This window comes from Pseudomonas chaetocerotis, assembly GCF_015712105.2.
Classification (GTDB): Bacteria; Pseudomonadota; Gammaproteobacteria; order Pseudomonadales; family Pseudomonadaceae; genus Aquipseudomonas; species Aquipseudomonas chaetocerotis.
Genome location: NZ_JACFYX020000011.1, coordinates 113,348 through 171,018, shown reverse-complemented (window position 1 = coordinate 171,018; position 57,671 = coordinate 113,348). Strand labels below are relative to the sequence as shown.

General features: G+C 61.9%; 51 protein-coding genes (2 of these 51 running past the window's edge). 18 read left to right on the top strand and 33 right to left on the bottom strand.

Annotation, left to right across the window (positions count from 1 at the left end; all coding sequences use genetic code 11):
* Together H3221_RS19545 and cobA are read left to right on the top strand one after the other, a co-directional pair.
* Positions 1-2,506 carry the 3' portion of a nitrate reductase gene (locus tag H3221_RS19545; RefSeq protein ID WP_196474814.1) on the top strand. It extends 212 nt beyond the left edge of the window, so 2,506 of the gene's 2,718 nt are visible here — the last part of the coding sequence; the start codon falls outside the window, past its left edge; the stop codon is at positions 2,504-2,506.
* A gap of 149 nt (positions 2,507-2,655) precedes the next feature.
* The gene (gene cobA, locus H3221_RS19540; protein ID WP_196474815.1) at positions 2,656-3,399 is read left to right on the top strand and encodes a uroporphyrinogen-III C-methyltransferase; all 744 of its coding nucleotides are present in this window, start codon (positions 2,656-2,658) and stop codon (positions 3,397-3,399) included.
* A gap of 113 nt (positions 3,400-3,512) precedes the next feature.
* On the opposite strand, the gene H3221_RS19535 is transcribed toward cobA, so the two are convergent.
* From H3221_RS19535 to ppsA, 8 genes are all read right to left on the bottom strand, one after another.
* Entirely contained in the window at positions 3,513-4,493 is a 981-nt protein-coding gene (locus H3221_RS19535) for an OmpA family protein (RefSeq protein ID WP_160017994.1), read from the bottom strand.
* 108 nt (positions 4,494-4,601) lie between these two features.
* A complete protein-coding gene (gene sigX / locus H3221_RS19530; protein WP_017676818.1) occupies positions 4,602-5,192 on the bottom strand; it encodes an RNA polymerase sigma factor SigX in 591 nt (196 codons plus the stop codon).
* 82 nt (positions 5,193-5,274) lie between these two features.
* Positions 5,275-6,099, bottom strand: coding sequence for a mechanosensitive ion channel family protein (locus tag H3221_RS19525; RefSeq protein ID WP_017676817.1), 825 nt, complete (start codon positions 6,097-6,099; stop codon positions 5,275-5,277).
* 1 nt (position 6,100) lies between these two features.
* Positions 6,101-6,352: a CrfX protein gene (locus H3221_RS19520; protein WP_372241829.1), complete on the bottom strand. Its 252-nt coding sequence runs from the start codon at positions 6,350-6,352 to the stop codon at positions 6,101-6,103.
* 49 nt (positions 6,353-6,401) lie between these two features.
* Positions 6,402-7,388 carry a zinc transporter ZntB gene (locus tag H3221_RS19515; RefSeq protein ID WP_196474816.1) on the bottom strand — a complete coding sequence of 329 codons (987 nt, stop codon included), beginning with the start codon at positions 7,386-7,388 and terminating at the stop codon, positions 6,402-6,404.
* Positions 7,389-7,392: 4 nt separating this feature from the next.
* Positions 7,393-7,881 carry a ribonuclease E activity regulator RraA gene (rraA, locus tag H3221_RS19510; RefSeq protein ID WP_196474817.1) on the bottom strand — a complete coding sequence of 163 codons (489 nt, stop codon included), beginning with the start codon at positions 7,879-7,881 and terminating at the stop codon, positions 7,393-7,395.
* A 406-nt stretch (positions 7,882-8,287) separates the two neighbouring features.
* The gene (locus tag H3221_RS19505) at positions 8,288-9,277 is read right to left on the bottom strand and encodes an alpha/beta fold hydrolase (RefSeq protein ID WP_196474818.1); all 990 of its coding nucleotides are present in this window, start codon (positions 9,275-9,277) and stop codon (positions 8,288-8,290) included.
* 169 nt (positions 9,278-9,446) lie between these two features.
* Complete coding sequence (gene ppsA, locus H3221_RS19500; RefSeq protein WP_196474819.1) at positions 9,447-11,819, bottom strand: phosphoenolpyruvate synthase; 2,373 nt, start codon at positions 11,817-11,819, stop codon at positions 9,447-9,449.
* Between ppsA and H3221_RS19495 the strand changes: the two genes are divergently transcribed.
* Complete coding sequence (locus tag H3221_RS19495) at positions 11,766-11,963, top strand: hypothetical protein (protein WP_224490690.1); 198 nt, start codon at positions 11,766-11,768, stop codon at positions 11,961-11,963. The genes ppsA and H3221_RS19495 overlap by 54 nt on opposite strands.
* 36 nt (positions 11,964-11,999) lie before the next feature.
* Positions 12,000-12,818, top strand: a complete 819-nt coding sequence (ppsR, locus tag H3221_RS19490; RefSeq protein WP_017676811.1) for a posphoenolpyruvate synthetase regulatory kinase/phosphorylase PpsR — start codon at positions 12,000-12,002, stop codon at positions 12,816-12,818.
* Between the two features lie 66 nt (positions 12,819-12,884).
* On the opposite strand, the gene prpF is transcribed toward ppsR, so the two are convergent.
* From prpF to H3221_RS19465, 5 genes are all read right to left on the bottom strand, one after another.
* Positions 12,885-14,072: a 2-methylaconitate cis-trans isomerase PrpF gene (gene prpF, locus H3221_RS19485; RefSeq protein ID WP_196474820.1), complete on the bottom strand. Its 1,188-nt coding sequence runs from the start codon at positions 14,070-14,072 to the stop codon at positions 12,885-12,887.
* 130 nt (positions 14,073-14,202) lie between these two features.
* Positions 14,203-16,812, bottom strand: a complete 2,610-nt coding sequence (acnD, locus tag H3221_RS19480) for a Fe/S-dependent 2-methylisocitrate dehydratase AcnD (RefSeq protein WP_196474924.1) — start codon at positions 16,810-16,812, stop codon at positions 14,203-14,205.
* 14 nt (positions 16,813-16,826) lie between these two features.
* Entirely contained in the window at positions 16,827-17,987 is a 1,161-nt protein-coding gene (gene prpC / locus H3221_RS19475) for a bifunctional 2-methylcitrate synthase/citrate synthase (protein WP_196474821.1), read from the bottom strand.
* A 181-nt stretch (positions 17,988-18,168) separates the two neighbouring features.
* The gene (gene prpB / locus H3221_RS19470; protein ID WP_196474822.1) at positions 18,169-19,056 is read right to left on the bottom strand and encodes a methylisocitrate lyase; all 888 of its coding nucleotides are present in this window, start codon (positions 19,054-19,056) and stop codon (positions 18,169-18,171) included.
* On the bottom strand, positions 19,053-19,790 hold the full coding sequence (locus H3221_RS19465; protein WP_196474823.1) for a GntR family transcriptional regulator: 738 nt from the start codon (positions 19,788-19,790) through the stop codon (positions 19,053-19,055). The genes prpB and H3221_RS19465 overlap by 4 nt, the downstream gene beginning before the upstream one ends.
* A gap of 305 nt (positions 19,791-20,095) precedes the next feature.
* Between H3221_RS19465 and rloA the strand changes: the two genes are divergently transcribed.
* From rloA to H3221_RS19450, 3 genes are read left to right on the top strand one after another with little or no spacing between them, the layout of a single operon-like run.
* A complete protein-coding gene (gene rloA / locus H3221_RS19460) occupies positions 20,096-20,632 on the top strand; it encodes a retropepsin-like aspartic peptidase RloA (RefSeq protein ID WP_196474925.1) in 537 nt (178 codons plus the stop codon).
* 5 nt (positions 20,633-20,637) lie between these two features.
* Positions 20,638-22,164 carry an osmotic stress tolerance membrane protein RloB gene (gene rloB, locus H3221_RS19455; RefSeq protein WP_160017981.1) on the top strand — a complete coding sequence of 509 codons (1,527 nt, stop codon included), beginning with the start codon at positions 20,638-20,640 and terminating at the stop codon, positions 22,162-22,164.
* A gap of 4 nt (positions 22,165-22,168) precedes the next feature.
* Positions 22,169-23,155 (top strand): alpha-L-glutamate ligase-like protein, encoded by a 987-nt coding sequence (locus H3221_RS19450; protein ID WP_196474824.1) that lies wholly within the window; start codon positions 22,169-22,171, stop codon positions 23,153-23,155.
* A 90-nt stretch (positions 23,156-23,245) separates the two neighbouring features.
* Here H3221_RS19450 and H3221_RS19445 read toward each other — a convergent pair whose 3' ends face one another.
* Together H3221_RS19445 and H3221_RS19440 are read right to left on the bottom strand one after the other, a co-directional pair.
* Positions 23,246-25,969 carry a helix-turn-helix transcriptional regulator gene (locus H3221_RS19445; protein ID WP_196474825.1) on the bottom strand — a complete coding sequence of 908 codons (2,724 nt, stop codon included), beginning with the start codon at positions 25,967-25,969 and terminating at the stop codon, positions 23,246-23,248.
* Positions 25,966-28,680: a LuxR C-terminal-related transcriptional regulator gene (locus tag H3221_RS19440; RefSeq protein ID WP_224490689.1), complete on the bottom strand. Its 2,715-nt coding sequence runs from the start codon at positions 28,678-28,680 to the stop codon at positions 25,966-25,968. The genes H3221_RS19445 and H3221_RS19440 overlap by 4 nt, the downstream gene beginning before the upstream one ends.
* Positions 28,681-28,844: 164 nt before the next feature.
* Here H3221_RS19440 and pabB point away from each other — a divergent pair, with 164 nt between their 5' ends.
* Positions 28,845-30,203: an aminodeoxychorismate synthase component I gene (gene pabB / locus H3221_RS19435; RefSeq protein ID WP_196474826.1), complete on the top strand. Its 1,359-nt coding sequence runs from the start codon at positions 28,845-28,847 to the stop codon at positions 30,201-30,203.
* Between the two features lie 52 nt (positions 30,204-30,255).
* Here pabB and thrH read toward each other — a convergent pair whose 3' ends face one another.
* Positions 30,256-30,873, bottom strand: a complete 618-nt coding sequence (gene thrH, locus H3221_RS19430) for a bifunctional phosphoserine phosphatase/homoserine phosphotransferase ThrH (protein ID WP_196474827.1) — start codon at positions 30,871-30,873, stop codon at positions 30,256-30,258.
* A 175-nt stretch (positions 30,874-31,048) separates the two neighbouring features.
* Between thrH and H3221_RS19425 the strand changes: the two genes are divergently transcribed.
* The gene (locus H3221_RS19425) at positions 31,049-31,669 is read left to right on the top strand and encodes a phosphoadenosine phosphosulfate reductase domain-containing protein (protein ID WP_160017976.1); all 621 of its coding nucleotides are present in this window, start codon (positions 31,049-31,051) and stop codon (positions 31,667-31,669) included.
* Between the two features lie 62 nt (positions 31,670-31,731).
* Here the strand turns inward: H3221_RS19425 and cysB are convergent, their stop codons facing one another.
* The 5 genes from cysB to H3221_RS19400 form a co-directional block, all read right to left on the bottom strand.
* Positions 31,732-32,706, bottom strand: a complete 975-nt coding sequence (gene cysB, locus H3221_RS19420) for an HTH-type transcriptional regulator CysB (protein ID WP_017676798.1) — start codon at positions 32,704-32,706, stop codon at positions 31,732-31,734.
* Positions 32,707-32,808: 102 nt separating this feature from the next.
* Entirely contained in the window at positions 32,809-33,309 is a 501-nt protein-coding gene (locus tag H3221_RS19415) for a universal stress protein (protein ID WP_160017975.1), read from the bottom strand.
* 129 nt (positions 33,310-33,438) lie between these two features.
* On the bottom strand, positions 33,439-34,344 hold the full coding sequence (locus H3221_RS19410; protein WP_196474828.1) for a 5'-nucleotidase: 906 nt from the start codon (positions 34,342-34,344) through the stop codon (positions 33,439-33,441).
* Between the two features lie 2 nt (positions 34,345-34,346).
* Positions 34,347-35,303, bottom strand: coding sequence for a putative 2-dehydropantoate 2-reductase (locus tag H3221_RS19405; protein ID WP_196474829.1), 957 nt, complete (start codon positions 35,301-35,303; stop codon positions 34,347-34,349).
* Entirely contained in the window at positions 35,303-35,689 is a 387-nt protein-coding gene (locus tag H3221_RS19400; RefSeq protein WP_196474830.1) for a YbbN family protein, read from the bottom strand. Before H3221_RS19400 ends, H3221_RS19405 begins: the two co-directional genes overlap by 1 nt.
* Here H3221_RS19400 and H3221_RS19395 point away from each other — a divergent pair.
* Together H3221_RS19395 and H3221_RS19390 are read left to right on the top strand one after the other, a co-directional pair.
* Positions 35,688-36,101: a PilZ domain-containing protein gene (locus H3221_RS19395; protein WP_196474831.1), complete on the top strand. Its 414-nt coding sequence runs from the start codon at positions 35,688-35,690 to the stop codon at positions 36,099-36,101. The two genes, H3221_RS19400 and H3221_RS19395, sit on opposite strands and share 2 nt — an antisense overlap.
* A 204-nt stretch (positions 36,102-36,305) precedes the next feature.
* On the top strand, positions 36,306-37,382 hold the full coding sequence (locus tag H3221_RS19390; protein WP_072423888.1) for a 3-deoxy-7-phosphoheptulonate synthase: 1,077 nt from the start codon (positions 36,306-36,308) through the stop codon (positions 37,380-37,382).
* A gap of 97 nt (positions 37,383-37,479) precedes the next feature.
* Here H3221_RS19390 and H3221_RS19385 read toward each other — a convergent pair whose 3' ends face one another.
* Together H3221_RS19385 and H3221_RS19380 are read right to left on the bottom strand one after the other, a co-directional pair.
* Complete coding sequence (locus H3221_RS19385; RefSeq protein WP_100547829.1) at positions 37,480-37,752, bottom strand: GNAT family N-acetyltransferase; 273 nt, start codon at positions 37,750-37,752, stop codon at positions 37,480-37,482.
* Between the two features lie 145 nt (positions 37,753-37,897).
* On the bottom strand, positions 37,898-39,271 hold the full coding sequence (locus tag H3221_RS19380) for a GntP family permease (protein WP_196474832.1): 1,374 nt from the start codon (positions 39,269-39,271) through the stop codon (positions 37,898-37,900).
* A gap of 270 nt (positions 39,272-39,541) precedes the next feature.
* Here H3221_RS19380 and oprI point away from each other — a divergent pair, with 270 nt between their 5' ends.
* Positions 39,542-39,793 carry an outer membrane lipoprotei OprI gene (oprI, locus tag H3221_RS19375; RefSeq protein WP_037003984.1) on the top strand — a complete coding sequence of 84 codons (252 nt, stop codon included), beginning with the start codon at positions 39,542-39,544 and terminating at the stop codon, positions 39,791-39,793.
* A 150-nt stretch (positions 39,794-39,943) separates the two neighbouring features.
* Here the strand turns inward: oprI and H3221_RS19370 are convergent, their stop codons facing one another.
* The 3 genes from H3221_RS19370 to H3221_RS19360 all read right to left on the bottom strand — a co-directional run bounded on the left by H3221_RS19370 (position 39,944) and on the right by H3221_RS19360 (position 41,948).
* Positions 39,944-40,900 (bottom strand): L,D-transpeptidase family protein, encoded by a 957-nt coding sequence (locus tag H3221_RS19370; protein ID WP_196474833.1) that lies wholly within the window; start codon positions 40,898-40,900, stop codon positions 39,944-39,946.
* A gap of 71 nt (positions 40,901-40,971) precedes the next feature.
* Positions 40,972-41,253 (bottom strand): hypothetical protein, encoded by a 282-nt coding sequence (locus H3221_RS19365; protein WP_192980851.1) that lies wholly within the window; start codon positions 41,251-41,253, stop codon positions 40,972-40,974.
* 89 nt (positions 41,254-41,342) lie between these two features.
* Entirely contained in the window at positions 41,343-41,948 is a 606-nt protein-coding gene (locus H3221_RS19360) for an arylesterase (protein ID WP_196474834.1), read from the bottom strand.
* Between the two features lie 11 nt (positions 41,949-41,959).
* On the opposite strand from H3221_RS19360, the gene H3221_RS19355 reads away from it, so the two are divergent.
* Genes H3221_RS19355 through greB form a run of 3 tightly spaced genes read left to right on the top strand, consistent with a single transcriptional unit; the run spans position 41,960 to position 45,699 of the window.
* The gene (locus tag H3221_RS19355; RefSeq protein WP_017676786.1) at positions 41,960-42,643 is read left to right on the top strand and encodes an ABC transporter ATP-binding protein; all 684 of its coding nucleotides are present in this window, start codon (positions 41,960-41,962) and stop codon (positions 42,641-42,643) included.
* On the top strand, positions 42,643-45,147 hold the full coding sequence (locus H3221_RS19350; protein WP_196474835.1) for an ABC transporter permease: 2,505 nt from the start codon (positions 42,643-42,645) through the stop codon (positions 45,145-45,147). Before H3221_RS19355 ends, H3221_RS19350 begins: the two co-directional genes overlap by 1 nt.
* 54 nt (positions 45,148-45,201) lie before the next feature.
* The gene (greB, locus tag H3221_RS19345; RefSeq protein WP_192980854.1) at positions 45,202-45,699 is read left to right on the top strand and encodes a transcription elongation factor GreB; all 498 of its coding nucleotides are present in this window, start codon (positions 45,202-45,204) and stop codon (positions 45,697-45,699) included.
* A 111-nt stretch (positions 45,700-45,810) separates the two neighbouring features.
* Here greB and H3221_RS19340 read toward each other — a convergent pair whose 3' ends face one another.
* A complete protein-coding gene (locus tag H3221_RS19340) occupies positions 45,811-46,119 on the bottom strand; it encodes a class I SAM-dependent methyltransferase (RefSeq protein ID WP_196474836.1) in 309 nt (102 codons plus the stop codon).
* A 511-nt stretch (positions 46,120-46,630) separates the two neighbouring features.
* On the opposite strand from H3221_RS19340, the gene H3221_RS19335 reads away from it, so the two are divergent.
* A complete protein-coding gene (locus H3221_RS19335; RefSeq protein ID WP_196474837.1) occupies positions 46,631-47,584 on the top strand; it encodes a triacylglycerol lipase in 954 nt (317 codons plus the stop codon).
* Positions 47,585-47,731: 147 nt separating this feature from the next.
* Entirely contained in the window at positions 47,732-48,757 is a 1,026-nt protein-coding gene (locus H3221_RS19330; protein ID WP_196474838.1) for a lipase secretion chaperone, read from the top strand.
* Between the two features lie 3 nt (positions 48,758-48,760).
* Here the strand turns inward: H3221_RS19330 and H3221_RS19325 are convergent, their stop codons facing one another.
* The 4 genes from H3221_RS19325 to H3221_RS19310 all read right to left on the bottom strand — a co-directional run bounded on the left by H3221_RS19325 (position 48,761) and on the right by H3221_RS19310 (position 53,477).
* Entirely contained in the window at positions 48,761-49,780 is a 1,020-nt protein-coding gene (locus H3221_RS19325; protein WP_196474839.1) for an HTH-type transcriptional regulator GntR, read from the bottom strand.
* 177 nt (positions 49,781-49,957) lie between these two features.
* The gene (locus H3221_RS19320) at positions 49,958-50,971 is read right to left on the bottom strand and encodes a TRAP transporter substrate-binding protein (protein ID WP_192980857.1); all 1,014 of its coding nucleotides are present in this window, start codon (positions 50,969-50,971) and stop codon (positions 49,958-49,960) included.
* Between the two features lie 57 nt (positions 50,972-51,028).
* The gene (locus H3221_RS19315) at positions 51,029-52,306 is read right to left on the bottom strand and encodes a TRAP transporter large permease (RefSeq protein WP_196474840.1); all 1,278 of its coding nucleotides are present in this window, start codon (positions 52,304-52,306) and stop codon (positions 51,029-51,031) included.
* Between the two features lie 49 nt (positions 52,307-52,355).
* Positions 52,356-53,477: a gluconokinase, GntK/IdnK-type gene (locus tag H3221_RS19310; protein WP_196474841.1), complete on the bottom strand. Its 1,122-nt coding sequence runs from the start codon at positions 53,475-53,477 to the stop codon at positions 52,356-52,358.
* A gap of 196 nt (positions 53,478-53,673) precedes the next feature.
* On the opposite strand from H3221_RS19310, the gene H3221_RS19305 reads away from it, so the two are divergent.
* A complete protein-coding gene (locus tag H3221_RS19305) occupies positions 53,674-55,758 on the top strand; it encodes a TonB-dependent receptor family protein (protein WP_196474842.1) in 2,085 nt (694 codons plus the stop codon).
* 156 nt (positions 55,759-55,914) lie between these two features.
* Here H3221_RS19305 and sucD read toward each other — a convergent pair whose 3' ends face one another.
* Both sucD and sucC read right to left on the bottom strand, forming a co-directional pair.
* Positions 55,915-56,802, bottom strand: a complete 888-nt coding sequence (sucD, locus tag H3221_RS19300; RefSeq protein WP_017676776.1) for a succinate--CoA ligase subunit alpha — start codon at positions 56,800-56,802, stop codon at positions 55,915-55,917.
* A protein-coding gene (sucC, locus tag H3221_RS19295; protein ID WP_037051889.1) for an ADP-forming succinate--CoA ligase subunit beta crosses the window boundary here: on the bottom strand, positions 56,802-57,671 show its 3' portion. Its footprint extends 297 nt past the window's final position; the window shows 870 of its 1,167 coding nt (coding positions 298-1,167); the start codon falls outside the window, past its right edge — the gene reads right to left on this strand; its stop codon occupies positions 56,802-56,804. Before sucC ends, sucD begins: the two co-directional genes overlap by 1 nt.

The window sequence follows — 57,671 nt, the reverse complement described above, 5'->3', positions numbered from 1 at the left end:
CAAAGGCCTGGCTCGCACCCGCACCGACTGGGACAGCGCCCTGGATCACGCCGCGGCGGTGTTCGCCGAGACCATCCGCGAGCACGGCCCGGACAGCGTGGCCTTCTATATCTCCGGCCAGCTGCTGACCGAGGATTACTACGCCTTCAACAAGCTGGCCCGCGCCCTGGTCGGCACCCACAATATCGACTCCAACTCGCGCCTGTGCATGTCCAGCGCGGTGGTCGGCTACAAGCGCAGCCTCGGCGCCGACGCTCCGCCCTGCAGTTACGAGGACATTGAGCAAAGCGACTGCGTGCTGATCGCCGGCTCCAACATGGCCTACGCCCACCCGGTGCTGTTCCGCCGTCTGGAAGAAGCCAAGGCTCGCCGCCCCGAGATGCAGGTCATCGTCATCGATCCGCGGCGCACCGACACCTGCGAGCTGGCCGACCTGCACCTGGCGATCCTGCCCGGCACCGACGTCGCGCTGTTTCACGGCATTCTGCATATCCTGCTGTGGGAAGGCTGGGTCGACCGCCGCTATATCGACACCCACACCGAAGGCTTCGAGGCGCTGAAAAACCTGGTGCGCGACTACAGCCCGGCAGCCACCGCCGATATCTGCGGCATCAGCCTCGACGCCCTGCAGCGCTGCGCCGAGCTGATCGGCCGCGCGCCCTCCTTCCTCTCGCTGTGGTGCATGGGGCTCAATCAGTCCAGCGCCGGCAGCGCCAAGAACAGCGCGCTGATCAACCTGCACCTGGCCACCGGGCAGATCGGCAGGCCCGGCGCCGGCCCCTTCTCGCTGACCGGCCAGCCCAACGCCATGGGTGGCCGCGAGACCGGCAGCCTGAGCAACCTGCTGCCGGGCCACCGCGAGGCCGGCAACGCCGAACACCGCGCCGAAGTCGCCGCTTACTGGGGTGTCGACGCCCTGCCAGAGAAGCCCGGGCTGTCCGCCATCGAGCTGTTCGATGCGGTGCACGACGGGCGCATCAAGGCGCTGTGGATCGCCTGCACCAACCCGGCGCAGTCGCTGCCGAACCAGAACAAGGTGCATGAGGCCTTGGCCGCCTGCCCCTTCGTCGTGGTGCAGGAAGCCTTCTTCACCACCGAGACCTGCCGCTACGCCGACCTGCTGCTGCCCGCCGCCAGCTGGGGCGAGAAGGAAGGCACGGTGACCAACTCCGAGCGTCGCGTCAGCCATGTACGCCGCGCCGTGCCAGCGCCCGCAGAGGCGCGGCCCGATTGGTCGATCACCTGCGACTTCGCTCGTCGCCTGGAACAACTGCTGCGCCCCGGCCTGCCCAGCCTGTTCGACTTTGCCAGCAGCGAGGCGTTGTTCGAGGAATACAAGCACCTGACCGCCCAGCGTGACCTCGACCTCTCGGGGTTGAGCTACGCGCTGCTCGATGACCAAGGTCCCCAGCAATGGCCGTTTCCTGCCGGAGCACACCAGGGCACCGCACGACTCTATGCCGACGGCCGCTTCCCAACCGCCAGCGGACGCGCGCAGTTCCACGCCGACCCGTACCGCGCGCCGAAGGAAAAGCGCGAGGCGCGTTTCTCCCTGACGCTCAACACCGGACGCCTGCGCGACCAGTGGCACGGCATGAGCCGCACCGGCACCGCCGCACGCCTGTTCGGTCATGTCGAGGCCGCCCTGCTCGGCCTGCACCCGGACGAGTTGCGCCGCCGTCGACTGCGGGACGGCGATCTGGTCAGGCTGCGCAGCCGTCGCGGCAGCCTGATCCTGCCGGTGCAGGCCGACGAGTCGGTGCGCCCAGGCCAGGCCTGGCTGCCGATGCACTGGGGCGACCGCTTCCTCAAGGGCCTGGGCACCAACGTGCTGACCCAGCCGGCCTTTGATCCGCTCTCCAAACAGCCGGAGCTCAAGCATGCCGGGGTCGAGGTGGACAAGGTCGAGCTGCCCTGGCAGCTGTTCGCCCTGGTCGAGGGCGAGGTGCAGAGCCGCTTCGAGGCCCTGCGCCCGCTGTTCGAGGCGTTCGCCTACGCCAGCCTCACCCCCACTGGCCGCGAGCGGCCCGCCCTGTTAATCCGCGCCGCCAGCGCCGTTGCGCCGCAGCCCGAGCTGCTGGCGCAGATCGATCGCCTGCTACGCCTGAACCAGGGCCCGGTGCTGGCCTATGACGACCCGCGCCGCGCAGTGGGCAAGCGCGTGCGCATCGAGGATGGCCGCATCGCCAGCATCCGCCTGGCCGGGGAAACCGCTGCCAGTGAATGGCTCAGAAGTCTTTGGCTGGATGGTCAGGCCGACGCTGACCTGCGCCGCTGGCTGCTCGCCCCGGTCTCCGCGCCCCCGGGCAACGCTGGCGCCAACACACGCGGCAAGACCCTGTGCAACTGCCTGAACGTAAGCGAAGGCGCAGTATGCGCCGGCATCGAGCGTGGCCTGGACCTGGACGGCCTCAAACGCGAACTCAAGTGCGGCACCAGCTGCGGCTCCTGCGTACCTGAAATCAAACGCCTGCTGGCTCAACAGCCCACTGCAGTGAACGCGTGAATTGATCGTACCCACGCTCTGCGTGTACGCAGGCCGAGACGCTCCGCGTCTCATGGGACGCAGAGCGCCCCCCGAGTCCGTTACCACGCCGGAGCGTGGGAACCAGCAAACAACTTGGTGCGCACGACGCACCCTACGAGGAACCCGATATGAACACAAAAGTCTGGCTGGTTGGCGCTGGTCCCGGTGATCCAGAGCTACTCACGCTCAAGGCGGTCAAGGCGCTGAACCAGGCCGAGATCGTGATGATCGACGATCTGGTCAACCCGGCCGTGCTGGAGCACTGCCCCGGCGCCCGTATCGTATCGGTAGGCAAGCGCGGCGGTTGTCGCTCCACCCCGCAGGCCTTCATCCATCGCCTGATGCTGCGCTATGCACGCCAGGGCAAGTGCGTGGTGCGCCTGAAAGGCGGCGATCCGTGCATCTTCGGCCGTGGCAGCGAGGAGGCCGACTGGCTCGGCGAGCATGGCATCGAGGTGGAGGTGGTCAACGGCATTACCGCGGGGCTGGCCGGCGCCACTCACTGCGGCATTCCCCTGACACTGCGCGGCGTGGCACGTGGCGTGACCTTGGTCACCGCCCATACTCAGGATGACAGCTCACTGAACTGGCACGCGCTGGCACAGAGCGGCACTACATTGGTCGTCTATATGGGCGTGGCCAAGCTGGCGGATATTCGCGACGGCCTGCTCGCGGGTGGCATGAGCGACGAAATGCCGGTGGCGATGATCGAAAACGCCTCGCTGCCCGAGCAGCGTGAATGCCGCAGCCAGTTGGGCGCGATGCAAGACGATGCGACAGCCTTCGCTCTGAAAAGCCCGGCCATTCTGGTGATCGGCGAAGTGGCACGCACCAGCACCCGAATCAGCATGCCCCAGCGCCTGCATGCCTGACCACTTCGCGCGCCTGCCAAGTCGTTGTTTGCCCGTTGCCCCATGGCGGGCTTTTTTATTCCAGAAAAGAAAAACCCGGCCGAGGCCGGGTTTTTCTTGGAGCACCAGAAGCGTTACTGCTGGATCTGGGCTTCTACTTCAGCTTCAACGCGACGGTTGATAGCGCGACCGGAGTCGGTGGCGTTGTCAGCAACCGGACGGGTTTCACCGTAACCGGCAGTGTTCACGCGGCTACCGTCAACACCGTACTGGTTGACCAGAACTTCACGAACGGCGTTCGCACGACGCTCGGACAGCTTCTGGTTGTAAGCGTCGCTACCAACGGAGTCGGTGTGACCTTCAACAGTGGTGGTGGTCTGTGGGTACTGGTTCATGAAGTCAGCCAGGTTCTTGATGTCGCCATAGCTTTCTTCTTTGACGCGGTCTTTGTCGAAGTCGAACTTGACGTCCAACTCAACGCGAACAGCTTCCATTACCGGCTCCGGAGCGGGCTCAGGCATCGGCTCGGGCGCAGCAGCAACGACCGGGGCCGGAGCAGGCTTGCTGCCACCACCGAAGTTCAGACCAACACCCACGCCAGCTTGCCACTCGGTGTCGCCCTGGTCGATGTTGTACAGAGCGTCTACGCCTGCGCGGGCGTAGAACATTTCGGTGAAGTAGTACTTGGCACCTGCGCCAGCGATGGCCAGGGTGGAGTGGTCACGACCACCGCTGTTGGCGTCGCCGATGCTCTGGTGGCCGAAACCAGCAGAAACGTACGGACGCAGACCAACACCCGGCTGACCGAAGTGGTAGATGGCCTTCAGGTCGGTCAGGTTGCCCTTGATGTTCTTGCTGCCTTGCGAACCTTCACCGCGCAGGTCATGGTATTCGCCGTAGGACAGCGCCAGTTCGACGTCGTCAGTCAGGTAGTAGCCGATGCTGCCACCGAACAGGTTGCCTTCGTTGTGCGCGTAATCACGCTGAACGTCGGTGAAGTAGCGATTGACGAAGCCCTCCACCTCGACAGCGCCTTGGCCTTGCGCCAGCGCGCCGAAGGAGGTTGCGGCAACGAGAGAGCCAATGACTACGCCCAAGGTGTTTTTTACTTTCATCCGTTAAATCCCCATCTTGGTGGTTAATAAGTCGCCGTTAACTTCAGTCGGCAACTTGGCGGCGATTATATCAGGGTTCGCCACTCCCTTAGTGGTCGGGAAGCTGAACTAAGTTTCGGAAGTGTCCGAAAATTTATCCCGCAACCGATCCAATGCTCGCTTGTAGCGCATCTTCGTTGCGCTCAAGCCCATGTGCATGATGTCGGCAATCTCTTGAAACTCGAGCTCTGCGACAAAACGTAGCACCAGAATCTCGCGATCGATCGGGTTGACGTGAACCAACCAGCGATCCAGACCGCCTCGCTCCTCGACTTTGGGTGTCTTATCGTCGGAAGCCTCTTCGAGCGGGTCCAAACTTAAGGCGTCAACCAATCGACGCTTTCGCCGCTCTTTTCGATACTGAGTAATGCATTCATTGTAGGTAATGCTGTACAGCCAAGTTTTGAACTTGGATTTACCCTCAAAGTTCTTGAGACCATAGAGAACTTTTAGCATCACCTCCTGACAGACATCATCAGCATCCCTTTCGTTCCCCAAATAACGCGCGCACACGTTAAATAATGTTCGCTGGTAGCGCCTCATCAGCTCTTCATAAGCACGAGTTATATGAAACAGCTCGTCGTGGGCGCGCGCCACCAGCTCTTCATCAGTGAGCTCGCGGGGGTCGTAGCGCGTGGGCAAGGGCTGGGCTTTGTTCAAAACGAGTCGGGCCGACAGTCAGGACGAAAAGCGCCCGGCAGGTCACGCCTGCCGGGCAGCGGCATAAAATAACAGATTGGCGTCAGCGACTGTTCACGCGTTGCTCGAGCATCACTCGATTTGCCACCGATACCAGCTCACCAGTATCGGTCAACAGGGTGGTTTTCACTGTGCCGATCTCTTCGATCTGCCCTTCGACCTCACCAACCTGCACTTGTTGCCCGACCTGATACAGCTCGCGCACATAAATGCCGGCGAGAATCTGGCTGGCGATATCGCGGCTACCCAGGCCCAGCGCCAGCGCGACCGCCAGGCCCACGGAGATCAGCACGATGGCGATCACGTTGTTGAGCAGATCGGTCTTGATCTCGAGCTGGCCGATGGCCACCGAGATGCTGATGATGATCACCAGGCCTTGCGCCACACGCCCCAACCCGTTCGCATACTCCAGACCGACGCCCTCGGCGGCGCCACGCACCAGGCTGCTGACCAGTTGCGCCAGTAGCACACCGGCAAGCAACACCAAGGCGGCGCCGAAAACTTTTGGCAGGTACAGCGCCAGCACGTCGAGGGTCGCGGAAACCCGCTGCAGACCAAGCGATTCAGCGGCCGAAACCAGGAAGATCAGGAGCACGAACCAATAGACGATCTTGCCGATCAGGGTCGATACCGGTGCGTGAATGCCAACGCGTGCCAGCAACTTGGTCAGACCGGTCCCCGTCATCAGGCGATCCAGACCAACCTTGCCGAGCAGCTTGGACAGCAGCGTGTCGAGCAACTTGGCCACGACGAAACCAAGCAGTACCAACACCAGTGCAACGAACAGGTTGGGAATGAATCCGGCAACCTTGGTCCACAATGCGGTCATTGCGGAGATCAGGCTTTGGGTCCAGGGATCGAGTTCCATTTCAGTCGGCCTTATCAGCAGAAGCAGAGGATTGGGTACGGCGCGAAACCGGCGCGACATGCGCCGAACCGTTGTTCAGGGCGATCATCAGGGCCTGCGCCCAGTGGCCTATCAGGCTGAACAGGTCACCAGCACCGACCTGGCGGTTGGCGGTCTTGAGAACCCGGTGCAGGCAAGCATCGTCGTCATGGCTGGACGGCGAGGACTTGAGCAAATCGCGTAGAGACTCTTCGAATGGATCGTGCATGCGCACCTCACGGGATGTCACGGCTAGACGCAGTAGCCAGCGGATGAGTCACACATCACAGCCAACGCCAGCGGCGAAAAAGCAGTAGTTGGCCCAATGCCAGAAGGACCATGAGCCCGCAGGCGATAAAGAAGCCGATCGGGCTTTCCGAGCCCGGAATCCCGCCGACATTGATGCCAAGCAGCCCCGTGAGGAAGGTCAGCGGCAGGAACATGCCGGTGATCACGGTGAAGCGATACATGATGCGATTCATGCGCTCACCGAGACGCCGGCTTTCCGCCTCCAGCACCAGGCCGACGCGCTCGCGAATCAGTTCCAACTCTTCCAGATAGCGGGTCAGGCGGTTGTTCAGCTCGTTCCAGTAGTCACCGTCATCCTCGACGAACCAGGGCTGTCGATTACGCACCAGTTGCGCATAGAGATCGCGTTGCGGGGCGAGAAACCGACGCAAGCTGGCCGCACGCCGACGTACCTGCAACATCAGGCCATGATTGGGACGATAACGCTCATCGCCATCGAGACCATCCTCCTCACCGTCGAGCAGCTCGCTCAATTCGGCGATCAGATCATCGACGCGACTGGTGAGATGGCGGGCGAGCTCCAGGAGCAGTTCGGATGCCGTCTTCGGTCCCTTGCCCGCCAGCAGGTCGGCAATCAGTGCGTCGGTCGCGAGCAACGGACGCTGACGCAGTGATATCACCCGCCGGGCATCGGCGAAGATACGCACCGACACCATGTCTTCCGGCTCGGCGCCGGGATTGCGGTTGACTCCGCGCAGGAACAACAGCATCTCTTCATTGGGCAGGGGTAACAGACGCGGCCGAGTGTTTTCCTCGAGCAGCAGGTTGCAGCTGAACTCATCCAGCCCGCTGTGCTCACGCAACCAGCGCTGAGACTGCTCCTGGGCGCGATCCCAGTGCAGCCACAGGCTTTCCTGCTCGCTCAGCTGCAGGTTATCCAGTTCGTGGCGAGTGATGCTGCGTGCACCGCCCCGGCCATCGAGCACGAAGGCATGCAGCAACGCCGAATCCTGATCCTGCATCGGCTTATTCCGGCATGCTCAGAGCTTGCGGGGAAACGATGATGCCGTTGTTGTCGGCGTACAGGTAATAGCCCGGTTTAAAGGTCACGCCGCCAAAGCTGACGGGCACATTCAGATCGCCAATGCCGCGCTTGTCGGTCTTCATCGGATGGCTGGCCAGCGCCTGTACGCCCAGATCGGTCTGCGCGATGACGTCGACGTCACGGATGCAGCCATATATCACGATGCCTTCCCAACCGTTTTTGGCAGCCTTCTCGGCCAGCATGTCACCGAGCAGAGCACGGCGCAGGGAACCGCCACCATCCACGACCAGGACCTTGCCCTGACCGGGCAGGTCGACCTGCTCCTTCACCAACGAGTTGTCCTCATGACACTTGATGGTGACGATCTGACCGCCGAAAGAATCGCGGCCGCCGTAATTGGCGAACATCGGCTCGACGACCTGAACCAGTTCCGGATAGGCATCGCACAGATCGGGGGTGATGTAGTGCATGACAGAACTCCTTTCGACAATGAATGAAAAGGCAGCCACCTTCATGGACCTGCTTGAGGCGGGACAATTCAGCATCGAGCTATCGCTGCGAACTTGCCCGACATGAACGACAAACAAGTAGTTGAACCTGAAATGACCACCCGCACACGATGCGTCACATCTTACCGCCAAGCCCGTGCCGAAGAAACGGCCGGGACAACCTCTAACAGGCTGTTGAAAATCTACCTGCGTTGGCAATAAATACTGCGTTAAAAACAGCCTCGCGTGCGAGCCCAGTCAAAATGCCTATTTACAGCACGTAAAGTCGAGCGCGACTCCGACCGTTTTTCGGCTGTTTTTTCGGGGCCGCCATCAGCCTTGTCTTGCCTGCCTCGCCTACGTTTTTCAACAGCCTGCTAGTAGCGACTCAAGAACCTATAGCAGACGCCTGATCGGCAAAACCGGAAGGCAGTTGCAGATGCTGCAACCAATATTCGGTCAAGGGCCACACTTCTCGCTGCGCCTCCTTGCTGACCAGCATTTCGATATGTCCGAAGTCGCTGGAGAAGCCGTTCTCCTTACCCAGCAGCAAGAACTGCGACGGCGCGGCACTGCACTGCTCCAGCAGCTTGCGACAGGCCCAGGCAGGGTCCTGATGATCGGCAGCAGCCCCTACGGCCAGAATCGGCACGCGCACCTGAGTCAGGCCGGCCCACCAATCCTGATCAGCATCGCCGAAACGCCCGAAGAGCCTGAGCCAGCGCAGGGTTTCCAGTGCCAGGCCGGCCGGCTCGTCTTCGGGACCGCGCTTCAGCCGGCGCCCGGACAGGTAGGGAAAGGCACGCAACAGCAGACGACCGCCCCACTCCACCGGCGGCAGCTTGAGCGGCCAGTAGATACGGCTGACCTGACTGCCGAACAATGCCGCCGAACGCACACGCGAAGCCTCGAGATAACCGCCCCCCAGCGCTGCCGCCAGCGTCACTCCGCCGAGGGAATGGCCGATCCAGTGCGCGGCTTGCCCGGTCTGCTCGATGATGAAATCAGCAATGGCTGGCAGGTCATGGCGCACGTACTGTGCCACGTGGTTGTCTCGATAGTTTTCGTTGCGCGGCGACAGGCCGTGGCCGCGCATTTCGGCGATCCACACATCAAATCCCGCACGCGCCAGGTAAGGCCCCAGGCCAATGCCCTTGGGTGAATACCAGAAGCGCCGATTGGAAAAGCTGCCATGCAGCAATACCACGGGCACGCCACGTTCGCCTTCTGAGCCTGCGCAGCCGAGCCGGGTCAATGCCAGCTCGACACTGGAGTCAGGGCTGTTGTTGGGTTTGAGAAGATAGACGTCTTCGCTGAGGTCGCCGCGCAGTTCGGCGCTCATCAGGGAAACGGGGAAAAGCTCACTACTGCTTTGCATGGATCAGATGACCGCACTGGCGAGACGCCATAAATGAATAACGACACGCATAAAAAACCGCCGGGAGCGATATTGCATATCGCTGGCGACGGCTTGGAATGACCGGCAAAACGCGATGGGCACCAAAAAGGGCGGGATCAACCCGCCCTTTCTGGATCGATCACAGACCTCAGGCAGGCTGAGTCTCAGCCAGGAAGAACCAGGTATCGAGTACCGAGTCAGGGTTCAGCGACACGCTCTCGATGCCCTGCTCCATCAGCCACTTGGCCAGATCCGGGTGGTCCGACGGACCCTGGCCGCAGATACCGATGTACTTGCCAGCCTTGTTGCAGGCGGAGATGGCATTGGCCAGCAGCTTCTTCACCGCAGGGTTACGCTCGTCGAACAGGTGGGCAACGATGCCGGAGTCACGGTCCAGGCCCAGAGTCAACTGGGTCAGGTCGTTGGAGCCGATGGAGAAGCCATCGAAGAACTCAAGGAACTCCTCAGCCAGGATGGCGTTGGACGGCAGCTCACACATCATGATGACTTTAAGGCCATCCTGACCGCGAGCCAGGCCATTGCTGGCCAGCAACTCGACCACTTGCGATGCCTCGCCCAGGGTGCGCACGAACGGCACCATGATTTCGACGTTAGTCAGCCCCATCTCGTTGCGCACCTTCTTCAGTGCGCGGCATTCCAGTTCAAAGCAGTCGCGGAAGGATTCACTGATATAGCGCGACGCACCACGGAAGCCCAGCATCGGGTTCTCTTCTTCCGGCTCGTACAGCTTGCCGCCGATCAGGTTGGCGTATTCGTTGGACTTGAAGTCCGACAGACGCACGATGACTTTTTTCGGCCAGAAGGCTGCGGCCAGGGTGCTGATACCCTCGACCAGCTTCTCGACGTAGAAATCGACCGGATCACCGTAACCGGCGATGCGCTTCTCAACGCTGTCCTTGATCTCCGGCGGCAGGCTGGAGAAGTTCAGCAGCGCTTTCGGGTGCACGCCGATCATGCGGTTGATGATGAATTCCAGGCGGGCCAGGCCTACGCCTTCGTTAGGCAGTTGAGCGAAATCGAAAGCGCGATCCGGGTTGCCGACGTTCATCATGATCTTGAACGGCAGATCCGGCATGGCATCGACCGAGTTCTTGCGAATGTCGAAGCCCAGCTCACCCTCGAAGATGAAACCGGTATCGCCTTCGGCGCAGGATACGGTAACGCCTTGGCCATCCTTCAGCACCTGAGTAGCGTTGCCGCAACCGACCACGGCCGGAATGCCCAGCTCACGAGCGATGATCGCCGCGTGGCAAGTGCGGCCGCCGCGGTTGGTGACGATGGCGCTGGCGCGCTTCATCACCGGTTCCCAGTCCGGGTCGGTCATGTCGGAGACCAGTACATCGCCCGGCTGCACCTTGTCCATTTCGGATACGTCATGAATCACGCGTACCTTGCCGGCGCCGATGCGCTGACCGATGGCGCGGCCTTCGACCAGCACGGTGCCTTTCTCTTTCAGCAGGTAGCGCTCCATCACGGTGGCGCTGGCGCGGCTCTTCACGGTTTCCGGGCGAGCCTGCACGATGTACAGCTTGCCGTCGTCACCGTCCTTGGCCCATTCGATGTCCATCGGACGACCGTAATGTTTCTCGATGATCAGCGCCTGCTTGGCCAACTCGCTGACCTCGGCGTCGGTGATGCAGAAACGCGCACGCTCGGTGCGGTCGACTTCTACGGTTTTCACCGAGCGACCCGCCTTGGCTTCGTCGCCGTAGATCATCTTGATCGCCTTGCTGCCCAGGTTGCGGCGCAGGATCGCCGGACGGCCGGCTTCCAGGGTTGGCTTGTGCACGTAGAACTCGTCAGGGTTCACCGCGCCCTGAACGACGGTCTCGCCGAGACCGTAAGCGCCGGTGATGAATACGACGTCACGGAAGCCGGACTCGGTGTCCAGGGTGAACATCACACCGGCAGTACCGGTTTCCGAACGCACCATTCGCTGCACGCCGGCAGACAGGGCGACCAGCTTGTGGTCAAAGCCCTGGTGCACGCGGTAAGCGATGGCACGGTCGTTGAAGAGGGAAGCGAAGACTTCCTTGGCAGCGCGAATCACGTTGTCCACGCCGCGGATATTGAGGAAGGTTTCCTGCTGGCCGGCAAAGGAAGCGTCCGGCAGGTCTTCGGCTGTGGCGGAGGAACGCACAGCCACGGCCATGTTGTCGTTGCCGCCGCTCATGGTGGCAAAGGCTTCGCGGATCTGCTTGTCCAGCTCGGCCGGGAACTCGGCGTCCATTACCCACTGGCGAATCTGCGCGCCGGTCTTGGCCAGGGCGTTGACGTCATCGACATCGAGCGCGTCAAGCGCTGCGTGAATCTGCGCATTCAGGCCGCTTTGCTCGAGAAAATCGCGGTAGGCCTGAGCCGTAGTGGCGAAACCACCGGGAACCGAGACACCGGCGCCGGCCAGGTTACTGATCATCTCGCCGAGGGATGCGTTCTTGCCCCCCACATGCTCAACATCGTGATTGCCGAGCTTATCGAGGGAAACTACGTACTCTACCAAGGTGATCTCTCCACTAACTGTATTGGAAAAGCTCAGTGGGCTGCGCAATGTCGAGCGACCGAGGTCGCGCGATTGTGGCCTTGCCCTTGTATAAGTAACAATGCCGAACCCGGTGGGCCCGGCGCAAAACGCGGCCTATCATAGCCAAGAATCGAACTCAGCTTAAGGCCTTTGGCGCAAATGAAACGAACCGCTTTCTTCATCTCCGACGGCACCGGCATCACCGCCGAAACCTTGGGCCAGAGCCTGCTCGCACAGTTCGAGAACATTCAGTTCACCAAACTGACCCGCCCTTATATCGACAGCATCGAAAAAGCGCGCGCCATGGTACAACAAATCGATGCAGCCGCCGAAAGGGACGGCGCCCGTCCGATCATCTTCGACACCATCGTCAACCGCGATATTCGTGCGATCCTCGATACCGCCAATGGTTTCATGATCGATATTTTCTCGACCTTCCTCTCGCCACTGGAGCAGGAGCTGAGCTCGCACTCCTCTTACTCGGTCGGCAAGTCGCACTCCATCGGCCAACATTCCAACTACATGGAGCGCATCGAGGCGGTCAACTTCGCCCTCGACAACGATGATGGCGCGCGCACTCATTATTACGACAAGGCCGACCTGATCCTGGTTGGCGTATCGCGCTGCGGCAAGACGCCTACGTGCCTGTACATGGCCATGCAATACGGCATCCGCGCCGCCAACTACCCGCTGACCGAAGACGACATGGAGCGCCTGCAGCTCCCCGACTCGCTGAAAAAGTACCGCGACAAGCTGTTCGGCCTGACCATCGACCCGGATCGCCTTACCGCCATCCGCCACGAGCGCAAGCCCAACAGCCGCTACGCCAGCTTCGCCCAGTGCGAGTTCGAAGTTCGCGAGGTGGAAGGCCTGTTCCGCCGCGAAAACATTGCCTTCATCAACTCCACGCATTTCTCGGTCGAAGAAATTTCGGCCAAGATCCTGGTGGAAAAAGGTGTTGAGCGCCGCCTTAAGTAAAGCTCTCAACCATTTGTTTTAAAAGAAAAAAGGCTCGCAACTTCGAGCCTTTTCTAGCTTAGGGATTCAGAAACTCTCACCCGGGATCCGCACCCAGCCTTCCATCAGGATGCGCGCGCTGCGGCTCATCACGGCCTTGGTCACTGTCCATTGGCCGTCGACCCGTTTGGCCTGAGCACCAACGCGCAAGGTGCCGGATGGATGGCCGAAACGCACTGCCTCACGCTCGCCGCCACCAGCGGCCAGGTTGACCAGCGTGCCCGGAATCGCCGCCGCCGTGCCGATGGCCACGGCGCAGGTACCCATCATCGCGTGGTGGAGCTTGCCCATCGACAGCGCGCGCACCAGCAGGTCGACTTCGCCGGCCTTCACCTCCTTGCCGCTGGAGGTGCGGTAATCCTTGGGCGGGCTGACGAAGGCGATCTTCGGGGTGTGCTGACGTGTCGCAGCTTCTTCCGCCGTTTTGATCAGCCCCATGCGCAGCGCACCGGCAACGCGGATCTGCTCGAAGCGGGCCAGTTGCGCCGGATCGCCATTGATGGCCTCACGCAGTTCGGTGCCTTGGTAGCCGATGTCCTGGGCGCTGACAAAGACAGTCGGGATGCCGGCCGTGATCATCGTTGCCTTGAAAGTGCCGACACCCGGTACCTCCAGATCGTCCACCAGGTTGCCGGTGGGGAACATCGAACCTCCCTTCTCGCCATCGTCGGACGGATCGAGGAACTCCAGCACGATCTCCGCAGCTGGAAACGTCACGCCATCGAGTTCGAAGTCGCCGGTTTCCTGCACCTGCCCGTTGCTGATCGGCACATGGGCGATGATGGTTTTCCGGATATTGGCCTGCCAGATGCGCACGATGCAGATGCCGTTGTCGGGAATCCGCACGGAATCGACCAGGCCGGCATGGATAGCGAAGGCACCGGCGGCGGTAGACAGATTGCCACAGTTGCCACTCCAGTCGACGAAGGCCTTGTCGATGGATACCTGGCCATAGAGGTAGTCGACGTCATGTTCGGGCTGACTGCTCTTGGACAGGATCACGCATTTGGAGGTGCTCGACGTGGCGCCACCCATGCCGTCGATCTGCGCCGAGTACGGATCGGGGCTGCCGATCACGCGCATGAACAGCTTGTCGCGCGCCGCGCCCGGCACCTGACAGCGCTCGGGCAGATCTTGCAAACGGAAGAACACGCCCTTGCTGGTACCGCCACGGATATAGGTGGCGGGGATTTTCACTTGCGGTAAATGGGACATACACGCAGCCCTGAAAAAGTAGCCCGGATGCAATCCGGGAATGACGGCGCGGTTCTCCCCGGATTGCATCCGGCTACGCGCTACCGTTTTTGGAAGTTGTAACGACCCGCTTGCGGGCCGGTTCGTTACATCACGCCACCGCGCCTTCAAGGAAGTCCTTGGCGAAGCGCTGCAGGACGCCGCCGGCCTGGTACACACTGACATCAGCAGCCGTATCCAGACGGCAGGTCACCGGCACGCGCAGCACCTCGCCGTTGCGGCGATTGACCACCAGGGTCAGGTCGCAGCGCGGCGAAATCTCACCCTCGACGTCATAGGTCTCGGTGCCATCCAGGCCCAGGGTCAGGCGCGTGGTGCCCGGCTTGAACTCCACCGGCAGCACGCCCATGCCCACCAGGTTGGTGCGGTGGATGCGCTCGAAGCCTTCGGCGACGATCACTTCCACACCTGCCAGGCGCACGCCCTTGGCTGCCCAGTCGCGCGACGAACCCTGGCCGTAGTCGGCACCGGCGACGATGATCAGGTTCTGCTTGCGGTTCATGTAGGTCTCGATGGCCTCCCACATGCGAATCACCTGGCCCTCGGGCTCGACACGGGCCAGCGAACCCTTCTTCACTTGCCCGTCGACCACGGCCATTTCGTTGACCAGCTGCGGGTTGGCGAAGGTGGCGCGCTGTGCGGTCAAATGGTCGCCCCGGTGAGTCGCGTAAGAGTTGAAGTCCTCTTCCGGCAGGCCCATTTTCGCCAGGTACTCACCGGCTGCCGAGTCCGCAAGGATGGCGTTGGACGGCGACAGGTGGTCGGTGGTGATGTTGTCCGGCAGGATCGCCAGCGGGCGCATGCCCTTGAGCGTACGTTCGCCGGCCAGCGCGCCTTCCCAGTACGGCGGACGGCGGATGTAGGTGGACATCGGCCGCCAGTCGTACAGCGGGCTTTCTGCTTCCTGCACACTGCCCAGATCGAACATGGGGATATAGATCTGCTTGAACTGCTCGGGCTTGACCGAGGCAGCGACGATGGCGTCGATCTCCTCGTCGCTGGGCCACAGATCCTTGAGCGTGATGGGGTTGCCGTGGGCATCGGCGCCCAACGCGTCCTGCTCGATATCGAAACGCACGGTGCCAGCAATCGCATAAGCCACAACCAGCGGTGGCGAAGCCAGGAAGGCCTGCTTGGCATAAGGATGGATGCGCCCATCGAAGTTGCGGTTACCCGAAAGCACGGCGGTGGCGTACAGGTCGCGATCGATGATTTCCTTCTGGATCACAGGATCGAGCGCGCCGGACATGCCGTTACAGGTGGTGCAGGCGTAGGCGACGATGCCGAAGCCGAGCTGCTCCAGCTCCTGCAGCAGGCCAGCCTCTTCCAGGTACAGCTTGGCAACCTTCGAACCAGGAGCGAAGGAGGTCTTGACCCAAGGCTTGCGCACCAGGCCCAACGCGTTGGCCTTCTTGGCCACCAGGCCGGCGGCAATGACGTTGCGCGGGTTGGAGGTGTTGGTGCAACTGGTGATGGCGGCGATGATCACCGCGCCATCTGGCATCAGGCCCTGGGCTTCTTCGCCTTTACCGGTCTGCAACTTGGCCTCGTCGGCGATGCCGCGCTCGGCCAGCGCCGAAGTCGGCAGGCGACGATGCGGGTTGGACGGGCCAGCCATGTTGCGCACGACGCTGCCCAGGTCGAAGCGCAGCACACGCTCGTACTCGGCGGTTTTCAGCGCGTCGTTCCACAGCCCCAGGGTCTTGGCGTAGCTTTCGACCAGCGCCACCTGCTCCGGCTCGCGACCGGTGAGCTTGAGGTAGTCGATGGTCTGGCCGTCGATGTAGAACATCGAGGCGGTGGCGCCGTATTCCGGGCACATGTTGGAGATGGTCGCGCGATCGCCGATGGACAGGCTGTCCGCCCCTTCGCCGAAGAACTCGACCCAGGCGCCCACGACCCTTTCCTTGCGCAGGAACTCGGTGATCGCCAGGACGATGTCGGTGGCGGTGATGCCGGGTTGGCGCTTGCCGGTCAGCTCGACGCCGACGATATCGGGCAGGCGCATCATCGACGGATGGCCGAGCATCACGGTCTCGGCTTCCAGGCCGCCGACACCGATGGCGATCACGCCAAGCGCGTCCACGTGCGGCGTGTGCGAGTCGGTGCCAACACAGGTATCGGGGAAGGCCACGCCACCGCGCACTTGGATCACCGGGCTCATTTTCTCCAGGTTGATCTGGTGCATGATGCCGTTGCCTGCCGGGATCACATCGACGTTCTTGAACGCGGTCTTGGTCCAGTCGATGAAGTGGAAGCGGTCCTCGTTGCGGCGATCCTCGATGGCGCGGTTTTTCTCGAAGGCATCCGGATCGAAGCCCGGCGCCTCGACGGCCAGCGAGTGATCGACGATCAATTGCGTCGGCACCACCGGATTGACCTTCGACGGGTCACCGCCTCGCTCGGCGATGGCATCGCGCAGGCCGGCCAGGTCGACCAGTGCGGTCTGGCCAAGAATGTCGTGGCAGACCACGCGCGCCGGGTACCAGGGAAAGTCCAGGTCGCGCCTGCGATGGACCAGTTGCTCCAGCGCAGCGGTCAAGTCCTGCGGCTCGCAACGACGCACCAGTTGCTCGGCCAGTACGCGCGAGGTGTAGGGCAATTTGTTCCAGGCGCCGGCCTGGATCGCCTCGACCGCCTCGCAGGCGTCGAAGTAATCCAGCGCGGTGCCGGGCAGGCGCTTACGGTATTGGCTATTCAGGGTGTCATTCATGGTTATTTGCGCTCCTCGAGCGGCACGAACTTCAGGTCTTCGGGGCCTGTGTAGTTGGCGCTCGGGCGGATGATCTTGCCGTCGATGCGTTGCTCGATGACGTGCGCCGACCAGCCGGCGGTGCGGGCGATGACGAACAACGGAGTGAACATCGCGGTGGGCACGCCCATCATGTGGTAGCTCACGGCACTGAACCAATCGAGGTTAGGGAACATCTTCTTGATCTCCCACATGACACTCTCCAGGCGCTCGGCAATGTCATACATCTTGGTGTTGCCCTGCTCCACGGACAGCTCGCGGGCCACTTCCTTGATCACCTTGTTGCGCGGGTCGCTGACGGTGTAGACCGGATGACCGAAGCCGATCACCACTTCCTTGCGCCCTACCCGCTCACGAATGTCGGCCTCGGCCTCGTCCGGGCTGTCGTAGCGTTTCTGCACCTCGAAAGCCACCTCGTTGGCACCGCCGTGTTTCGGTCCGCGCAACGCACCGATGGCGCCGGCGATGCAGGAAAACAGGTCGGAGCCGGTGCCGGCGATCACCCGCGAGGTGAACGTGGAGGCATTGAATTCGTGCTCGGCATACAGGTTCAGCGATGTGTGCATGGCGCGCACCCAGGACTCGCGCGGCTTCTCGCCATGCAGCAGGTGCAGGAAGTGGCCACCGATGGAGTCGTCGTCGGTGTCCACCTCGATGCGCTTGCCATTGTGACTGTAGTGATACCAGTACAGCAGCGCAGAACCGAGGGAGGCCATCAGCTTGTCGGCGATATCGCGAGCGCCCGGATGGTTGTGGTCGTCCTTTTCCGGCGCCAGACAGCCAAGTACGGACACGGCAGTGCGCATTACGTCCATCGGGTGCGCCGAGGGCGGCAGTTGCTCAAGCGCCGCCTTGACCCCGGCCGGCAGGCCGCGCAGGGCCTTGAGTTTGGCCTTGTAGCCAGCCAGCTCGGCGACATTGGGCAGCTTGCCGTGCACCAGCAGGTGGGCGATCTCCTCGAACTCGCAGCGGTTGGCGAAATCGAGCACGTCATAGCCGCGGTAATGCAGGTCATTGCCGGTGCGGCCAACAGTGCACAGGGCGGTGTTGCCGGCGGCGGTACCGCTCAGGGCGACGGATTTCTTCGGCTTGAAGCCCGGAGTGGTGGTTTCGGTGGTGCTCATCGCTATCTCCTCGACTCTTTTTGTTCTGTTGCGCCCTGCGCAGTGGGCCGGACGGTGATCTGCATCAACCCACCAGCAGCGCTGATGCGGTGGGCTGAAGCCCACCCTACTTGCTACGCGCGTGGCCCGGAGGCAATCAGGCAACCTGCCAACCGCCTCGGATTGCATCCTGGCTACGGCCTTACTTCTTGCTGGCGGCGAACAGCGCATCGAGCTTCTGCTCGAAGGCGTGATAGCCGATGCGGTCGTAGAGTTCGGCACGAGTCTGCATCAGCTCGATCACGTCCTTCTGGTGGCCGTTCTGGCGAATCGAGGTGTAGACACTTTCCGCTGCCTTGTTCGCCGCGCGGAAGGCCGACAGCGGGTAGAGCTGGATGGCCACGCCGACCGAGGCCAGCTCGTCACGGCTGAACAGCGGCGTGGCACCGAATTCGGTGATGTTGGCCAGCACCGGCACATTCAGTTCCTTGACGAAGCGCGCGTAGGTCGGCAGGTCGTAGGCGGCCTCGGCGAAGATGCCGTCGGCACCAGCTTCGACATAGGCCTGGCAGCGTTCGATGGCGGCATCGACGCCCTCGGCCTGGATGGCGTCGGTGCGGGCGATGAGGAAGAAGTCCGGGTCGGTCTTGGCATCGGCGGCGGCCTTCACGCGGTCGACCATCTCCTCGCAGGAGACGATCTCCTTGCCCGGACGATGGCCGCAGCGCTTGGCGCCGACCTGATCTTCGATGTGCGCGGCAGCGGCGCCGGCCTTGATCAGGTTCTTGATGGTGCGCTCGATATTGAAGGCGCTGGGTCCGAAGCCGGTGTCGATGTCCACCAGCAGCGGCAGGTCACAGACATCGGTGATGCGGCGCACGTCGGTGAGCACATCATCCAGGGTGTTGATGCCCAGGTCCGGCAGGCCGAGCGAGCCAGCCGCCACGCCGCCACCGGAGAGATAGATGGCGCGGAAACCGGCGCGCTTGGCCAGCAGGGCATGATTGGCATTGATCGCACCGATCACCTGCAGAGGACTTTCTTCGGCGAGGGCCTGGCGGAAACGCTGGCCGGCGGAAAGCTGGGTCATGAATCACCTCGGGTCTTGGATGAAGTGGCGAGCGCTTCCTGTCCGTTTCGGGAAACGTAGTGGCGCTCGATATTGCGCTTGGAGGCGCCGATGTGGCGGCGCATCAGCAATTCGGCCAGCTCGCCATCACGGCCTTCGATGGCGTCGAGAATGCGGTGATGCTCGGCGAAGGCCTGATGCGGTCGATTGGGCGTAGCAGAGAACTGCAGGCGGTACATACGCACCAGTTGGTACAGCTCGTCGCACAGCAGCTTGGCCAGGGTGCGGTTGCCGCTGCCCTGGATGATCCGGTAGTGGAAGTCGAAGTCGCCTTCCTGCTGGTAATAGCCGACACCGGCCTTGAAGGCGGCGTCCTGCTCGTGCAGCTCCAGCACCCGGCGCAGTTCGGCGATCTCGTGCTGGGTCATACGCTCGGCGGCCAGGCGGCAAGCCATGCCTTCGAGTGACTCGCGAATCTCGTACAGCTCGACCAACTCGGCATGACTGAGCGACACCACGCGCGCGCCCACATGCGGTACCCGCACCAGCAGCTTCTGCCCTTCCAGGCGATGGATCGCCTCGCGTAGCGGGCCACGGCTGATGCCATAGGTGCGCGCCAGCTCGGGCTCAGAGATCTTGCTGCCCGGAGCGATCTCGCCCTTGACGATGGCCGCCTGGATCAGGCGAAAGACATGTTCGGAAAGCGTTTCCGAATCCACCTGCGACACTGTGGATACACCTGATTCGAGTAGCACGATTGTCGACACCACTGGCTTTTATCGAGACTAAAACTACGCTACAAAGCTGAATACGTCAAAGCAGACCAAAGTATTGTCGACAATGTATCGGAATTACCCAGCCAAGCAAGCCGCAACTCTACTTTCAGAAAGCTACATAAGCGTCTGTCAGCACGGAAAATCCCCATGTTAGAATCCGCCCGTTCACGCCCAGCCATCGCCTCTTGCCATGCCTGCTAGACTTCATGGCAAACAGTTGTATGGCAGGATGCCGCCAGATGCGGCCCTCCATCCCGCCCCTGGCAATACCTTCTCAAGGACACATGAGACTGAAACCCTTCTCTTTGCTGATCTGCCTGCTGACCTTGTCCTGCCCGACTCTGGCCATGGGCAAGGCAATCTATGGTCTGAACGAATATATCCACTTAGAAGAACTGGACCTGCAGGTAGCCGCCAAACTCGATACCGGTGCCAAAACTGCATCCTTGAGCGCCCGCGATATCAAACGTTTCAAGCGTGACGGAGAAACCTGGGTGCGTTTCGTGCTGGCCATAGACGATGCCCACGAGCGCACCATAGAGCGTCCGCTGGCACGTATCAGCAAGATCAAACGCCGTGCTGGCGACTTCGACCCCGATGAAGGCAAGACCTACACGGCACGCCCGGTAATCGACCTTGAACTGTGCATGGGCAAGACCCTGCGCACGATCGAAGTGAACTTGACCGACCGAAGCGCATTCCAATACCCGCTTCTGATCGGCTCCGAAGCGCTCAAGCACTTTGAAGCCATGGTCGATCCAAGCCTTAAATATGCAGCCGGCAAACCCGACTGCACCAATGACGCAACCCCTGGCGAGTAATTCCCATGCGCTCTCTGAACCTGCATCTGAAAGTCCTGATCACCCTCTTGGTGGCCCTGGGCGTTCTGATTACGGCATACCAAATCTTCATTCTCGGCATTCCGGTGACCGAGGACGAGACCGACGACCTGTGGAACATCGATGCCAAGGTCGAATTCCAGGCGACGCCGCGTGAGCCGGTGAAGCTGCAGATGTTCGTGCCGCCACTGAACCAGGATTACGTAAGCCTCAACGAGAGCTTCATCTCCAATAATTACGGCGTCAGCGTCAACCGTGTCGACGGCAACCGCCGTGTCACCTGGTCGGCACGCCGTGCCAATGGCAAACAGACCCTCTACTATCGCCTGGTACTGACCAAGCGTTACAGCGGCGAGCAGGCACCTGCAAAAGGCCCGATCTTCCGCGACAGCATCCCGGTCGAAGGCCCTGAGAAGATCGCAGCCGAAGCCCTGCTGGCACCGATTCGCCAGCACTCGGCGGATGTCGAGACCTTCATCAGCGAAACCATCAAGCGCGCCAACAATGTCAACGACGACAACGTGAAGCTGCTGCTCGGCGGTGATGCCTCCACCGCCAACAAGGCCAAGGTCGTCGATCTACTGCTGTCCATCGCCCACGTGCCGATGGAGCGCGTACACACCATTCGCCTGCAGGCCGAGGTTGCTCAGTCGCCGGAGTTGTGGCTGCGTAGTTTCAATGGCCAGAAATGGCTGTACTTCAACCCGGAATCCGGTGAACAAGGCCTGCCGGAAGACCGCCTGGTCTGGTGGATCGGCGATAGCGATCTGGTCAGCCTCGAAGGCGGCCGGCAGGCGCAAGTCAGCTTCAGCCTGAACAACAGCGAGATGAACGCCATCCGCCTGGCCAAACTGACCGACGAAAACACCGACGCCAGCTTCCTTGAGTACTCGCTGTACGGCCTGCCGCTGCAGACCCAGCAGACGTTCATGATCATGGTGATGATCCCGATCGGCGTGCTGGTCATCCTGATCTTGCGCAACCTCGGCGGCCTGCAGACCCTGGGTACCTTTACCCCGGTGCTGATCGCCCTTGCCTTCCGTGAAACCCAACTGGGCTTCGGCATCTTCCTGTTCACCGTGATCACTGCGCTCGGGCTATCGCTACGCTCCTATCTGGAACATCTGAAGCTGCAGATGCTACCGCGCCTGTCGGTCGTGCTGACCTTCGTCGTGGTACTGATCGCCACCATCAGCCTGTTCAGTCACAAGTTGGGCCTGGAGCGCGGCCTGTCGGTAGCGCTGTTCCCGATGGTGATTCTGACCATGACCATCGAGCGTCTGTCGATCACCTGGGAAGAACGTGGCGGCAGTCATGCGTTCAAGGTCGCCATCGGCACCCTGTTCGCCGCCACCATCGCGCACCTGCTGATGAGCGTGCCGGAGTTGGTGTACTTCGTGTTCACCTTCCCTGCGATCCTGCTGATCCTGGTGGGTTTCATGCTGGCGATGGGTCGTTACCGCGGCTACCGCCTGACCGAACTGTTCCGTTTCAAAGCCTTCCTCAAGGACTAAGACCATGTTCGGCCTGATCAAGACGTGGAAGGCCCTTGAAGCCAAAGGCATCATGGGCATCAACCGACGCAATGCGGACTACGTGCTGAAGTACAACAAACGGCACCTGTACCCCATCGTCGACGACAAGATCATCACCAAGGAGCGGGCCATCGAGGCCGGCATCGATGTGCCCGAGATGTACGGCATCATCGAAACCGAGAAGGGAATCGACAAGCTCGACGAGATCATCGCCGGGCGCACCGATTTCGTCATCAAGCCGGCGCAAGGCGCCGGTGGCGACGGCATCCTGGTGATCGCCGACCGCTTCGAGGATCGCTTCAAGACGGTATCCGGCAAGATCGTCAGCCACGAGGAACTGGAGCAGCAGATTTCCAGCATTCTCTCCGGCCTGTACTCGCTCGGGGGTCACCGTGACCGCGCGCTGATCGAGTACCGCGTTACCCCGGACACCATCTTCAAGAGCATCAGCTACGAAGGCGTGCCGGACATCCGCATCATCGTGCTGATGGGCTACCCGGTGATGGCCATGCTGCGCCTGCCGACGCGTCAGTCCAACGGCAAGGCCAACCTGCACCAGGGCGCCATCGGCGTGGGTGTGGACCTCGCCACCGGCGTTACCCTGCGCGGCACCTGGCTGAACAACAAGATCAGCAAGCACCCGGACACCACCAACGCGGTGGACGGCGTGCAACTGCCGAACTGGGACGGCTTCATGAAGCTCGCTGCCGGTTGCTACGAGTTGTGTGGCCTGGGTTACATCGGCGTGGACATGGTGCTGGACCAGGATAAGGGTCCGCTGATTCTCGAGCTCAATGCCCGCCCCGGCCTGAACATCCAGATCGCCAACGACTGTGGCCTGACCCACCGCGCCCATGCCGTGGAAGCCCGCCTGGAAGAACTGAAAGCCAAGGGCATTCAGGAAAGCGCCGAAGAGCGTGTGCGTTTCTCCCAGGAGTTGTTTGGCCACACCGCCAGCAAGGAAGTCTGACCCGCGAACGTCGTAAGGTGCCGCGGCACCTTACGACTCGCTCAATGCAGCGTCGCCAGTTCGCCTTCCCTCCCTCACCTGCACGCCTTCTCATGCCTCGCTCAGCAGTCCCAGGCTCTTGCCTTTGAGCACTGCTTGCGTACGGCTGCGTACACCCAACCTGGAAAACAGGTTATGCAGATGCCATTTGATAGTGGCCTCGGACAAGTGCACCGCCTCGGCGATATCGCGATTCGACAGACCCGCTGCCACGAGCCGTAATATCTCCCGCTCACGATGGCTGACTCCCTGATTTTCCTCGAGGCTTTCAGGATCGATAGCCAACCTGCGGCACTGCTCGCGAAGCATTTCGGCAACGCCCTGCCAGACAGATGCACGCTTGGGCTCGGCGCGGCTCCAGGCATTCCAGAGCGGCAGCAGCCACAGTGCGTCATCCTGAAACAAGCGGCGATAGCCGCATTGCCAGGCCTCTTCGAGCGTCGCTTGCAAAAGCGCGAAGGCTTTTTCGCTGTTACCTTTGCACCAGTAAGCCACCGACAGTAGCAAGCTCAGGTGCAGGCGCCGATCACGCTGGTGATCCGCCCGCTGCTTGGTCAGGCACGCCTCCAGGCTGGCCTGGGCTCTTTCCACCCATTGCTCGCTCAGCGCCAGGCGCGCCTGGCTCAGCGCTAGCGCCGTATGTGCATCGCCATAGCGTTCGATGGGTAGTACCGCGAGATGGCGCTCCAACTGCAGATAGATACGCTGCGCCTCGTTCGGCCTGCGCAGCCACAGCAGGAACTGCACCTTGCAACCCATGGCGATGGCAAATACCCGCTCGTAGCCCGGGCCCTGCAAACCACTCAACCACTCGTCGAGCTCTTCCAGCCCCTGCTCACCGGCACCGGCAAAGAAGCGCGCACGCGCCATGACCAGCTTGCCGCGACTGATCAACTCCACCGGCGTGGCAACATCACGCCAGGTGGTGGCCAGCGGCAGCTCGGCGAGAATCGCAGCGTGCCGATCCTGTTCGTAAAGCAGATCGGCATAGGCCAGCCCGAGCGGACCGCCAACCCGGCTGCGCCGCCCAAACACATGCTCGACCCTTGCCCGTGCGGCCTCGGCCAGGGCGCGACCACGCTCCAGTTCGCCGTACTCCTTGCAGATCAGCGCCTCGATCAAGCTGGCCATCACGTGCAAGTACTCACTTTCGCACTGACGCAGGTTCTCCCGCGCCACGGCAATCGCCTTGGCTGCCTCACCGAACTCACCGAGCAAGGCGAACGCCGCTGCCTGCACGCAAGCCAGGCTGGCGCGAAATACCGACTGATTCTTGGGAACCAGCGCCAGCCAATGACTGGCGACCTTGAGGCAGGCGTCGAGTTTGTCCTGATAAAGCAACACCAGCGCCTTGAGCACCTGAGCGGCAGCCAGCAGTTCGATCAGACCGAAGTGGATGCCCTTGCCACGCCCTTGCGTCAGGCGTGCGCTGACCTCCTCGATCAACGCCTCGGACTCGGCAAATTTCTGTTCGAAGGCCAGCTGCCAGGCATAGAAAATCTGGAACACCGGCTGCTCGTTGATCACCAGCGGTGGAATGTCCTTGAGAATGGCGAGGATGCCGTAGACCCGGTTACCGGCGATCAGACGCGCGCCCTGGCGCTCCAGCAGCTCGGCGGCGAAAGCGTAATCGCGAGCGCGCAGGGCGTATTTGATCGACTTGTCGGCCAGATCATGGTTCTCGCACCAGCGCGCAGCGGCGTGCAACAGATGAACTGGGTCGCCGCGCCTGGCCAAGCGTCCCTGAAGGAAGTCGGCAAACAGGTGGTGATAACGAAACCATTCGCCCTGCTCGTCCAGCGCGATCACGAACAGTTGCTCGGCGTGCAGCCGGCGTAGCATGTCGCGACCGTCCTGGCGCCCAGTCAGCGCGTTGCACAACTCGGCGTTGAATTCGTCGAGGACCGAGGTCTGGTCGAGAAACAGTTGCACGGTTTCCGGCAGGCTGGCCACCACATCTTCGGCCAGATAATCGGCGATGTTGCGTTCGGTCCCTGACAGGCCAGCGAGAAAGGCCGCGCGATTATGCTGGCGCGGCAAGGACAGCGCCGCCAGGTGCAACGCGGTGATCCAGCCTTCCGTGCGCGTATACAGCTGGTTGAGTTCGCTTTCCTCAAGCGCAAGACCTTTGATGGTGCGCAGATACGCCGCCGTTTCCGCGCGCGTCAGACGCAGATCCTCGGCCTTGAGCCAGAACGCCCAGGCACCGAGCAATGGAGGCTCTTCGAGAAAACGCGGTCGATAACGCGTGCTGACCACCAGGCGCACTTGCTTGGGCAGGCGTTCGATCAGATAGCGCGCGCCCTGACCGAGGGATGGATGGCGGATGCGGTGAAAGTCGTCGAGCATCAGATAGAGCGTTTCCGACAGGCCTTTCAGATCATCGAGCAACGCATCTATCACCGCCTCCAGCGGCCAACTGATCTCGCCCTGCAGCAGCGCCGCAGCGTTACCGCCGAAACCGGGACAGACTGCGGTAACCGCCGCAACCAGGTACTGCAGAAACCTCGCGGGTTCGCTGTCGCTTTCATCGCACGACAGCCAGGCGACCCGCGTCCCCTGCCCCTGCAAACGACTGCGCAGCTGGCTGAGGACGGTGCTCTTGCCGAAGCCGGCGGGTGCGCTGAGGACAATCAGGCGCTGCTCGCTGGCGTCCAGCAAACGCTCGAGCAAGGCCACCCGCTCCAGCTGCGGCGCGCCCTCGGCATGGGCGGGATACAGCTTGGTAAGCAGCAGCGGCGCAGCGGCTTGGCACGACAAATTCTGGCTGTTCATGATTCGAGCAGGCTCAGTTCGCGGGCACGGCGGATGGCTTGAGTACGATTACGCACCTTGAGCTTTTCGTAGATGTTGTGCAGGTGCCATTTGACGGTACCCAGGGCCAGCGCCAACTGCTGGCCGATTTCATCATTGGACATGCCCTTGGCGGCCAGACAGACCACCTCGCGCTCGCGCTCGGTCAGCCCCTCCTCCAGAACAACCATGGTGTGAGGCGACTCCTGACCGGGCCAGACGCTCAACAGACTGCGGATGAAAGCCTGCAGCGCCGGCTGGCGTTCGACGGATTCCAACTGTTGCAGCAACTGGCGTATGGCCTCACCTTCCTCGATGAACAGGCTGCGCGCCTCTTCTCGCTCGGCGCTGATCAGGCACTGCACCAGCAGACTCTGCGCACGCTCGCGGTAGCCGAGGCGCTGGTAGCTCAGCGCAGCGAGCAGATCCAGACGCAGCTGATGCAGCCCATGCAGGCCATCCTGCAATTGGCCGCGCAACTGGGTGATCTCATGCAGCGCTTCGCTGAAGTAGCCACGCGCCTGCTGCAGACGAACACGGGTCAGGCCGAGCACCCACGGCACCGGGTTGAAACTGCACTGCGTGTAATACCCCGCCAGCTTGCTCCAATCCACCGATTTAAGACGCTGTTCTGCGCGCTTGCTACGGTCGGCCATCGGCTCCTGCAGAATCAGCGCAATCTCCTCGCCCACGGCCTGCACATAGAAGCGCCAGGAATGGTTGCGCGCCGCCAGGTTCTGCATCAGCACCAGGGTCGCGATCGCTTCTTTGGGCGCGTACTGCTGACGCTGAACCCTCGCCAGGCAAAGCATGGCCTGGGCATACAGGTCAATCGGGTTGATCACATCGACCGTGGCCAGGGCCCAGCGCAGTCGATCCTGCAGACCGTCCAGACGGCCCTGGTGATAGGCGATCAGTGACTCACTGATGGTTGGTAGAACCAGGGCCCGGGACTTCTCACCGAACCAGGGCATCATTCGCGCACGCAACTGCTCGAACAGCAACTGCGCCTGCTTTACCCGCCCCTGCTCCAGACACAGGAGAACGTCCACATTGGCCAACTGCATGTCCAGATAACGGCCTTCGAGGAAATGGTTGCGCTGCTGCGCCAGCGCCAGCAACTTGCGCGCATGCTCGGCCTTGCCAAGCATGACGCTGGCCAAGGCGCCAACGGTGAGGATCGCCACTTCGAGAAACGCAGTATGCTGCCCCAGCTGCGCCTCGATGCGTTGCGCCAGATCGACGCAGGTATCCAGGTCATCCTTCTGCAAGGCGATCACCGCCTTGATCGCCAGAGTTGCCAGCACCTTGTCACTCAACGGCCCGCTCGTGCGCGACTCGGACCAGCGCTCCAGTAGCTCATCGAGCATGCCATTGGCCTCGTTCAGGCCCAGCTCGGCCGCGCGGGTCCAGACATCGGCAAGCACTAACACCGGAAAGCGCGCGGCAATTTCGTCCGGCACATGTTGTCGCCATTTGTAGATGAGGTTGAGCTGTCCGCGATTGATCAGCTCCAGACCGCAACCGTCGAGCAGCGCGGCCAGCATCTCGGCGTCTTCGGCAAGGCAGGCGTGCTCGATGGCCAGGTTCTGCATGTGGTGGGTGGTGAACCACAGACTGGCATTGAAATGCAGCTGCTTGAAACGCTCTGGGTCGCGGTCCTTGAGACGGCTACGGAGAAACTCGGCGAACAGATTATGGAAGCGATACCACTGGCGCTCGCGATCCATGGGCAGGAGAAACAGTTGCATGGCCTCCAGCTCTTCCAGCAATTGCTGGCCATCCTGGCGTGCGGTCAAAGCATTGACCAGCTCGCCACTGAGCTGCTGCGCCACCCCCAGCGCCAACAGCTGTTCCTGGCGCTCGCCAGGCAACTGCTCGAACACCGAGCGCAGCAAGTAATCGCCTACCACATTCTTGTCTGCGCCCAACTCGGCAAGGTGCTCAGCCGGTTGCGGGTGGTTGCGCAGCCACAGGCTGGCCAGATGCACCCCAACCACCCAGCCCTCGGTATGACGGTAAAGCGCGCCAAACGTCTCTGGATCGAGCCGCAGGCCGCTGCGCTCCAGATAACCGCGCGTCTCTTCAGGATTGAGTCTGAGCTCATCACTGCCCAGTTCCAGCAACAATCCCTTGGCCCGTAACGTGGCAAGACTCAGAGCGGGCTGCGAACGGCTGCCGATGGCCAGGGTGAAACTCGGTGGCGCCATCTTGACCAGGCGATTGAGTGCGGCGAGCAATTCGCCATCCTGAATCAGATGCAGGTCGTCGAGCACCAGCAGCAGCGGTTCCGAGCGCTGCGACAGATCCACCAGCAGGCTTTCCATCACAGCCTCGACTGGCACGCGCATGGTATTGCGCAGGTAGCCCAGGGCGTAATCACCCAGGCCGGGCAGTGCGCGACCCAATGCTTCGATCAGTTGCTGGAAGAAACGGACCGGCTCATCATCTGCAGAGCCCAACGATAGCCAGGCAACAGCGCTGCCGGCCTGACGACGCTGTTCGACCAGCCTCGCCAACGCGGTGGTCTTGCCAAAGCCAGCAGGAGCACAAAACAGCACGAGGCGGGCATGTGGGTGGGCCGAAAGCGCGGCTTCCACCTGGGGTCTTGCCAGATAGTCCGCAGATGCCTGGGGCGGCGACAGCTTTGAACGCAACAGGCTTCCAGCGGCAGGGCCGATCACTACATCCATGGCCTGGATTCCTTCATTCATTATTGTTTTGGTACGGCAGTTCAACATCCTGGCACGACTCCATACTAATCAGCCGAGCGCACCGGAGTAAACCTGGCCGAAGCTCTAGGATGAATATCAGCGGCGGACTACAATCGCTCCTTCACCCCATTCGACTGCCACGCATGCCCAGCTGCTATCTGCACCCTCTTCCCTACCGCACCGACCCCAGCGACTACTTCCAGCGCATTCGCCAGGCCCCCGGCGCCGTACTGCTGGATGCCGGACGACCGAGTGCCAAGCGTGGACGCTATGACCTTATGAGCGCCTGGCCATTGGCAGAACTGGCGCCCATGCCCGACGAATCGGCCAACGACTTTCTGCAACGCCTGCGAGGTGCATTACAGAGCCTTGGGCCCGCCGAGGCACCAGAGCAGCAGGAACTGCCATTCGTCGGTGGTTTGATCGGCTACTTGTCTTATGACTTCGGCCGCCGCCTGGAAGTGCTGCCCGAGCAGAGCGTCGATGATCTTGATCTCGAGGATGCCCGTTTCGGTCTCTACGCCTGGGCGCTGATCAGCGATCACCAGCTCGGCACCAGCGGCCTGCTGTTTCACCCGGCGCTGCCGGAGGCAGAGCGTCAGCGCCTGCAGACGCTGTTCGAAGCACCGCATAGCGAGGAACTCACGCCCTTCCGACTGACCCAGCCGTTCCAGGCCGCTATCGATCAGCACCGCTACCTCCAGGCGATCGAGCGCATCCAGGGCTACATCCTCGCTGGCGATTGCTATCAGGTGAATTTCGCCCAGCGCTTTCAGGCGCCGTGCGCGGGCGATCCCTGGGCCGCTTACCTGGCACTGCGCCAGGCCTGCCCCACGCCTTTCTCGGGTTTTCAGAGCCTGGGCGATGGCGACGCCATTCTCAGCCTGTCGCCCGAACGCTTTCTCAAGGTCAGCAACGGTCAGGTGGAAACCCGTCCGATCAAGGGCACTCGGCGCCGCGGCCATGACGCCGATGACGACCAGCTACAGGCGCAAGAGCTGTTGGCGAGCCGCAAGGACCGCGCCGAGAACCTGATGATCGTCGACCTGCTGCGCAACGATCTGGGCCGCAGCTGCCGCATCGGTTCAGTGAAAGTACCGGAGTTGTTCGCCCTGGAGAGCTATCCCAACGTGCATCATCTGGTCAGTTGCGTCACCGCTGAGCTGGCGCCCGGCATGGACGCGCTGGACCTGATCGCCGGTAGTTTCCCCGGCGGCTCCATCACCGGCGCACCAAAGATCCGCGCCATGCAGATCATCGATGAGCTGGAGCCGACACGGCGCGGGCTCTATTGCGGTTCGCTGCTGTATCTCGACGTGCGCGGCGAGATGGACAGCTCCATCGCCATTCGCAGCCTGCTGGTCAAGGATGGCAAGGTCAGTTGCTGGGGTGGCGGCGGCATCGTCGCCGATTCCAACTGGCAGGCCGAGTATCAGGAGTCAATCACCAAGGTGAAAGTGCTGCTGGAAACGTTGGAGCGTTTGCCGGAAACGAACGAATAAGCGACCCCAACGAAAAACGCCGCGAAATCGCGGCGTTTTTCATGCATCGGTGTTACAGACTCAGCTTGCGATTCGACGCCTTGAGGAACTCTTGCCTGAGCGCTTCGAAGGTGTGCACGGCCGGGAATTGCGGGAACTCGCGAATCACGTTTTCCGGCGCATGGAACAGGATGCCGGCATGGGCTTCGCTGAGCATGGTGGTATCGTTGTACGAGTCGCCAGCTGCGATAACGCGGTAGTACAGGCTCTTGAAGGCGATGACCGACTGACGCTTGGGATCTTTCTGACGCAGTTGGTAGCTGACCACGCGATCGTTCTCGTCAGTGATCAGGCGGTGGCATAGCAAAGTCGGGAAACCGAGCTGACGCATCAGCGGCTGGGAGAACTCGTAAAAGGTGTCGGAGAGAATCACCACCTGGAAACGTTCACGCAGCCAGTCAACGAACTCCACGGCGCCATCGAGCGGCTTCAGGGTAGCGATCACGTCCTGGATGTCCTTCAGCTTGAGGCCGTGCTCATCGAGAATGCGCAGGCGTTGCTGCATCAGCACATCGTAATCGGGGATGTCGCGGGTGGTCGCCTTGAGCGACTCGATACCGGTTTTTTCCGCAAAGGCGATCCAGATTTCCGGAACCAGAACACCTTCCAGGTCGAGACACGCGATTTCCACAGGCCACTCCTCGGTTGAGCCAAAAAGGAGCCGGCACTCTAGCCGCTGGGCCTGCGCTGCGCAATGCGCCCTTCTTATAACCATAAGAAAGGATAATAACAGTCTTAGTTATTTAGCCGCATAACCAGCCTTTGCTAACATCGCGCCTTCACGCACATGACCTGGAGTCCTCAACATGGAACTCGACCTGGACGCGCTCAACGCCGAATTCGGCAACCAGCCTGAAAAACTGGTGCAGTGGGCCATCGGACTGGGCAAACCCGCCATCTGCACCACCAACTTCCGCCCGTTCGAAGCGGTGATCCTGCACATGGTCAGCCAGGTCAAACCGGATATCCCGGTGGTCTGGATGGACAGCGGCTACAACACCGAAGCCACCTATCGCTTCGCCGATGAAGTGGCGCGCAAGCTCAATCTCAACCTGATCACCTATCTGCCCAAGCGCTCGCGCGCGCACCGCGAGGCCATCGACGGCCCGGTTCCAGGCCTGGATGATCCGCGCCACGCCGCGTTCACCGAGGAAGTGAAGCTCGAGCCCTTCGCCCGTGCCCTGCGCGAGACCGCACCGAGCGTCTGGTTCACCGCACTGCGTGCCACCGACACCGCAGTGCGCGCGCAAATGGACCCGATCAGCATCAACCCGGACGGCCTGATCAAGGTCGCCCCGCTGCTGCACTGGTCCTCGAAGGACCTGTATCAGTACCTGGTCGCCCACGACCTGCCGAACGAGTTCGATTACTTCGACCCGACCAAGGGTGAAGACAATCGCGAGTGCGGCCTGCACCTGAGCCACTGATCGCTCCCGTGCAGAAACGAAAATGGCGCCCCTTGGGCGCCATTTTTCGTTCCAGTTTTGCTTCAGTGCATCGGTAACTCGACGCCCGCGAACAGCTCTTCGAGTTCGGATTTGTTGTGGCACTGCACCGCCTTGGCGAGCATCTCGCGGGTCAGGTGAGGGGCGAAACGCTCGATGAAATCGCACATGAAGCCACGCAGGAAGGTGCCACGACGAAAACCGATCTTGGTCACGCTGGGCTCGAACAGGTCATCGGCGTCGAGCACCACCAGATCCGGATCGAGCTTGGCGTCGACCGCCATCTTGGCCACGATGCCGACACCCAGGTTCAGGCGCACGTAGGTCTTGATCACGTCGGCGTCGGCGGCGGTGAACACCACCTTGGGCGTCAGACCGCGATGACTGAAGGCTTCGTCCAGTTTCGAGCGCCCGGTAAAACCGAATACGTAAGTAACGATGGGATGCTCGGCCAGGGCTTCGAGGGTCAGCTTCGGCAGCTTGGTCAAGGGATGCCCTTGCGGCACCACCACGCAGCGATTCCAGCGGTAGCAGGGCATCATGATCAGGTCGTTGAACAACTCAAGACCTTCGGTGGCGATGGCGAAGTCGACACTGCCATCGGCAGCCATCTCGGCGATCTGCGTCGGCGTGCCCTGGTGCATGTGCAAGGCGACATCCGGGTACTGCTTGATGAAGGCGCTGATCACCGGCGGCAGAGCGTATCGAGCCTGAGTGTGGGTGGTGGCGATGGACAGCGTGCCCTTTTTCTCGTTGGAGAACTCCTGGGCAATCTGCTTGATGCTTTCGACCTTGCGCAGAATTTCGCCGGCCGTGGTGATGATGCGCTCCCCGGCTGGGGTCACGCGGGTCAGGTGCTTGCCGCTGCGGGCGAAGACTTCCACGCCCAGCTCATCCTCGAGCAAGCGAATCTGCTTGCTGATCCCTGGCTGCGAGGTATACAGGCTCTGAGCAGTAGCCGATACGTTGAGGTCGTGGTGCGCAACTTCCCAGATGTAGCGCAATTGCTGAAGCTTCATAAATTTCCCTCAGAGCAGTAAGGCAGGCCAACAACTGCCAATGCCGTATATAACCATATTATTGGTTTAATCGAACATCCTAGAACGTTTTATTAGCCCTCTTTACAGATCCCCGTGTCCACGGTGTTGCAGCATGGGCACCAGATACACCGGCACCTCCGACAACTGCACGATGCGTGCTGCAGTGCGTCCAAGCGGCACGGCCAATTCCGCGCCGTGGCTATGACTGCCTACGACCAACAGATCCACCCCAAGTTTCTGCGCTTCCTCAAGAATCACCGCAGGCGGATCCCCCTGAAGCACACGCACCGCACGAATCAACTGGAGATCCTGCTGACCATCACCCAGCTCGTCGCGAAACCCTTCCAGCACGCGCTGCTCGATACTGGCCATGACGGTATTGAGTCCATTACGACGCAGCTCTCCAAGGGTGTCCTCGTCCAGGTAGGTCTGCAGAACGGATTCAGCGAACAAACCCATGGGTTCTACCGCGTGCACCACATACAAATCGGCCTTGAAACTGCGACTCATGGCGAGAGCGTGCTGCAGCACGTAGGAGGCATAAAGCCCCAGATCGGTGGCATAGAGTATCGAGCGGATCACGCGGCCTCCTCGACTGCTGGCGCAGGCCCTTGATTGAGCTTAGCAGCGCATCAGACAAAGCAAGATCGGAAGCGTTATTTAGGACGAATGGCTATATGCAGACGTTTGGACGCCTGCACAGGCCCAGGCTCAGGGCAGTAACTCGTTGCTGACGCCATGGGGCACGTGACCGGTCGCCACCACCTGACGGGCTTTTTCGCAGTGCCCGGTCTGGTCATCGAAGAACACATCGGCGGCGAAGGCTTCGAGCACCGCCGACTTGTCCAGCCCGCCGAGGAAGAAGGATTCATCCAGGCGGATATTCCATTCGCGCAGGGTACGAATCACACGCTCATGCGCTGGCGCCGAACGTGCAGTGACCAACGCAGTACGGATCGGGCAGTCTGCTTCGGGGAACTCCTGCTGTAGGCTGTGCAATGCGGCCAGAAAAGGCTTGAAAGGCCCGCCAGGCAAGGCTTGCCGAGCAGCTTCGCGCTCATGATCCTGGAAAGCATTGAGGCCGCCACTCTGGTAGACGCGCTCGGAGTCGTCGGAGAACAGTACGGCATCGCCGTCGAAGGCGATACGCAGTTCGTTGCTGTTCGCTCGCCGCGCGCCACCGGAAAGCAGCGTGGCCGCACCAAAACCGGCTTTCAGCGCGTTGCGCACATCGTCGGCGTGAGTAGACAGAAACAGATGACAGCCAAAGGCCGCCAGATAAGGGTCGGGACTACGACCGCCGACGAAGGCAGCGCGGGATATGCCGAGCCCGTAGTGCTGGATCGAGTTGAACGCGCGCAGCCCGGTATCGGCGCTGTTGCGCGACACCAGGATGACTTCCACGCGCTGCTCGCTGAGCCGCGTGTTCAGTCCAAGCAACTTCTCTACCAGCGGAAAGGCATCGCCCGGCATCAGCACTTCATCTTCATGCTCGATCTGATAGCGGCGATAGGCTTCCACCCCTTCGCTTTCATAGATCTGGTGGCTTTCGCTCAGATCGAACAGCGCTCGCGAAGAGATCGCCAGCACAAGTTTGTCACCTAGCCCCTTACTCATGCTTAAGCCTCCTGGCGAGCCTGAATGAAACGAAGCGCCTGATACAGGGCGCGCACCTTGGGCATTGCGAAACCCACTGCGTCCGCAGCCGCCAGCGGAGCCTCGTAAATGGCATGTAGTTCGGCCGGTCGCCCTTGGGCAAAGTCGTGGTACATGCTTGGCAAGTAATCCGGCATGCGCTGCGTGGCGGCCAGCAATTTGTCCGCATAGCTGTCCGGCATGGCGTAACCCAGCGCCTGAGCGGCCTGCACCACCTCCTGCATCATGTCAGCGATCAGCGCGCGACTGTCGGGATTACCCATCAGGCGCCGCGTATCGGCATCGAGCAGCACCGACAGGCCGTTATAAGGAATGTTCCACACCAGCTTCTGCCAGCGCGTCTGTGCCAGATCGCGCATTGCCGCCGAATCCAGGCCGGTGCTGCGCAGCAGGCTCGCGCCCTCCTCGGCCAGCGCCAGCCTTGCCTCATCGTCGGCCAAAGGCCCGGAGTGATAGGCCAGGTTGATCGCGCCCAGTGCCTGATGCTCGATCACGCCCGGCGCACTGCGGTGAACGCAGATGTAGCAGAGCCCGCCCAACAGATGCAGATCGGCGCTCAACAGCGGACGCAATTCGTCCTCCACCGACAGGCCATTCTGCAACAGCACCACCTTGGCACCGGGCGCTGCAGCCTTGGCGATCAGCGGCGCCAGCTCGCCATTGACCGTGGTCTTGGCACCGACCAGCAGCCAGTCGCACGGCGGCATCTCGTCGACATGCTGGTAGGCCTGTACCGGCGCCAGGCTCAGTGCACCATGTACCGCGCTGTTCAACTGCAGACCATGTTCGACCACCGCGCTGTACTCGCTGCGCAGCAAAAAGTGCACGTCATGACCAGCGCGAGCCAGCAGCATTCCGTAGAAACCGCCAATGGCACCGGTGCCGATGATGCCGATACGCGGCGCAGGGTATTGAGACATCAGGGAAGCTCCTCAGCCGGGCGAAGCAGGGCCTCGCCCATGGCGGTAACCAGATCGGAATGGGTAATAGGTGCGTGCAATGCGCCAAAGAAATGACCGTCCTTGACCAGAAACAGCGCGGGCAAGTGGAATACCTCGTAGCGCGTCACCAATCCCGCGTTATGCCCGGCATCGATCCAGCACAGACGCTCGATGGGTAGCGGCATCCCCGGCAAGGCCTGACGTGCCCAACGGCAGCTGGCACAGCCCGTGCTTGTGAACACCAGCAGTGAGGCACCGGGAAGATCGAGCAGGCGGCGGTCGGCATCCAGATCGGTCAATTCCAATTGCGTCGCTATACTGAATTTATTGATATCAGTTTGCCTGCATTCAAGGTCGGTGTTCATGCGTAAGTTTCTGCGTCATCCAAGCGATATGCCGGTGGAACTGGTACCGCGAAAACAGGCCTGCATTCCCCGGCAGCGGCTGAACAATATCAGCCTGGGTGGGGTCGCATGCAACTCGTCACGCGGCTTTCGCCGTGGCACCTCGGTTGAACTGCGCATCCCGCTACTGGGCGAACAGGCGCGCTACCCCGGCGTAGTGGCCTGGTGCCGGCGCCAGGATACCGATTACCTGGTAGGCATCGCCTTTCTCGATGAAGACACCCTGTTCCGCGCGCGCATGGTCGAGCAGGTCTGCCAGATCCAGCATTACCGACAACAGCTGGAACAGGCGTCAGGCCACCCCATGGCCATCGAACAATGCGCTCAGGACTGGATCGCCAAGCATGCCGCCGAGTTTCCCTATCTCGCCTGAATACGGCGCAGCCCCCAGCAACGAGAGCAATAACCCACCTCATACTGCAACTCTATGAGGCTTATTGAACTTAACGCCCATTGTCGCGCCGCCCCGTACGCGCTAAGGTTCGGCTCCCCCTGCACCAACTAGCTGTGCACCGCCATAGGGGATCGCTGGCGGCCGGCACCCGTGACCTGACGACCTGACCCGATGAATAGCACGATGGCTGATTTACCGATCGACGACCTCAACGTCGCCTCCAATGAAACCCTGATCACCCCCGATCAGCTCAAACGCGAAATCCCCCTGACAGATGCCGCACTGAAGACCGTGGCCCATGGCCGTCAGGTGGTACGCGACATTCTCGACGGCAAGGATCATCGCCTGTTCGTGGTCGTCGGCCCCTGCTCCATCCACGATATCAAGGCCGCTCACGAGTATGCCGAGCGCCTCAAGGTGCTGGCTGCCGAACTGTCCGACAGCCTGTTCCTGGTCATGCGCGTGTACTTCGAGAAGCCGCGTACCACGGTCGGCTGGAAAGGTCTGATCAACGACCCGTACCTGGACGATTCGTTCAAGATCCAGGACGGTCTGCACATCGGCCGCAAACTACTGCGCGACCTCGCGGAAATGGGCCTGCCCACCGCCACCGAGGCGCTCGATCCGATCTCCCCGCAGTACCTGCAGGACCTGATCAGCTGGTCGGCCATCGGCGCACGTACCACCGAATCCCAGACCCACCGGGAAATGGCCTCGGGCTTGTCCTCGGCAGTTGGCTTCAAGAACGGTACCGATGGCGGTCTGACCGTGGCCATCAACGCCCTGCAATCGGTTTCCAGCCCGCACCGCTTCCTCGGCATCAACCAGGAAGGCGGCGTGTCCATCGTCACCACCAAGGGCAACGCCTACGGCCACGTGGTACTGCGCGGCGGCAATGGCAAACCCAACTACGATTCGGTCAGCGTTGCCATTTGTGAGCAGGAACTGACGAAAGCCGGCATTCGCCCGAACATCATGGTCGACTGCAGCCACGCCAACTCCAACAAGGACCCGGCACTGCAGCCGCTGGTTCTGGAGAACGTGGCCAACCAGATTCTCGAAGGCAACAACTCCATCGTTGGCCTGATGGTCGAGAGTCACCTGGGCTGGGGCAGCCAGTCGATTCCGAAGAATCTTTGCGACCTCAAATACGGTGTATCCATCACCGATGCCTGCATCGACTGGGATACCACCGAGAAGAGCCTGCGCAGCATGCACGCCAAGCTCAAGGACGTATTACCCAAGCGCCCTCGCGGCTGAGGACGCAACAGCAATGAAAACGCCGGGCATTGCCCGGCGTTTTTGTATCCGCATTCACACGCAGGGTGGGCTTCAGCCCACCACGCCGAACCGACTCCTACTGGTGACGCGAACGTCGCTCCATGTAGCGCTCGACATACGAGCAGGACGGAATCACCGTGTAGCCCTTGCCTTCGGCATACTGCAGGGCATGCTCGGTCAACGCCGCGGCGATGCCACGACCACGCAGGCCGTTGGGTACAAAGGTGCGATAGATGTCCAGCGTCTGCTTACCCAGATCCATATAGGCCAGATAGGCACGATCACCATCGACGGTCGTCACGAACTGGTGACTCGCCTGGTCATGGTGAATGGACAACCCCTCGCTCATCTTCACTCCTCTAGCCGCAAATCGTTAGCGGCGCGTCAATTCTTACTTCATACCGGTGCTTTGGCAAAAGCGCAAATTCCGGTGCCACTTCCGACCACGCAATTAGCCAAGCTTATCAGCCGCCGGGCTGCCCAGCCACGAGCAATCAGAAGCTCAAGACTGCGATGCAGAGCAAAGCCGCAATCACGGGGACCAGTACAGTGATGACGAAGATGTCCTTGTACGCCTGCTTGTGAGTCAGCCCCATGATCATCAGCATCGCGATCACTGCCCCGCAGTGTGGCAGCGAATCCAGCCCACCAGCGGTGATGTTGGCGATACGGTGCAGCACCTCAGGGTCCACCCCCATCTCCAGATAACGCGGTGCCAGGGTCTGCATGAAAATCTGCAGGCCACCAGACGACGAGCCGACGATGCCCGAGACCACGCTAACCGAGGCGAACACCGACAACAGTGGCGGCAGATCTACCCCCAGTATCCATTGGGCGAACTGAGCGAAACCTGCGGTCTGAGTAACCACACCGCCAAAACCGATCACTGCGGCAGTGTTCAGCAGCGGCATGATCGCATCGTCAGCCCCCTGCCCCAGCAAGCCGACGGTATTACGGCGCAACGCCGAAAACATCAGCACAGCCACCCCGGTAGCGATCACCAAGGCCAGACTGGGCCAGAGAATCGGCTGCGACTGACTGAAAGCCAGCAGCCCACCCAGCGCCCCCTCGCCCGGCACAGCTGCACCAGATAGAGCGAGCAAGCGCGGCAGAAGGATGATCCCCAACACCACGATGATCGGCACCAACGCGATACCCCAGTGTGGCCCGCTTCCGGGCGAACCGGCCAACTGCTGCATACGCTCGTCCTGCGCGTTAGGCTCGAACCCTTCGCCTCGTTCGCGAGCGAGGCGCCATTCGCGCTGCAGATAAGCCATGCCCAGACCAATCATTACCAGCGAGGCGAACAGGCCGATCCAGGCACCTGCGAACAGGTCGGTACCCAGTGCACTGGCTGCGATCACGTTGTGAATCGAAGGTGAGCCAGGCAAGGCCGTCATGGTGAAGGTTCCCGCCCCCAGTGCAGTGGCGGCACAGAACAATCGCTTGGGCAGATTGGCCTCGCGCATCAGGGTAATGCCCAGCGGATACATGGTGAAGATCACCACGAATACCACCACCCCGCCATAGGTGAGAACCGCACACACCAGCATCGCCACCCAGAGCGTTCGTTGCGTACCCAGACCGCGGGTAATGGCCTGAGCAATACTGCTGGCCGCCTGGCTGGCAGCCATGACCTTGCCGAAGATCGCACCACAGAGAAACAGCACGAAGAACTTGCCAGCAAAGGTGAATGCACCCAATGGGCCGAATGGAAAGTGCTCGAGCAGTGCACCTGATACGGCTACGCCATTGGTGAGGGCCACCAGAATCGAACACAGCAACGCAGCGATGAATATGTTCACCCCGCGCAACGCCATGAAGATAAGTAGCGCCAAGCCCAGCAAAAGCCCCAGATTCCCAAGCATCTGCATCCCCTCTTTTATTGTTTTAGTTTCAAAGCCCGGATAGTTATAACAGCTCGTACAACCGCTACACTGTATCGAATGCGTAACTGACTATTTTTTAGCCAGCCCACGCAAATTCTATCCTTCAGCGCCCTGCCCAAAGAAAAAAAACTGCAACTCTTGCCCTGGCTCCGTTTACTTACTAAAAGTAATAGGTAGTATGTACGCCGGCTAATTTCCCGCAGTTGGGGAATTGCTCTTTATGGAAAACTCCACCTCAAGGGGAACACGATGAACAACGTTCTGAAATTCTCTGCTCTGGCTCTGGCCGCAGTTCTGGCTACCGGTTGCAGCAGCATGTCCAAAGAAACCGAAGCGCGTCTGACTGCTACCGAAGACGCAGCTGCTCGTGCTCAAGCCCGTGCTGACGAAGCCTACCGCAAGGCCGATGAAGCTATGGCCGCTGCTCAGAAAGCTCAGCAGACTGCTGACGAAGCTAACGAGCGCGCTCTGCGTATGCTGGAAAAAGCCAGCCGCAAGTAATTGCGACTCGTTTTTTCGAAAGCCGCCCCAGGCAACTGGTGCGGCTTTTTTATTGCCTGCTCGCGCCCTGGCACTCTCGGAACGTCTCGATTGCCAGGCAATAAAAAACCGCGTACACGAATGCAGGCGGTTTTTTGCAACGTCGCTGGATCAGAACGGGTTATCGCTGCTCGCGACTACGTGCTCGGTCTGCGCAGCGATCGGCACCGGCATACCGTCCTCGGCAGCAACCACCTCACGGACCATCTCCCAGTCAAGACGCAGGCCGCTGAGTTCGTCACGTTTGAGCAACGAATTGATCACCGCCGTGTGCTTATCGACAACAGAGGGATCACCCTCGTCATCCAGTGGCGCATGCGCTTCCAGATAAACCTTGCCGCTGCTCACACCAAACTTGTAGGGCTCGTTGATGATGCGCACCGGCGTGCCGACCGGCACCATACCTGCCAAGTCCAGCACGTTGTGATTGAGCATGCGGAAGCAACCGTGGCTGACGCGCATACCGATACCGAACTTCTTGTTCGAGCCATGGATCAGGTAGCCAGGGAACGACAGCGTCATCTTGTAGGGGCCCAACGGATTGTCCGGGCCAGGCGGCACCACGGTGGGCAGGATATCGCCTTCGGCCGCATGCTCCTCACGAATCGACTGAGGCGGATACCAGGCCGGGTTCGGCGTCTTCACGGTCACGCGACCAGTGCCCAGCGGTGAACCCCACCCCTCACGACCGATGCCCAGCGGGAAGGTGTGCACCACATTCTGGCCTTTCGGGAAGTAATACAGACGATATTCGGCCAGGTTGATGACGATACCCTCACGCGGCCCAGGCGGCAGCACGTAACGAGTCGGCAGGATGACCTCGGTACCCTCACCCGGCAGCCAAGGATCGACACCCGGGTTAGCGGCAACCATTTCCAGATAGCCAAGATCATTTGCCGTTCCCAGATCGGCGAAGGTGTCCTCGTACTTGGCCTTGATCACCTGTACCTGGCCCACCACATCCTCGCCTGGCGGCGGCAGTGGAAGTTCGAGTGCCTGTACCGAAGCACTGGAGCACAGTGCGACCAGAGTCAGGCAGCGGTTGACCGCAGAGAAGCGCGACAACATCCGGGATGTCCCTTGAAGAGTTGAGTGATATTGCGGCGATTGTACACCGCCATTCGCAAGCCGGGCAGACGTCAGCCATCCGCCCAATTCGAGCACAAACCCTGACGCTGCGCCTCGAATGCCGCCAGGCAAGCGGGACACAGGCGACGGTCACGCAGCCAGACCTTTTCCAGCGTCCGCCAGCGCGGCTGCGCTGGCAATAAGCCATCGCAAAGCGTGCGATCAGCATGCCCACCCAGACGCAGCTGGCGAGCCACCAGGTGCACGCGCACCTCACGACAGGCGAACAGATCCAGCTGCTCATCCGGCTCGATCAGTTGGTAGGCATAAAGGGACCAGGCGGGACGCGGCATCTGGGGCTCCGTGACAGGTCGGCCACATTAGCTGAAAGGCTTGAGACGGAAAAGCCTGTGCCTGCTCTGTGTACCTCGAAAACAGACACTTACAGCAGAGGTTTGAGCGTCGGCCAGACATTGTCCAGCAACACCGCCTGCGCGGACTCGGTCGGGTGAATACCATCGGCCTGCATCATTCCCGGCACGCCGCCAACACCCTCGAGAAAGAACGGCACCAGCGGCACCTTCTTCTGCTCTGCCAAATCAGCGAAAACCTGGGCGAAAGACGTGGTGTAGCGCGCGCCATAGTTGGGTGGCAAACGCATACCGAGAAGCAGCACATCCGCACCGGCAGACTGCGATTTATCGATCATCGACGCAAGATTCTGTTGCAATTGCGCAGGGGGCTGGCCACGCAGGCCATCGTTGCCTCCCAACTCGATGATGACCAGCTCCGGCTTGTGCTCCGCAAGGAGCGCAGAGAGCCGTGCGGCGCCACCTGCACTGGTATCGCCGCTGATCGAAGCATTGACCACCGCGTGCTCGAAACCCTCTTCATCAAGGCGTTTTTCCAGCAAAGCGACCCATCCCTGGCGGCTATCCAGGCCAAAAGCCGCGCTGATACTATCGCCGACCACAAGCAGGGTGCCTGCAATCGCTCCCTGAGCCCAGAGCGTCAGGGCCAAGGCACCACTCAACCACCATGCACGCATTTGGAATCTCCATGACTTCGAGCATTCTCGCTGCGCGGAACCTTAGCAAAGTGGTCAGCAGCGCGGAAGGCGAGCTGACCATCCTCCATGATCTCGATCTCGAACTGAGCAAAGGCGACAGCCTGGCCATCGTCGGCGCGTCAGGTTCTGGCAAATCCACCCTGCTCGGATTGCTCGCCGGTCTGGACCTGCCCAGTGGCGGTGCCGTATTGCTGGCCGGCAAGAACCTCAGTGAGCTAGATGAAGACCAGCGCGCGCGCCTGCGCGCCGAGCATGTGGGTTTCGTCTTCCAGTCGTTCCAGTTGCTCGACAGCCTCAACGCGCTGGAGAACGTGATGCTGCCGCTGGAGCTGGAAGGTCATGCCGATGCCCGCCAGCGCGCTCGTACGCTGCTCGAACGCGTCGGCCTGGGTCAACGTCTGACGCATTACCCGCGCCAGCTATCCGGTGGCGAGCAACAGCGCGTGGCCATTGCCCGCGCCTTCGCTGCAGAACCGGACGTGCTGTTCGCCGATGAGCCTACCGGCAACCTCGACAGCCACACCGGAGAGCGCATCAGCGACCTGCTCTTTCAGCTCAACCAGGAACGCGGTACCACCCTGGTACTGGTCACCCACGACGAGCGCCTGGCGCACCGCTGCCAGCGCCTGATCCGCCTGGAAGCCGGACACCTGATCGACCGCGTGGAGCCCTGATGAAACGTGTGCCCTTCACTCGCCTGTTTTCGCTCGCGGCCCGCCAACTGCTGCGCGATGCCCGCGCCGGCGAGTTACGGGTACTGTTCTTCGCCTTGCTGGTCGCGGTGGCCGCCAGCAGCGCCATCGGCTATTTCAGCGCGCGCCTGAATGACGCCATGCTGCTGCGTGCCAGCGAGTTTCTCGCCGCTGACCTGCGCCTGAGCGGCAGCTCGCCAGCCAGCCAGGAACAGATAAACGCGGGGCTCAAGCTGGGCCTCGATCACGCACGAGCGGTAGAGTTCTCCAGCGTGGTCGCCGCCCAGGAAGGCATTCAGCTGGCCAGCGTCAAGGCCGCCGACAATCAATACCCGCTGCGCGGCGAGCTGAGAAGCGCTGCCGAACCCTACGCGCCAGAGGAAGTGGGTTCCGGCCCTCGACCAGGGGAGGTCTGGGCAGAAGCGCGCCTGATGGTCGCGTTGAACCTGAAGATTGGCGATGAACTGGAAATAGGCGCCAAACCCCTGCGCTTGAGTCGCGTGCTTACCTACGACCCGGACACTGCTGGCGATTTCTACAGCCTGACGCCGCGCGTGCTGATGCATCTGGACGACCTTGCCGCGACTGAAGTGGTACAACCCGGCAGCCGTGTGCGCTTTCGGGAACTCTGGCGCGGCGATGCCAACGCCCTGGCGGCCTATCGTCAAGCAATCGAAGCCGGCCTGGAACCCAACCAGCGCCTCGACGACGCGCGCGATGGCAATCGCCAGGTCGGCGGCGCCCTCGGCCGCGCCGAGCGCTACTTGAACCTGGCCAGCCTGGCGGCGGTATTGCTTGCAGGCGTCGCCGTGGCCTTGTCGGCTGCACGCTTCGCGGCGAGGCGCTTCGATGCCAGCGCGCTGCTACGCTGCCTCGGGCTGTCACGGCGTGAAGCGTTGGCATTGTTCGGCCTGCAACTGGCACTACTGGGGCTGATCGCCAGCGTAATCGGCGCACTGCTCGGCTGGGCCGGCCAGCACGTTCTCTTCCATTTGCTGCGCGGGCTGATCCCGGATGATCTGCCGCCTGCCGATCTGTGGCCCGCATTGGCCGGCATGGCCACCGGCCTGGTGGCGCTGGCCGGTTTCGCTCTGCCACCGCTGGCCGCGCTCGGCCGCGTGCCACCGCTGCGCGTGCTACGCCGCGATATGCTGCCGGTGCCGGCCAGCTCTTGGCTGGTCTACGGCGCAGCGCTGATCGCGCTGGGTTTGATCATGTGGCGCCTGAGCCTGGATCTGCGTCTGACGCTGGCGCTGCTGGGTGGTGGACTACTCGCCGCATTGCTGCTCGGAGGTCTGTTGCTGCTCGGGTTGCAGAGCCTGCGCCGCCTGCTGCAGCGCGCCGCCCTGCCCTGGCGCCTGGGCCTGGGCCAACTGCTGCGCTACCCGCTGGCTGCAGCCGGGCAAGCGCTGGCGTTCGGTCTGATCCTGCTGGCCATGGCGCTGATCGCCCTGCTGCGTGGCGAATTGCTCGATACCTGGCAGGACCAGTTGCCGGAAGACGCGCCCAATCACTTCGCCCTCAATGTGCTGCCTGCAGAACGCGATGCATTCGCCGCACGCCTGGCCGAGCTGTCGCCGCATCCAGCCCCGCTGTACCCCGTGGTGCCGGGTCGGCTGATCATGATCAACGGTGAGCCGGTGCGCCAACTGGTAACCAAGGAAAGCCGCGGCGAGCGCGCCATCCAGCGCGACCTGAGCCTGACCTGGGCCGAGGCTCTGCCATCTGACAACCTGCTTACCGCAGGCAGTTGGTGGGGCGCTGCGCACGCCAGCGAACTGCCTGGCGTTTCCGTCGAATCCGAACTGGCCGAAAGTCTGCAACTGAAACTCGGCGACCAGCTGCGCTTCAATGTCGGCGGTATCGAACGCGAAGCGCAGGTCACCAGTCTGCGCCAGGTGGATTGGGACAGTTTCCAGCCCAACTTCTACATGATCTTCGAGCCGCAGACCCTGCAGGACCTCCCAGCCACCTACCTGACCAGCTTCTACCTGCCGCCTGGCCAGGACGCAGAGCTGGTAGCCCTCAGCCGCGCCTTCCCCAGCGTGACGCTGCTGCAGGTCGATGCCCTGCTGGCGCAACTGCGCAGCATCCTCGCTCAGGTCACCCTGGCCATCGAGTATGTGCTGCTGTTCGTGCTCGCTGCGGGCATCACCGTGCTCCTCGCCGGGCTGCAGGCGACACTGGACGAGCGCATCCGCCAGGGAGCGCTACTGCGCGCACTGGGCGCCGAACGCAAGCTGCTGATCAGCGCTCGCCGCGCCGAGTTCGGCCTGCTCGGCGCGGCCGCCGGCCTGCTGGCCGCGCTGGGCTGCGAGCTGGTGAGCTTTCTGCTCTATCGCTACGCATTCGACATGAGCTGGCAACCTCACCCATGGTTGCTCCTGCTGCCGCTGATCGGCGCGCTGCTGATCGGCCTGGCCGGCGTGCTTGGCACTCGCCGCGCGCTGAATGCCAGCCCGTTGAGCGTATTGCGCGAAGGCTGAGAACCTGGAGAGGGGTTTGCTAGACTGGCGCCCCTTCCATCTTGTAGAGACACCATGAGCCGCTATCGTCCCCCTCGCCCGGCCGGCACGCCACTGATCACACCCGAAGGCGAAGCGCGCCTGCGCGCCGAGCTTCATGAGTTGTGGCATGTGCGCAGGCCACAGGTGACGCAATCAGTCAGCGAAGCAGCGGCCCAGGGTGATCGCTCGGAGAATGCCGAATACACCTACGGCAAGAAGATGCTGCGTGAGATCGACAGCCGCGTGCGCTTTCTCACCAAGCGCCTGGAGAAGCTCAAGGTCGTCAGCGACAAACCATCCGATCCGAACAAGGTGTACTTCGGCGCCTGGGTCACCATCGAAGACGAGGACGGCGAGCAGTCGCGCTACCGCATCGTCGGCCCCGACGAGCTGGACCTGAAGCAGGGCCTGATCAGCATCGACTCGCCACTGGCCCGCGCCCTGGTCGGCAAGGGGCTGGACGCTGAAGTGCGGGTGCACAGCCCCAGTGGTGAGAAGACCTGCTATATCGTCGAGATCGAGTATCCCTGAGACCTGGCGCTTAGGGTGCGCCGTGCGCACCGCTGGTAAGCAGGCATTCGCTGCACACCAGCGACCACGGGATGTTGTTGGTGCGTTCGGCCTAGACGGCCCCACGACACCCTAGCACCGGGTGATCAGCCCCTGACGCGCCACTCGCACCAGCTCACCGACGGTTTGTGCCACGTCCTCGGCGCTGGGTGCCTGGATCACCGCCAGGTCGAAACTGTCCCGCGCGAAGCGACTCAGCGACTCGCCGTCCTGCACGAACTGGATGCGAAATGCACGCGACCCGGCCCAGCGCTTGGGCCAGCCTTCGAGATAGCGCAACAAGGTGGGTTGATGGCTACCGCCCAGCAGTACGCGCGGATTGCGCAGCAGCAGACCCGATGTGATGGGCGCCAGGCGAATAAGGGGTTGGGGACAGATCATGGTCGAGTCTCCGCCTCGAGAATCCCGCTGGGCAGCGGTGAGAGGCGACACCGAACCAGCGCTTTAGCGGAATTTCAGGCGTTGATGACAACCCCCTGTGGCGCCCCGCAAGTAGCTGTTTAAATCGGCGCAGGGCGCATCCTAGAGAAGCCCACGGCACACTGTCAAGGCGCACCCAACTTCAACCCCAACCTTCGATTGGGCGACACTCGATCCGCGCATTTCCATCCGGTCAAAAGATCCATTCCTGGCCATGGGCGCCCAGCCTGGCCGGATCAACTGCGGCCATCGGCGCGACCCGACGTTTCGGCACGTAACAGAAAATACGCGGCGATATCGACGCCAAGTCGCCAGAAAATCCTGGAAGGCGCCTGGATAGAGCGTTCGCCAGAAACGCAAGGACGATGGCATGTTTCCTGCCGTCGTCCTTGCGCCTTACGCGCCAAGGGATGGGTGCGATCTGTATTGCTGGAAGCAGCCGACTGCCTCAACAAACCCATCGAGAGCACCCATGAAGAACAATAAAACCCTGCTCGCCCTCTGCCTCGGCGCCGGCCTGCTCGCCAGCGGCCAGACCCAGGCATTCTGGTTCGGATCATCCGGCTATACCCAGACCAAATACCCCATCGTCCTCGGCCACGGCATGCTCGGCTTCGACAGTATCCTTGGTGTCGACTACTGGTATGGCATCCCGGCTGCACTGCGCCGTGACGGCGCCAGCGTCTACGTCACCGAAGTCAGCCAGCTGGACACCTCCGAAGCGCGCGGCGAACAATTGCTGCAGCAGGTCGAGGACATCGTCGCCATCAGCGGCAAGGGTAAGGTCAACCTGATCGGCCACAGTCATGGCGGCCCAACCACCCGCTATGTCGCCGCCGTACGCCCGGATCTGGTGGCATCGGTCACCAGCGTCGGCGCACCACACAAGGGGTCGGCCACCGCCGACTTCCTCAAAGGCATCAGCGACGGCCCGGCCGGCCCGGTCGCCACACCGCTGCTGGTGGGCATCGTCAACGGTCTGGGGACGCTGATCAACTTCCTCTCCGGCAGTTCCAGCACCACGCCGCAAAATGCACTGGGCTCGCTGGAGTCGCTCAACAGCGAGGGGGCTGCACGCTTCAATGCCAAGTTCCCACAGGGCATTCCCACCAGCGCCTGCGGTGAAGGTGCCTACAGCGTAGGCGGCGTGCGCTACTACTCCTGGAGTGGGACCAGCCCGCTGACCAACCTGCTCGACCCGAGCGACCTGCTGATGGGCGCCTCGTCGCTGACCTTCGGCAACGAAGCCAACGACGGACTGGTCGGCCGTTGCAGCTCGCGCATGGGGCAGGTGATTCGTGACAACTACCGGATGAACCATCTCGATGAGGTCAACCAGACATTTGGTCTGACCAGCCTGTTCGAGACCGATCCGGTTACCGTCTACCGCCAGCATGCCAACCGCCTGAAGAACGCCGGGCTCTAGACTGCCAAGCCTCGTAGGGTGCGCCGTGCGCACCGAAATGCAAGCGTTACCGACAATCCGGTGCGCACAGCGCACCCTACAGGTATTGCTCCAAGCCCTGGTTCGGATCAGGAGCGATCCCGATCCGACGCCCTACTGGAACCTGCCGTGAAGAAAACCCTGTTCGTCCTGCCGCTATTGATCGCCGCCGGCCTGGCGCTGATGCTTTACCTGCAACCCGCACACCGAACCATTCATCTCACCTCTCCCGCCGATCTGGCTGCGCAGCCTGTAGCGGAGCCGGCTACCGAGGCCGCAACGCCGACTATCGGTGAGACGCGGAAGAAGGCCACCACGCTGGCCCTGCCCCGCTCCTTCGTCGGCACCGAAGTCGACGGCAGCTTTCGCGTGGACGCCGGCGGCAATCTGATCATCAGCGAAGACATCCGCCGCATCTTCGATTACTTCCTCGCCAGCATCGGCGAGGAAAGCCTGAATGCCAGCGTGTCGCGCCTGCGCAACTACATCGACAGCCAGTTGCAGGAACCTGCACGAGCCCACGCGCAGACGCTGCTGGACCAATACCTGAGCTACAAGCGTGAGTTGGTGCTGCTGGAGCGCGACCTGCCGCAAATGGTCGATCTGGATGCCATGCGCCAGCGCGAAAGCGCCGTACAGACGCTGCGCGCGCGTCTGTTCGACAGCGAAACCCACCAGGCCTTCTTCGCCCGCGAGGAAGGCTACAACCGCTTTACCCTGGAGCGCCTGGCCATCCAGCACGACGCCCGAATGAGCGCAGCAGAGAAAGGCGCGGCCGTCGACCGCCTGCGCGCGTCTCTGCCTGAAGAGCTGCAGGACACCGTACTGCCGCAACTGCAGCAGGAACTGCGGCAGCACACCGCCCGCCTGCAGGCCGAAGGCGCCAGTGCGGCGCAGATCCGCCAGATGCGGCAGCAGTTGGTAGGCGCCGAAGCCACCACGCGCCTGGAGGCACTGGATAGCCAGCGGCAGGACTGGCGCAAGCGCCTGGATGACTACATCGCTGCCAAGGCGAAGATTCAGGTCAACGAGGGACTCAGCAGCAGCGACAAGCGCGCGGCGATCGAGGCGCTGGCTGCAGAGCGCTTCGATGAACGTGAACGCCTGCGCCTGGAGGCCGCCGAGCAATTGGCGGCGGCCAACAAGAAGCAGTAGACCTCAGGCGCTGTCGCGCATCACCAGTTCGAAGCCGACGTCGATGCAGTGCTGCTCCGGCGTTTCGCCGCGCATCAGCGCCAGCAGCATGTTCGCCGCCAGCTCACCGACACGACCACGAGTGGTACGCACGGTGCTCAAGGCCGGGTGCATCCAGGCCGCAGCAGGCAAATCGTTGAAACCGGCGATGGCCAGGCGTCCTGGCACGTCCAGGCCCAGCTGACGTGCGCGAAACAGCGCCCCCATGGCCAGGTCGTCGTTGTTGAAGAACACCGCATCAATCTGCGGCTGCTGCGCCAGCAGGCGGTCGAGCAACTCGGCGCCCAAGCCGATGGATGACAACTCCGGCGTCAGCAATTCCAACGCCGGGTCATGGCGATTGAGGTAGCGCATCACCTGACGATAGCCTTCTGCACGCTGCAAGGTGCGTGGGTCAAGCTGCGCAGCGGCGAAGGCAATATGCCGGTAACCACGCTGTACCAGAGCACGGGTCATCGCGGCGCCGGCCTCGACCTGAGAAAAGCCGACGCAGTAATCCTCCGGCTCCTCGCTCAGTTCCATCAGCGTCACCAAGGGGCAACTGCTGGCGCCAAGGATCTCGCGCGCAGCATCGCTGCGCTCGAAGCCCGTGAGCAGCAGACCCGCTGGCTGGTGCGCCAGATAGGAACGCAGCAGGCGCTCATCCTCCTCGACCCGGTAATGACTGACGCCGATCATCATTTCGAAACCAGCCGGCATCAGCACGCGCTGGATGGCCTCCACGGTATCGACGAACACCGAGTTCGACAGCGACGGAATCACCACCGCCACCAGGTTCGAACGCGAACTGGCTAATGCCCGCGCTGCCGGGTTGGGCACGTAACCCAGCGCCTGGGCAGCACGCATCACCTGCTCGCGCAACGCATCGGACACCCGTCCCGGCTGCGACAGCGCGCGCGAGGCGGACATCAACGAACAGCCCGCGGCCTTGGCCACATCGGACAAGGTGACACGTTCTGCGGACCGGCGACGGCGTTGACTCATAGCGCCTCCATTGATTTCAGCGGCCGATTCTACCAGCCCCGCCGGGGAATAAAGCGCGGGACACGCCGCCCGGGGTAACGCCACCATGCAAGGAGCGTTACCACCTGCGTGCCCCGCGAAACTGCGAACCTGCTCAGAATCAGCGGCGCACTGGCCGAGCCGATCCTGGGCAAGCCCTTATAGAGCGGCCTTCTCGGCTTCAGTCTGGACCTGATCGAACAGTTGCTGACCGACGGTCTCGACGACCTTCTGGATCGCCGGCGCGGCCTGCTCACGCATGCGCTGCACTTCGGTCGGCTCCACTTCGTTGATCTGCATGCCCTTGTCTTTCAGCTCGGCCAGGGCACGGGCTGCTTCCTCGCGGGTGTCCTTACGCTCGAAGTCACGCGCCTTCTTGGCCGCCTCCAGCAGGATGTTCTGCTCGGTCTGCGACAGACCATCCCACCAGCGCTTGGACACGGTGACGATCCACGGGCTGTACACATGGTTGGTCACGGTCAGGTACTTCTGCACCTCGTAGAACTTCGAGGAAAGGATGGTGTTGAAGGGGTTCTCCTGGCCGTCGACGGCCTTGGTCTCCAGCGCGGTGAACAGCTCGGAGAACGGCAGCGGCACGGCATTGGCGCCCATCAGCTTGAAGGTTTCGAGGAATACCGGATTGGGCATGACCCGCAGCTTGACGCCGGAGAAGTCCTCCAGCTTGCTGATCGGCCGCGTGTTGTTGGTCAGGTTGCGGAAGCCGTTCTCCCAGTACACCAGGCCGACCAGGCCCTTCTCTTCCAGCTTGTCCATGACCTGGCGGCCCACCGGGCCGTCGAGCACGGCATCGGCCTGCTCGGCACTGCTGAACAGGAAAGGCGTATCCCACACCGCCATTTCCTTGGTGATGCCGACCAGGGTTGCGGTGGAGCCGACCATCATTTCCTGCGCGCCGCCAATCAGCGCACTCTGCATCTGATCGTCCGAGCCCAGGCTGGCGGCACCGAAGGTGCGCACCTTGAGCTTGCCGTCGGAGGCCTTGGCGACCTCCTCGGCGAACAGCTTGGCCGCACGGCCCTGATTGCTGTTCTCGTTGAGGCCGTAACCGAAGCGGATCATGCGTGAGCGCACGTCATCGGCATGGGCGGTGAAACTGGCGAGCGGGCTGCACAGCATGGCAGCGGTGAGGATGGCGAGCAGTGGACGTTTCATCGGGTCTACCTCTTATTGTTGTGAATGATGTCGGCGCGCCAACGCCGTCAGGTCAACTCAGCGCAGCCAGGCCAGCGGCACGGTGACGATGGACGGAAACGCCACCAGCATCGCGACGATGATCAGGTAAATCAGGAAGAACGGCATGACGCCGCGCACCAGCACTTCCATGCGCAACCTGCCGATACCGCCGACGACGTTAAGCACGGTGCCCACAGGCGGCGTGATCAGGCCGATTGAGCCGATCAGCACGAACATCACGCCGAAGTACACCGGATCGACACCGGCCTTGATCGCGATGGGCGCCAGTACCGGCGCCAGAATCAGGATGGTCGGCGTCAGGTCAAGCACCATGCCTACCGCGATCATCAGCAGCATGATCGCCAGCACCAGCAGTCGCGGGTGTTCGGCCAGCGGCCCGAGCATGGCACCAATCTCGTCCGGCAACTGCGCCAGGGTGATCATGTAGGCCGATACCGTGGCAGCGGCGCATAGGAACATCACCGACGCCGTGGTGCGGCTGGCGCGGGTCAGGGTTTCCATCAGATCGTTCCAGCTCAGTTCGCGGTAGAGCAAGGTGGAAACGGCCAGGGCGTAGACCGCAGCGACCACCGCCGCTTCGGTAGGGGTGAAGATGCCGAAGCGCAGACCACCAACGATGATCACCGGCAACATCAGCGCCGCCGCACCGTCGATCAGCACCCGGCGGCGCTCTACAGCGCTGGCCTTGGGTGGCGTTGGCTCGGTAAAACCGCGGGCGATCAGGGTCCAGGCAATGATCAGACCGGCGCCCATGATCAATCCCGGCACCAGACCGGCCATGAACAGCTGGCTGATGGAGGTGTTGGTGACCACGCCATAGATCACGAACGGCATCGACGGCGGAATGATCGGCGCGATGATGCCGCCAGCGGCTACCAGGCCCGCCGAGGAATGCACCGGATAACCGCGCTGACGCATCATCGGCAACAGCAAGGTGGCCAGTGCCGCGGTATCGGCCAGTGCCGAACCGGACATGCTGGCCAGCAGCACGGCGGCCGCAATGGCAACGTAGCCGAGGCCGCCACGCAGGTGACCAAAGTAGGCCTGCGCCATGGCGATGATGCGCCGGGAAATGCCGCCGGCGTTCATCAGCTCACCGGCCAGGATGAAGAACGGCACGGCCAGCAGCGGGAAGCTGTCAGCACCGGCGAGCAGGTTCTGCGCCAGCAACTGCACGTCCCAGAAATCCAGGTACCACATCAGCACGGCCGCGGTGAGGATCAGGGCGAAGGCGATGGGCATGCCGAATGCCATGAACCCCAGCAGGGAAGAAAGAAATACCGCGACAGTCATCGACAGGTCCTCGCTGGGCAGTGCCCGTCTTGTTGGAATTGGGCCAGCATCATTCGACGTGCGCCTGGGTCAGCGTCGCCTGCGGCGTACGCCGCCAGAGGTTGACCAACTGCACCCCCGCCAGAATCGCCAGCACCAGCATGCTCGCCAGCACCGGCAGCATCGCCAGCACCACCGGATAACCGACCACCGTGCTGACGTTGCCCCAGCCGAACTGCACCTGATTCCAGGCGCCCAAGGCCGAGAGCAGGCTCGCTCCTGCCACGAGAATCCAGCTCAGCGAGTCCACCAGTCGCTGTGCCAGCAGCGGGAAGCGGTCGCGAATCATGCGGAAGGTCATCAGCTCGCCACGGCGCATACCAGAGGCCACACCGACGAAGACCAGCCAGACGAACGCCAGCCGCGAAAGCTCCTCGGCGCCCGGCCAGCCGGTGCCGAAGGCGTAGCGCAGCACCACGTTGGTAAACACCGCCACCACCATGAAGGCCATCAGCACCGCCATCAGACCGTCGGTCAGGCGATCGAACATACGCGCGATGCGACCCTCATAGATCGGTTCGGCGCCTAGCTGGGCTGCTTGGTTAGCGCTATCAATTTCACTGTCGAGCATATCCTGGGCCTGGCTCGATACGGCCTCCGTGGCTTCACGACGAACCCAGGCCTGAATATCGGCCACCAAAACCTGCCGCGACTGCTGCGCATCGACGACTCGTACGTATGGCTCACCTGCCGGGCTTTCGAGGGTGGCGAACTGGCTGTCGACCAGCGAAGTCGGCATGAAATGCCCGGGCCGAGCGCCGACACGTTGCACCGCAGTGGCGTGATCGATATCCAGGTGCACGAACTGCAACCCCGGAACCGCCTGACGCAGGCGCTCACGGTAAGCATGCTTGAGCGCCGAGCAGGCCAGCACGAAGCATTCGCCTGCGGCCTGCGCGACCAGCATCTGCTCGCACAGCGCGTCCAGCCAGTGGCGACGGTCTTCGTCGCTCAGCGGGATGCCCGCGCGCATGCGCGCTACGTTCTCGGGAGGATGGAAATGATCGGCTTCGATATGGCGCCAACCGAGTGCGGTGGCGACCGCCTGGCTGATCTCGCTCTTGCCGGAGCCACTGACCCCCATGACCACCAGGGTGGTACGGGCAGGCAATGCGCAAGGCTGCTGTTGCATGGGCACTCCATGGGCACCATCGAGGTGGCGCCGCTCATTGTTTGATCCGGATGTTAGCGCTATCCAAATCGTTCGACAACCCTCTTTCGGCAACATTTCGTAGAGCATTTCCGCTAATGGCTATCACCTAGCGCTGGTCCGCTGCTGACTGACACGTTCAATATCGCCTACCTGCCTCAAGGGAGACATTTCGCTTATGTACCGGCTGAGCCCCCGCTTCTGGCTGCCCGCATTGTTCCTGCCACTGGCTACACAGGCCGAGAACGCCACCTACCAGGTCGACCCACTGGTAGTCACCGGCAGCCGCTACCAGGCCAGCGGCTGGCAACTGCCCTTCTCGGTCAACCGCATCGATGCCGAACAGGCCACTCTGGGTAAACCAGGCGTCAACCTCTCCGAAGCACTCGGCAGCGTTCCGGGACTGGTGGTGCAGAATCGGCAAAATTATGCGCAGGACCTGCAAATATCCTCACGCGGCTTTGGCGCCCGCTCGGCCTTCGGTATTCGTGGCATCAAGCTGCTGGCTGATGGTGTGCCGCTGTCCAATCCGGACGGCCAGGGCCAGGCGGCGACCTTCGACCTCGACACCCTGGAGCGCATCGAGGTCCTGCGCGGGCCATTCGCCAGCGTCTACGGCAGCAACTCCGGTGGAGTCATCCAGCTGTTCTCGCGCGATGGCGAAGGCGCCCCCAAGGTCGCGCTCGACACCTCCCAGGCCGCTTACGGCACCAGCCGTACCCGCGTCTCGGCCGAAGGCGGCAACGACAGAGCCGGCTTCATCATCAACCGCTCGCATTTCGAGACAGACGGTTACCGCGACCACAGCGGCGCCATCCTCGACAAGACCTTTGCCAAGCTGACCCTGTACCCGGATGACCTCAGCAAGCTCAGCCTGAGCTTCAGCGAACTGGATCAGAACGACACCCAGGACCCGCAGGGTCTGACCTGGGATCAGGTACAGGCTAATCGACGGTCCGCCGCGCCCAGCGCCCTGGCGTTCAACACACGCAAAACGGTGGATCATCGCCAGCTGGCGCTCAACTACGAGCGCAGCTTCGCCGCTGGCACCTGGCAGAGCACGCTGTACAGCGGCACACGACGGGTAATTCAGTACCAGTCGATTCCTGTCTTTGTGCAGGCACCGGCGTCTCAGTCAGGCGGCGTGATCGACTTCGAGCGGCGCTTCCACGGCATCGGTAATCGCTGGATCCAGTCGTTCAATCTCGGCAGCAGTCTGTTGACCATCACCACCGGCCTGGACTACGACTATTCGCGCGATGACCGCCAGGGTTACGAGAACTTCGTCGGCGCTACCCTGGGGGTGAAAGGTAATCTGCGCCGCGACGAGCGCAACGAAGTCACCAGTCTGTCGCCCTACCTCCAGGCAGCCTGGCAACTGGGCAAACTCGACCTGCAGGCGGGTCTACGCCACAGCCAGGTGGAGTTCGACGTGGATGACCGCTTCCTGAGCAATGGCGACGACAGCGGCTCGGTCACCTACCGTAAGCTCACGCCCACTCTTGGCGCCAGTTACGCCCTGCTGCCAGATCTGAATATCTATGCCAGCTGGGGCAAGGGGCTGGAGACGCCGACGCTGAACGAGTTGTCCTATTCCGGCCCCGATAACAGCTTCGGCTTCGACCTGAAACCAGCCACCAGCGAGCAAATTGAAATCGGACTCAAGGCCCGCCTCGCACCAGCGACCAGCCTGCAACTGGCGTTGTTCCAGATCGATACGGATGATGAGCTGGTAGTGGAGTCGGCCAGCGGTGGCCGTAGTCGCTTCCAGAACGCCGCGCAGACCCGCCGCCAGGGCGTCGAGTTGGCACTGGAAAGCCGCTTGAGCGACACCTTGCGTGCCAACCTCGCCTACACCGAAATCGACGCCACTTACAGCAAGGATTTCACCAGCAACGGCCGCCTGATCGATTCGGGCAACCACCTGCCCGGCATTCCCGCGCGTAGTTTGTATGGCGAACTGGCCTGGCAACCGCTCGAGGGTTTCAGCACCACCGTCGAAGGCCTCTACCGCAGCAAGCTCTACGTCGAGGACAGCAATACCGCCAAGACGGCGCCCAGCCATGCACTGTTCAACTGGCAGGCACGCTTTGAGCAGAAGGCCGGTGCGCTTACCTTCAACCAGGTGCTGCGCATCGACAACCTGCTGGATCGCGAGTACATCGGGTCGGTGATCGTCGGTGACGGCAACGGCCGCTACTACGAACCCGGCCCGGAGCGCGCCTGGTATGTCGGCGCGGGCGTGCAATATCAGTTCGATTGAGGCTGGTGGCGCATGTGCACATCCAATGCCCGGTCTGAGGCCCCCGCCCCGCTTGTGGGATAAGGCGTCAGAGGATACGTGTCGCTAGATACGCACGCGCTCAAAAACAAAAAAGGCCACCCGAAGGTGGCCTTTTTTAGAGCAGTCAGCGAAGGCTTAAGCCTTCTTGACTTCCCAACCGGTCAGCTCGGCCAGGGCCTTGCCGATGTCAGCCAGGGAACGCACGGTTTTCACACCAGCGTCCTGCAGTGCAGCGAACTTCTCGTCTGCAGTGCCCTTGCCGCCGGAAATGATGGCGCCAGCGTGGCCCATGCGCTTGCCGGGAGGAGCGGTCACACCAGCGATGTAGGACACTACAGGCTTGGTGACGTTGGCCTTGATGTAGGCAGCCGCTTCTTCTTCAGCCGAACCGCCGATCTCACCGATCATGACGATCGCTTCGGTCTTCGGATCTTCCTGGAACAGTTTCAGGATATCGATGAAGTTGGAGCCCGGGATGGGGTCACCACCGATGCCCACGCAGGTGGACTGGCCGAAACCGGCGTCGGTGGTCTGCTTAACGGCTTCATAGGTCAGGGTGCCGGAACGCGACACGATGCCTACCTTGCCTGGCAGGTGGATGTGACCTGGCATGATGCCGATCTTGCACTCGCCGGGAGTGATCACGCCCGGGCAGTTCGGGCCGATCAGGCGTACGCCCAACTCGTCGCAGATGACCTTGGCATCCAGCATGTCCAGGGTAGGAATGCCTTCGGTGATGCAGACGATCAGCTTGATGCCGCCGAATGCAGCTTCCAGGATCGAGTCTTTGCAGAACGGAGCCGGAACGTAGATGACCGAAGCGTCAGCGCCGGTGGCTTCGACAGCTTCTTTGACAGTGTTGAACACTGGCAGGCCCAGGTGGGTAGTGCCACCTTTGCCCGGCGTCACGCCGCCAACCATCTTGGTGCCGTAGGCGATGGCTTGTTCGGAGTGGAAAGTACCCTGCGAGCCAGTGAAGCCCTGGCAGATGACTTTGGTGTCTTTATTGATCAGGACGCTCATTACTTGCCCTCCGCAGCTTTGACGACTTGCTGAGCAGCGTCGGTCAGGCTGGTTGCCGCGATGATGTTCAGGCCGCTTTCTGCCAGGACTTTGGCGCCCAGCTCAGCGTTGTTACCTTCCAGGCGGACGACCACCGGGATCTTCACGCCGACTTCTTTCACGGCGCCGATGATGCCTTCGGCAATCATGTCGCAACGAACGATGCCGCCGAAGATATTCACCAGAACGGCAGCCACGTTGCTGTCGGACAGGATGATCTTGAAGGCTTCGGTCACGCGCTCTTTGGTTGCGCCGCCACCGACGTCGAGGAAGTTGGCTGGCTTGCCGCCGTGCAGGTTGACGATGTCCATGGTACCCATGGCCAGGCCGGCACCGTTGACCATGCAGCCGATGTTGCCTTCCAGGGCCACGTAGTTCAGCTCGAAGCTGGCAGCGTGGGCTTCACGAGGATCGTCTTGCGACGGGTCGTGGAAGGTCTTCAGCTTCGGCTGACGGTACATGGCGTTAGCGTCGATGTTGATCTTCGCGTCCAGGCAGTGCAGGTCGCCGTCGGCCTTGATGACCAGCGGGTTGACTTCCAGCAGAGCCAGATCGTGATCCTTGAACAGCTTGGCCAGACCTACGAAGATCTTGGCGAACTGAGCGACTTGCTTGCCTTCCAGACCCAGCTGGAAAGCCAGCTCGCGACCCTGGTACGGCTGAGCGCCGACCAGCGGATCAACGGTGGCCTTGAGGATTTTCTCAGGGGTTTCGTGGGCCACTTTCTCGATGTCCACGCCACCTTCGGTGGAAGCCATGAACACGATGCGACGGCTGGAGCGGTCCACTACAGCGCCCAGGTACAGTTCCTTGGCGATGTCGGTGCAGGA

Bases quoted from the DNA above. Each gene is read 5' to 3' on its own strand.
- prpB (WP_196474822.1), bottom strand. From the start codon at position 19,056: ATGACCCAGCTTTCCGCCGGCCAGCGTTTCCGCCAGGCCCTCGCCGAA.
- H3221_RS19425 (WP_160017976.1), top strand. From the start codon at position 31,049: ATGGAACTCGACCTGGACGCGCTCAACGCCGAATTCGGCAACCAGCCT.
- H3221_RS19535 (WP_160017994.1), bottom strand. From the start codon at position 4,493: ATGAAAGTAAAAAACACCTTGGGCGTAGTCATTGGCTCTCTCGTTGCC.
- cysB (WP_017676798.1), bottom strand. From the start codon at position 32,706: ATGAAGCTTCAGCAATTGCGCTACATCTGGGAAGTTGCGCACCACGAC.
- rraA (WP_196474817.1), bottom strand. From the start codon at position 7,881: ATGCACTACATCACCCCCGATCTGTGCGATGCCTATCCGGAACTGGTT.
- sucD (WP_017676776.1), bottom strand. From the start codon at position 56,802: ATGAGCGTCCTGATCAATAAAGACACCAAAGTCATCTGCCAGGGCTTC.
- H3221_RS19380 (WP_196474832.1), bottom strand. From the start codon at position 39,271: ATGCTTGGGAATCTGGGGCTTTTGCTGGGCTTGGCGCTACTTATCTTC.
- rloA (WP_196474925.1), top strand. From the start codon at position 20,096: ATGAGACTGAAACCCTTCTCTTTGCTGATCTGCCTGCTGACCTTGTCC.
- H3221_RS19440 (WP_224490689.1), bottom strand. From the start codon at position 28,680: ATGGATGTAGTGATCGGCCCTGCCGCTGGAAGCCTGTTGCGTTCAAAG.
- H3221_RS19340 (WP_196474836.1), bottom strand. From the start codon at position 46,119: ATGATCTGTCCCCAACCCCTTATTCGCCTGGCGCCCATCACATCGGGT.
- H3221_RS19450 (WP_196474824.1), top strand. From the start codon at position 22,169: ATGTTCGGCCTGATCAAGACGTGGAAGGCCCTTGAAGCCAAAGGCATC.
- rloB (WP_160017981.1), top strand. From the start codon at position 20,638: ATGCGCTCTCTGAACCTGCATCTGAAAGTCCTGATCACCCTCTTGGTG.
- H3221_RS19365 (WP_192980851.1), bottom strand. From the start codon at position 41,253: ATGCCGCGTCCCGCCTGGTCCCTTTATGCCTACCAACTGATCGAGCCG.
- H3221_RS19400 (WP_196474830.1), bottom strand. From the start codon at position 35,689: ATGAACACCGACCTTGAATGCAGGCAAACTGATATCAATAAATTCAGT.
- H3221_RS19395 (WP_196474831.1), top strand. From the start codon at position 35,688: ATGCGTAAGTTTCTGCGTCATCCAAGCGATATGCCGGTGGAACTGGTA.
- greB (WP_192980854.1), top strand. From the start codon at position 45,202: ATGAGCCGCTATCGTCCCCCTCGCCCGGCCGGCACGCCACTGATCACA.
- H3221_RS19350 (WP_196474835.1), top strand. From the start codon at position 42,643: ATGAAACGTGTGCCCTTCACTCGCCTGTTTTCGCTCGCGGCCCGCCAA.
- prpF (WP_196474820.1), bottom strand. From the start codon at position 14,072: ATGTCCCATTTACCGCAAGTGAAAATCCCCGCCACCTATATCCGTGGC.
- H3221_RS19525 (WP_017676817.1), bottom strand. From the start codon at position 6,099: ATGGAACTCGATCCCTGGACCCAAAGCCTGATCTCCGCAATGACCGCA.
- H3221_RS19355 (WP_017676786.1), top strand. From the start codon at position 41,960: ATGACTTCGAGCATTCTCGCTGCGCGGAACCTTAGCAAAGTGGTCAGC.
- H3221_RS19390 (WP_072423888.1), top strand. From the start codon at position 36,306: ATGGCTGATTTACCGATCGACGACCTCAACGTCGCCTCCAATGAAACC.
- H3221_RS19515 (WP_196474816.1), bottom strand. From the start codon at position 7,388: ATGCAGGATCAGGATTCGGCGTTGCTGCATGCCTTCGTGCTCGATGGC.
- cobA (WP_196474815.1), top strand. From the start codon at position 2,656: ATGAACACAAAAGTCTGGCTGGTTGGCGCTGGTCCCGGTGATCCAGAG.
- H3221_RS19505 (WP_196474818.1), bottom strand. From the start codon at position 9,277: ATGCAAAGCAGTAGTGAGCTTTTCCCCGTTTCCCTGATGAGCGCCGAA.
- H3221_RS19315 (WP_196474840.1), bottom strand. From the start codon at position 52,306: ATGACTGTCGCGGTATTTCTTTCTTCCCTGCTGGGGTTCATGGCATTC.
- prpC (WP_196474821.1), bottom strand. From the start codon at position 17,987: ATGAGCACCACCGAAACCACCACTCCGGGCTTCAAGCCGAAGAAATCC.
- H3221_RS19495 (WP_224490690.1), top strand. From the start codon at position 11,766: ATGCTCAACATCGTGATTGCCGAGCTTATCGAGGGAAACTACGTACTC.
- oprI (WP_037003984.1), top strand. From the start codon at position 39,542: ATGAACAACGTTCTGAAATTCTCTGCTCTGGCTCTGGCCGCAGTTCTG.
- pabB (WP_196474826.1), top strand. From the start codon at position 28,845: ATGCCCAGCTGCTATCTGCACCCTCTTCCCTACCGCACCGACCCCAGC.
- H3221_RS19410 (WP_196474828.1), bottom strand. From the start codon at position 34,344: ATGAGTAAGGGGCTAGGTGACAAACTTGTGCTGGCGATCTCTTCGCGA.
- H3221_RS19335 (WP_196474837.1), top strand. From the start codon at position 46,631: ATGAAGAACAATAAAACCCTGCTCGCCCTCTGCCTCGGCGCCGGCCTG.
- H3221_RS19445 (WP_196474825.1), bottom strand. From the start codon at position 25,969: ATGAACAGCCAGAATTTGTCGTGCCAAGCCGCTGCGCCGCTGCTGCTT.
- H3221_RS19305 (WP_196474842.1), top strand. From the start codon at position 53,674: ATGTACCGGCTGAGCCCCCGCTTCTGGCTGCCCGCATTGTTCCTGCCA.
- ppsR (WP_017676811.1), top strand. From the start codon at position 12,000: ATGAAACGAACCGCTTTCTTCATCTCCGACGGCACCGGCATCACCGCC.
- H3221_RS19370 (WP_196474833.1), bottom strand. From the start codon at position 40,900: ATGTTGTCGCGCTTCTCTGCGGTCAACCGCTGCCTGACTCTGGTCGCA.
- H3221_RS19385 (WP_100547829.1), bottom strand. From the start codon at position 37,752: ATGAGCGAGGGGTTGTCCATTCACCATGACCAGGCGAGTCACCAGTTC.
- H3221_RS19310 (WP_196474841.1), bottom strand. From the start codon at position 53,477: ATGCAACAGCAGCCTTGCGCATTGCCTGCCCGTACCACCCTGGTGGTC.
- H3221_RS19325 (WP_196474839.1), bottom strand. From the start codon at position 49,780: ATGAGTCAACGCCGTCGCCGGTCCGCAGAACGTGTCACCTTGTCCGAT.
- H3221_RS19360 (WP_196474834.1), bottom strand. From the start codon at position 41,948: ATGCGTGCATGGTGGTTGAGTGGTGCCTTGGCCCTGACGCTCTGGGCT.
- H3221_RS19405 (WP_196474829.1), bottom strand. From the start codon at position 35,303: ATGTCTCAATACCCTGCGCCGCGTATCGGCATCATCGGCACCGGTGCC.
- H3221_RS19320 (WP_192980857.1), bottom strand. From the start codon at position 50,971: ATGAAACGTCCACTGCTCGCCATCCTCACCGCTGCCATGCTGTGCAGC.